Source organism: Pseudoflavonifractor sp. MSJ-37 (assembly GCF_018917965.1).
Lineage (GTDB): Bacteria > Bacillota > Clostridia > Oscillospirales > Oscillospiraceae > Pseudoflavonifractor_A.
On the sequence record NZ_JAHLPP010000004.1, the window covers coordinates 170,484 to 215,470 of the forward strand.

40 protein-coding genes, 2 tRNA genes and 1 pseudogene (1 of these 43 only partly in view) are annotated in these 44,987 nt (G+C 63.2%); 22 read left to right on the top strand and 21 right to left on the bottom strand.

Annotated elements, in window-relative coordinates; all coding sequences use genetic code 11:
• The 3 genes from thrS to KQI12_RS09600 all read left to right on the top strand — a co-directional run.
• Positions 1-1,485 carry the 3' portion of a threonine--tRNA ligase gene (thrS, locus tag KQI12_RS09590; protein WP_371818006.1) on the top strand. 414 nt of this gene lie to the left of the window's left edge, so only the last 1,485 of its 1,899 coding nucleotides appear in the window; its start codon lies off the left edge, out of view; its stop codon occupies positions 1,483-1,485.
• A 216-nt stretch (positions 1,486-1,701) separates the two neighbouring features.
• Positions 1,702-2,340, top strand: coding sequence for a flavodoxin family protein (locus KQI12_RS09595; protein WP_216572841.1), 639 nt, complete (start codon positions 1,702-1,704; stop codon positions 2,338-2,340).
• Positions 2,341-2,516: 176 nt separating this feature from the next.
• Positions 2,517-4,079, top strand: coding sequence for a phosphodiester glycosidase family protein (locus KQI12_RS09600; RefSeq protein WP_216572842.1), 1,563 nt, complete (start codon positions 2,517-2,519; stop codon positions 4,077-4,079).
• A 71-nt stretch (positions 4,080-4,150) separates the two neighbouring features.
• On the opposite strand, the gene KQI12_RS09605 is transcribed toward KQI12_RS09600, so the two are convergent.
• Positions 4,151-6,139, bottom strand: coding sequence for a fructose-1,6-bisphosphatase (locus tag KQI12_RS09605; protein WP_216572843.1), 1,989 nt, complete (start codon positions 6,137-6,139; stop codon positions 4,151-4,153).
• A gap of 170 nt (positions 6,140-6,309) precedes the next feature.
• On the opposite strand from KQI12_RS09605, the pseudogene udk reads away from it, so the two are divergent.
• Positions 6,310-6,930 (top strand): annotated as a pseudogene (gene udk / locus KQI12_RS09610) (uridine kinase).
• A gap of 77 nt (positions 6,931-7,007) precedes the next feature.
• Here udk and KQI12_RS09615 read toward each other — a convergent pair.
• Genes KQI12_RS09615 through KQI12_RS09625 form a run of 3 tightly spaced genes read right to left on the bottom strand, consistent with a single transcriptional unit; the run spans position 7,008 to position 10,138 of the window.
• A complete protein-coding gene (locus KQI12_RS09615; protein WP_371818010.1) occupies positions 7,008-7,574 on the bottom strand; it encodes a sugar O-acetyltransferase in 567 nt (188 codons plus the stop codon).
• A 14-nt stretch (positions 7,575-7,588) separates the two neighbouring features.
• Positions 7,589-8,638: a hypothetical protein gene (locus KQI12_RS09620; RefSeq protein ID WP_216572845.1), complete on the bottom strand. Its 1,050-nt coding sequence runs from the start codon at positions 8,636-8,638 to the stop codon at positions 7,589-7,591.
• Between the two features lie 18 nt (positions 8,639-8,656).
• A complete protein-coding gene (locus KQI12_RS09625; protein ID WP_216572846.1) occupies positions 8,657-10,138 on the bottom strand; it encodes an MBOAT family protein in 1,482 nt (493 codons plus the stop codon).
• A gap of 146 nt (positions 10,139-10,284) precedes the next feature.
• Here KQI12_RS09625 and asnS point away from each other — a divergent pair, with 146 nt between their 5' ends.
• Together asnS and KQI12_RS09635 are read left to right on the top strand one after the other, a co-directional pair.
• On the top strand, positions 10,285-11,679 hold the full coding sequence (asnS, locus tag KQI12_RS09630; RefSeq protein WP_216572847.1) for an asparagine--tRNA ligase: 1,395 nt from the start codon (positions 10,285-10,287) through the stop codon (positions 11,677-11,679).
• Positions 11,680-11,892: 213 nt separating this feature from the next.
• Entirely contained in the window at positions 11,893-12,393 is a 501-nt protein-coding gene (locus tag KQI12_RS09635; RefSeq protein WP_216572848.1) for a hypothetical protein, read from the top strand.
• A 418-nt stretch (positions 12,394-12,811) separates the two neighbouring features.
• Here the strand turns inward: KQI12_RS09635 and KQI12_RS09640 are convergent, their stop codons facing one another.
• The gene (locus KQI12_RS09640; RefSeq protein ID WP_216572849.1) at positions 12,812-13,969 is read right to left on the bottom strand and encodes an aminotransferase class V-fold PLP-dependent enzyme; all 1,158 of its coding nucleotides are present in this window, start codon (positions 13,967-13,969) and stop codon (positions 12,812-12,814) included.
• A gap of 49 nt (positions 13,970-14,018) precedes the next feature.
• On the bottom strand, positions 14,019-15,221 hold the full coding sequence (locus KQI12_RS09645) for a hypothetical protein (RefSeq protein ID WP_216572850.1): 1,203 nt from the start codon (positions 15,219-15,221) through the stop codon (positions 14,019-14,021).
• Between the two features lie 201 nt (positions 15,222-15,422).
• Between KQI12_RS09645 and KQI12_RS09650 the strand changes: the two genes are divergently transcribed.
• Together KQI12_RS09650 and KQI12_RS09655 are read left to right on the top strand one after the other, a co-directional pair.
• Entirely contained in the window at positions 15,423-16,502 is a 1,080-nt protein-coding gene (locus tag KQI12_RS09650; protein WP_216572917.1) for a PfkB family carbohydrate kinase, read from the top strand.
• A gap of 85 nt (positions 16,503-16,587) precedes the next feature.
• A complete protein-coding gene (locus tag KQI12_RS09655) occupies positions 16,588-17,511 on the top strand; it encodes a pseudouridine-5'-phosphate glycosidase (protein ID WP_216572851.1) in 924 nt (307 codons plus the stop codon).
• A gap of 96 nt (positions 17,512-17,607) precedes the next feature.
• Here KQI12_RS09655 and KQI12_RS09660 read toward each other — a convergent pair whose 3' ends face one another.
• From KQI12_RS09660 to murI, 5 genes are all read right to left on the bottom strand, one after another.
• Complete coding sequence (locus tag KQI12_RS09660; protein ID WP_216572852.1) at positions 17,608-17,961, bottom strand: TIGR03792 family protein; 354 nt, start codon at positions 17,959-17,961, stop codon at positions 17,608-17,610.
• Between the two features lie 181 nt (positions 17,962-18,142).
• A complete protein-coding gene (locus KQI12_RS09665; protein ID WP_216572853.1) occupies positions 18,143-19,420 on the bottom strand; it encodes a glycosyltransferase family 2 protein in 1,278 nt (425 codons plus the stop codon).
• A gap of 293 nt (positions 19,421-19,713) precedes the next feature.
• Positions 19,714-21,462, bottom strand: coding sequence for an arginine--tRNA ligase (gene argS, locus KQI12_RS09670; RefSeq protein ID WP_216572854.1), 1,749 nt, complete (start codon positions 21,460-21,462; stop codon positions 19,714-19,716).
• Between the two features lie 64 nt (positions 21,463-21,526).
• Positions 21,527-21,964: a DUF1934 domain-containing protein gene (locus KQI12_RS09675; RefSeq protein WP_216572870.1), complete on the bottom strand. Its 438-nt coding sequence runs from the start codon at positions 21,962-21,964 to the stop codon at positions 21,527-21,529.
• A gap of 103 nt (positions 21,965-22,067) precedes the next feature.
• Complete coding sequence (gene murI / locus KQI12_RS09680; RefSeq protein WP_216572919.1) at positions 22,068-22,880, bottom strand: glutamate racemase; 813 nt, start codon at positions 22,878-22,880, stop codon at positions 22,068-22,070.
• A gap of 261 nt (positions 22,881-23,141) precedes the next feature.
• Here murI and KQI12_RS09685 point away from each other — a divergent pair, with 261 nt between their 5' ends.
• Both KQI12_RS09685 and KQI12_RS09690 read left to right on the top strand, forming a co-directional pair.
• Positions 23,142-23,561 (top strand): hypothetical protein, encoded by a 420-nt coding sequence (locus KQI12_RS09685; protein WP_216572872.1) that lies wholly within the window; start codon positions 23,142-23,144, stop codon positions 23,559-23,561.
• A gap of 91 nt (positions 23,562-23,652) precedes the next feature.
• Entirely contained in the window at positions 23,653-25,809 is a 2,157-nt protein-coding gene (locus tag KQI12_RS09690) for a Tex family protein (RefSeq protein WP_216572873.1), read from the top strand.
• Between the two features lie 76 nt (positions 25,810-25,885).
• Here the strand turns inward: KQI12_RS09690 and KQI12_RS09695 are convergent, their stop codons facing one another.
• The 3 genes from KQI12_RS09695 to KQI12_RS09705 form a co-directional block, all read right to left on the bottom strand.
• Positions 25,886-26,251, bottom strand: a complete 366-nt coding sequence (locus KQI12_RS09695; protein ID WP_216572875.1) for a DUF6483 family protein — start codon at positions 26,249-26,251, stop codon at positions 25,886-25,888.
• Between the two features lie 140 nt (positions 26,252-26,391).
• Positions 26,392-26,475: transfer RNA gene (locus tag KQI12_RS09700), tRNA-Tyr, on the bottom strand.
• Between the two features lie 28 nt (positions 26,476-26,503).
• A tRNA-Thr gene (locus KQI12_RS09705) sits at positions 26,504-26,579 on the bottom strand.
• A gap of 254 nt (positions 26,580-26,833) precedes the next feature.
• Between KQI12_RS09705 and KQI12_RS09710 the strand changes: the two genes are divergently transcribed.
• The 9 genes from KQI12_RS09710 to KQI12_RS09750 all read left to right on the top strand — a co-directional run bounded on the left by KQI12_RS09710 (position 26,834) and on the right by KQI12_RS09750 (position 34,936).
• On the top strand, positions 26,834-27,163 hold the full coding sequence (locus KQI12_RS09710; RefSeq protein ID WP_216572876.1) for a sigma-70 family RNA polymerase sigma factor: 330 nt from the start codon (positions 26,834-26,836) through the stop codon (positions 27,161-27,163).
• A 73-nt stretch (positions 27,164-27,236) separates the two neighbouring features.
• Positions 27,237-27,887 carry an HAD family hydrolase gene (locus KQI12_RS09715; protein WP_216572877.1) on the top strand — a complete coding sequence of 217 codons (651 nt, stop codon included), beginning with the start codon at positions 27,237-27,239 and terminating at the stop codon, positions 27,885-27,887.
• Positions 27,888-28,133: 246 nt separating this feature from the next.
• Positions 28,134-29,006: a phosphate ABC transporter substrate-binding protein gene (locus KQI12_RS09720; RefSeq protein ID WP_216572878.1), complete on the top strand. Its 873-nt coding sequence runs from the start codon at positions 28,134-28,136 to the stop codon at positions 29,004-29,006.
• 196 nt (positions 29,007-29,202) lie between these two features.
• Positions 29,203-30,081, top strand: coding sequence for a phosphate ABC transporter permease subunit PstC (gene pstC, locus KQI12_RS09725; RefSeq protein WP_216572920.1), 879 nt, complete (start codon positions 29,203-29,205; stop codon positions 30,079-30,081).
• A 25-nt stretch (positions 30,082-30,106) separates the two neighbouring features.
• Positions 30,107-30,970, top strand: a complete 864-nt coding sequence (pstA, locus tag KQI12_RS09730; RefSeq protein ID WP_216572879.1) for a phosphate ABC transporter permease PstA — start codon at positions 30,107-30,109, stop codon at positions 30,968-30,970.
• A gap of 23 nt (positions 30,971-30,993) precedes the next feature.
• Positions 30,994-31,776: a phosphate ABC transporter ATP-binding protein PstB gene (gene pstB, locus KQI12_RS09735; RefSeq protein WP_216572922.1), complete on the top strand. Its 783-nt coding sequence runs from the start codon at positions 30,994-30,996 to the stop codon at positions 31,774-31,776.
• Between the two features lie 63 nt (positions 31,777-31,839).
• Positions 31,840-32,481: a phosphate signaling complex protein PhoU gene (gene phoU / locus KQI12_RS09740; RefSeq protein ID WP_216572881.1), complete on the top strand. Its 642-nt coding sequence runs from the start codon at positions 31,840-31,842 to the stop codon at positions 32,479-32,481.
• A gap of 49 nt (positions 32,482-32,530) precedes the next feature.
• The gene (locus tag KQI12_RS09745) at positions 32,531-33,187 is read left to right on the top strand and encodes a response regulator transcription factor (RefSeq protein WP_216572883.1); all 657 of its coding nucleotides are present in this window, start codon (positions 32,531-32,533) and stop codon (positions 33,185-33,187) included.
• A gap of 12 nt (positions 33,188-33,199) precedes the next feature.
• Positions 33,200-34,936 carry a cell wall metabolism sensor histidine kinase WalK gene (locus KQI12_RS09750; protein WP_216572885.1) on the top strand — a complete coding sequence of 579 codons (1,737 nt, stop codon included), beginning with the start codon at positions 33,200-33,202 and terminating at the stop codon, positions 34,934-34,936.
• 72 nt (positions 34,937-35,008) lie between these two features.
• On the opposite strand, the gene KQI12_RS09755 is transcribed toward KQI12_RS09750, so the two are convergent.
• The 4 genes from KQI12_RS09755 to rpsF all read right to left on the bottom strand — a co-directional run bounded on the left by KQI12_RS09755 (position 35,009) and on the right by rpsF (position 37,743).
• Positions 35,009-36,364: a uracil-xanthine permease family protein gene (locus KQI12_RS09755; RefSeq protein ID WP_216572887.1), complete on the bottom strand. Its 1,356-nt coding sequence runs from the start codon at positions 36,362-36,364 to the stop codon at positions 35,009-35,011.
• A gap of 219 nt (positions 36,365-36,583) precedes the next feature.
• The gene (gene rpsR / locus KQI12_RS09760) at positions 36,584-36,823 is read right to left on the bottom strand and encodes a 30S ribosomal protein S18 (RefSeq protein WP_087238992.1); all 240 of its coding nucleotides are present in this window, start codon (positions 36,821-36,823) and stop codon (positions 36,584-36,586) included.
• A 124-nt stretch (positions 36,824-36,947) separates the two neighbouring features.
• Positions 36,948-37,436 carry a single-stranded DNA-binding protein gene (locus KQI12_RS09765; RefSeq protein WP_216572889.1) on the bottom strand — a complete coding sequence of 163 codons (489 nt, stop codon included), beginning with the start codon at positions 37,434-37,436 and terminating at the stop codon, positions 36,948-36,950.
• Positions 37,437-37,446: 10 nt separating this feature from the next.
• Positions 37,447-37,743, bottom strand: a complete 297-nt coding sequence (gene rpsF, locus KQI12_RS09770; RefSeq protein ID WP_216572891.1) for a 30S ribosomal protein S6 — start codon at positions 37,741-37,743, stop codon at positions 37,447-37,449.
• A 239-nt stretch (positions 37,744-37,982) separates the two neighbouring features.
• Between rpsF and KQI12_RS09775 the strand changes: the two genes are divergently transcribed.
• Positions 37,983-39,350: an MATE family efflux transporter gene (locus KQI12_RS09775; RefSeq protein WP_216572893.1), complete on the top strand. Its 1,368-nt coding sequence runs from the start codon at positions 37,983-37,985 to the stop codon at positions 39,348-39,350.
• A gap of 92 nt (positions 39,351-39,442) precedes the next feature.
• Here KQI12_RS09775 and nagZ read toward each other — a convergent pair whose 3' ends face one another.
• The 3 genes from nagZ to KQI12_RS09790 are packed head-to-tail and all read right to left on the bottom strand — an operon-like array spanning position 39,443 to position 43,364.
• Positions 39,443-40,702, bottom strand: a complete 1,260-nt coding sequence (gene nagZ, locus KQI12_RS09780; RefSeq protein ID WP_216572895.1) for a beta-N-acetylhexosaminidase — start codon at positions 40,700-40,702, stop codon at positions 39,443-39,445.
• Positions 40,699-42,771 carry a ribonuclease R gene (gene rnr, locus KQI12_RS09785; protein WP_216572897.1) on the bottom strand — a complete coding sequence of 691 codons (2,073 nt, stop codon included), beginning with the start codon at positions 42,769-42,771 and terminating at the stop codon, positions 40,699-40,701. The genes nagZ and rnr overlap by 4 nt, the downstream gene beginning before the upstream one ends.
• Before the next feature lie 20 nt (positions 42,772-42,791).
• A complete protein-coding gene (locus KQI12_RS09790; RefSeq protein WP_371818008.1) occupies positions 42,792-43,364 on the bottom strand; it encodes a 4'-phosphopantetheinyl transferase superfamily protein in 573 nt (190 codons plus the stop codon).
• A 147-nt stretch (positions 43,365-43,511) separates the two neighbouring features.
• Here KQI12_RS09790 and KQI12_RS09795 point away from each other — a divergent pair, with 147 nt between their 5' ends.
• Complete coding sequence (locus KQI12_RS09795; protein WP_216572899.1) at positions 43,512-44,006, top strand: phosphatase PAP2 family protein; 495 nt, start codon at positions 43,512-43,514, stop codon at positions 44,004-44,006.
• Between the two features lie 189 nt (positions 44,007-44,195).
• Positions 44,196-44,417 (top strand): preprotein translocase subunit SecG, encoded by a 222-nt coding sequence (gene secG, locus KQI12_RS09800; RefSeq protein ID WP_216572926.1) that lies wholly within the window; start codon positions 44,196-44,198, stop codon positions 44,415-44,417.
• The last annotated feature ends 570 nt before the right edge of the window (positions 44,418-44,987 follow it).

Below are 44,987 nucleotides of genomic sequence, written 5' to 3' on the forward strand. Positions count from 1 at the left end.
GTGGAGCTCATCAACGACCTGCCTGAGGACGCCGTCATCTCCTTCTACAAGCAGGGCGAGTTCACCGATCTGTGCGCCGGTCCCCATGTGGACTCCACCGGCCGGATCAAGGGCAACGCCATCAAGCTGACCGCCTGCAACGCCGCCTATTGGCGCGGCGACTCCTCCCGCAAGCAGCTCCAGCGGATCTACGGCATCGCCTTCCCCAAGAAGGACGAGCTGGACGCCTACCTGAAGCAGCAGGAGGAGGCGCTGAAGCGGGACCACAACAAGCTGGGCCGTGAGCTGGAGTACTTCACCACCGTGGACGTGATCGGCCAGGGTCTGCCCATCATCCTGCCCAAGGGAGCCCGGGTCATCCAGCTCCTCCAGCGCTGGGTGGAGGACACAGAGCAGAAGCGGGGCTATCTGCTGACCAAGACCCCCTATATGGCCAAGCGGGAGCTCTATAAGATTTCCGGCCACTGGGACCACTATCTGGACGGCATGTTCGTCCTGGGCGACCCCAACGATGAGACCAAGGAGTGCTTCGCCCTCCGTCCCATGACCTGTCCCTTCCAGTATCAGGTGTTCCTGAACCGGGGCCGCAGTTACCGGGACCTGCCCATGCGCCTGGGCGAGACCTCGACCCTGTTCCGCAATGAGGACTCCGGTGAGATGCACGGCCTGATCCGGGTCCGCCAGTTCACCATCTCTGAGGGCCACCTGATCCTCCGTCCTGAGCAGCTGGAGGAGGAGTTCAAGGGCTGTCTGGACCTGGCCAAGTACTGTCTGGGCACCGTGGGCCTGCTGGACAAGTGTACCTTCCGCTTCTCCCAGTGGGATCCCGCCAACCCCAACAACAAGTACGAGGGCACCAAGGAGCAGTGGGAGGAGGCCCAGCGGGTCATGGGCCAGATCCTGGACGACCTGGACGTGAAGTACACCATCGGCATCGACGAGGCGGCCTTCTACGGCCCCAAGCTGGATATCCAGTACAAGAACGTCTATGGCAAGGAGGACACTCTGGTCACCATCCAGATCGATATGCTCCTGGCCAAGCAGTTCGGTATGGAGTATGTGGATGTGGACGGCCAGAAAAAGACCCCCTATATCATCCACCGCACCTCTCTGGGCTGCTACGAGCGCACCCTGGCCTATCTGCTGGAGGAGTACGCCGGCGCCCTGCCCGCCTGGATGGCTCCCACGCAGGTCAAGATCCTGCCCATCACCGACCGCGCCGCCGCATACGCCGAGCAGATCGCCGGGAAGCTGGAGGAGCAGGGCTATCGCGTGGAGACCGACCTGCGCAACGAGAAGATCGGCAAGAAGATCCGCGAGGCCACCCTGGAGAAGATCCCCTATATGCTGGTGGTGGGCGACAAGGAGGCCGAAGCCGGCACCGTGGCTGTGCGCCATCGCACCGGCGTTGATGAGGGCGTCATGTCTCTGGACGAGTTCATCGCCAAGTTCAAGGAGGAAGTGGACACCAAGGCCATCAAGTAAGGCCCTGCTCCCGGAATGGACGTGAGTCTGCCCCCGCCGGTCCTTCCGGCGGGGGCAGTTTTTGCACGGGCTGGGGGAGGATGTGGAAACTTTCGCTAAGATACTGGCGGAGAGACCTTGATTTTTTGACAAACATGGCGTATACTCATATTAAGACTTCGCCGTTCAGGCGTGAATGCTGAGCGATCAGCGAACAGAGAAAGGTTGGGAACACAGATGGACAAGACCAAGATCCTTTTGATCAGCGGAAGCCCCCGCCCCAAGACGCGCTCCGCGCTGTATGTCGGTATGCAGGCCGCCATGGAGGGCGCTCAGGAGGTCGCGGACGTAGAGGTCGAGCTGGTGGAGCTCTTCCGGCGGAAGATCGCCCCCTGTATCCACTGCAACAAGTGTCTGCGGGACGATGCGGACCGCTGTACCGTGTTCCATGATGATATGGACGAGCTGTACGACAAATTCTTCCAGGCCGACGGCATCATCATCGGCAGCCCGGTGTACGACATGAACGTCACCGCCCAGCTGGCCCAGTTCTACAGCCGCTTCCGTTCCTCCTGGAAACTGAGCGTGGACGATCCTGAGTTCTTCCAGTATAAGGCCGGCGCGGCCATCACGGTGGGCGGCACCCGGAACGGCGGTCAGGAGAACGTGATCCGCTCCATCACCAACATCTTCGCCACCCATGGCATCAACGTGTGTACCTGCGGCGGCGGCATCTACGGCGGCGCTATGCTGTGGAGCCCCGGCGACGGCTCCGGCACCATCGATGACCCAGACGGCATCGCCAACTGCCGCACCCTGGGCAAGAAGGTCGCTCAGGTGGCCAAAGCCCTGAAGCTGGGCCGTACGCAGGTGTAAGGCCAGTCGTCCCCCCATATACATCGTGATATCCCGGCTCCGCCCTTCGGCGGGGCCGGGATATTTATCGTTTTCAGCACAAACTGTTTCTCCACGACGGATATTGACAGGGGCAGGACGGCGGCGTATGATGGAACTATCGTAAACGATCATTTCAGAGAGAGGACGTGGACTCGATGAAGATGGATCTCCGGAAACGGGTCGGAACACTGATCATGTCGGCAGTGATGGCGGCATCCCTCCTGCCCGGCGCGGCGGCCGCCGCACCCACCAAGGTGGTGGCCATGAAGATCGGAAGCCCCTGGTGTGTGATGGGGACCGAGATGAGTCAGCTGGACCAGCAGAGCGATAAGGTCTCCCCGGTGGCGGAAGGCGGTCGGACTCTGGTGCCGATCAGCCGGGTGCTGGCGGCCTTCGGCGGGACGGCCCAGTGGGTACCTGAGACCGGCGGTGTCCGGTGCAGTCTGAACGGCACCGAGGTGGAGCTGAGTTTGGGCTCCACCACTGCGCTGGTGGATGGCGAGGCCGTGGCGCTGGACGTCCCCGCTAAGGCCATGAACAACAGGACTTTCGTGCCCGTCCGCTTCGTCAGCGAGAGCCTGGGCCTGAAGGTGGGGTATGAGCCCACCAACAGGATCGTGGTAGTGGCCGACGGGGATCTGGACACCGGCACCCTCACCTCCATGAGTCAGGTCAGGACGCTGGTAGAAAAGACCAGACCCAGAGGCGAGGCCACTACGCTGACCGCACAGTCGTATAAGCTGGCCTCCGGTACGGTGAGCGCCAAGGTCATCACCGTGGATATGACCGATCCCCGGGTGAGCGTGAAGGCCAATGTGCCTTGGGGGATGCTGAACGCCACGAGGGGCTTTAGCGACATCTGCAAGGCATCCGGGGCCACGGCGGTCATCAACGCCAACTTTTTCGAGGCCTATCAGACCGTGAAGGATCCCATCGGCCATGTGATGGTCAACGGTCAATTCGTCTACGGCAGCAGCGGCCACTCGGCACTGGGCATCACCTCCACCGGAGAGATGCGCTACGGCCGGCCCGCCGTGTTTTTCCGGGTCAAGACTGTGGACGAGGGCACTGCCCAGCAGTGGGCGGGCTTCGAACTCAACGTCACCAAGCAGTTCAAGAACCAGTCAGTGGTCTATACCCACGCCCGGGGCAAGAGCATCACGATCGACTATCCCGGCGTGGTCCTCACGGTGACGAACGGCGTCACCACCGGCTATCAGGCCGTGTCGGCCGGACAGACTGTGGCGATCCCCTCCAACGGCTTCCTGCTTTACTCCAGTCAGGAGGTCACCAAGACCGACTATTACCGGGTCCCGGAGATGGGACGGAAGGTAGTCGTGGAGCCCTATCTCTATCAGGCCGACGCAGAGGGCTTCACGCTGGACGGGGTGCAGACGATCGTCTCCGGCGCGCCCCGCCTGGTGAAAGACGGCAAGATCGAGACCTATGTGGAGCCCGCCTATGCCAAGGACAGCCGCTTCACCACCAGCTCCGCCCCACGGACCGCTGTGGGGAGCACCGCCAACGGGAAGCTCCTGCTGGTCAGCGTCTCATCCGCCACCATCCAGCAGATGCGGGAGCTCATGCTCAAGCTGGGCTGTGTGGACGCCGTTAATCTGGACGGCGGCGGTTCCACCGCCATGTACTACAAGGGACAGACCCTGGCCGCCCCCGGCCGCGCTCTGGTCACCACCCTTCAGGTGTTCGTAGACCAGTGATCCGCCCTAAGATGCAGATATCCCCCGCCGGAGATCCGGCGGGGGATATCTATTCGGTGTGGGTGGACCGCTTACCGGTGGTCTTCAGCGATCTCGCCGCTGCGGAAGGCGGAGAGCAGGGCCATCAGGTCGTCGATCTGCTCCTGGAGCTGACGGCCCACATCGGTGCCCGCGATCTTCATCCGGGACTCCAGCCGCTCGAACACCACAGAGGTGGAGGCGATGTCCTGATTTTCCCGGATAGCGTTCTTCCGGCCAACGAAGGGTTCATGGGACACCAGACGGAAGCAGGCGGAGTTGTAGATCAGAGTATAGCCCGCGATGCCGGTGGTCTTTTGATAGGCCTTGCAGAAGCCGCCGTCGATCACCAGCAGCTTGCCGCCGGCCTTCATGGGGCTCTCGCCCTTCTTGGACTTGACGGGGATATGGCCGTTGATGATGTGGCAGTGGGGGCCCTCCAGACCGAAGTCCTTCAGGATCGCGTCGCAGACGGCGGGGTCGTTGTAGAATTGGTAGTAGGGGTTCTTGGGCTCGGTCCAGGTGGACTCGTCCAGGATGAGCCGCCGCTCGAAGGTGGTCATCCGGTCCCGGCCGAAGATCGGGCTGTTCCGGCCCGCCCACAGGAACCACAGGAAGTCCATGCCGAACTGCCGCTCCGGGGAGCCGGGACGGCTGTAATAAGCCCGGCGGGCCGTCAGGTCGGCATAGTCCAGGAAGTCCTTTCCGGACAGCTTCTGCCCGCCCAAGCTGAAGGTGAGCAGACCGCCATCCTCCGTCATGGGCATACAGCCGTGGAAGAGCAGGTTGCCGTTGAACACCTTGTACAGGCTTCCCTTGGAGTACAGGAAGCGGATGTGCCGCTGGAGCTTCTCGCTGTGCTGGAAGGAGGCGGTGAGCTGGTCGATCAGCGCGTCCTCCTCGGGGGTGAGGGCATAGGGGTCGTTCCGGTCTACGGTGGGGAAGTCGGTGTCCTCCAGCGGGTAGTCCACGCCGTTCAGGCAGATGGACTTTTTCTCATAGTCGATCTTGTCCAGCAGGAGCCGGTCATCCATGTGGAAGTCCGGATTGCGGAGGATCTTTTGGCCCTCCAGCTTGAAAAGGATGATGGTGATGGCCTTGTGCATCCGGGCGGCCAGGAGCTTGTCCTTCTCGGTGTAGTGGGCCTCGTCCTCGTTGGTGAGCTTGACGGTGAAGCGGTGGATGTCGCAGTCCTTGTACACCTCGTTGGCGAACACGGACAGGGGGCGCAGGGAGATGCCGTAGCCGGTCTCGATGACCTCCAGGTTGTTGTAGCGCAGAGAGTTGGCCAGCACCGTGGCCACCAACGTCCGGGAGCCGGAGGCCGCGCCCATCCACAGCACGTCGTGGTTGCCCCACTGGATGTCCACGCTGTGATAGCTCAGCAGAGAGTCCAGGATGATGTCGGCCCGGGGGCCGCGGTCGAAGATGTCGCCCACCAGATGGAGGTGGTCCACCGCCAGACGCTTGATCAGCTCGCAGAGCTGGATCAGGAAGTTGGAGGCACGGTCGATGTCGATGATGGTGGAGATGATCTTCTCGTAGTAGTCCCGCTTGTCGCTGTCTTCGTAGTGGGTGTGGATCAGCTCGTCGATGATGTAGGCATACTCCTTGGGCATGGCCTTGCGGGTCTTGGAGCGGGTATACTTGGAGCTGACCTCCCGGCACATCTCGATCAGCCGGTGGAAGGTGATCCGGTACCACTCCCGCATATCGTCGGTCTCCTGCTCGATCTCCTCCAGCTTCTCCCGAGGGTAGTAGATCAGGGTGGCCAGTTGGTCCAGCTCGGCCTTGGAGACGCTGGTGCCGAAGAGCTTGTCCAGCTTCTCCCGCACCACGCCGGAGGCGGAGTTGAGGATGTGGAGGAAGGCTTCGTATTCGCCATGGACGTCGGAGATGAAGTGCTCCGTGCCCTTGGGCAGGTTCAGGATCGCCTGGAGGTTGATGATCTCCGTGCTGGCCGCCTGGACGGTGGGATACTGCCGGGCCAGCATCTTGAGGTAGTGCAGATCCTGCGGACTATAGGTCTTCGATGGCTTCATGGGAGAGCCTCCTTTTCCTATATTTAGGTGGTCCCATTATGCCACGTTCCGGCGGCGGTTGCAAGAGGGGGAGAGTGGATAAGTTTTTCGTGAGCGGTCGGGGGACCGCTTGCGGGGGGAGGAGATCTCTGTTATACTGTCGAAGAAAGAAACGATAGGGGGCAGAGACCATGGACACCATGATCATCGGCATCGCCGGCGGCACCGGCTCAGGCAAGACCACCCTGACCCGGCGGCTCCAGGAGCGCTTCGGGGAGAACGTGAGCGTGCTCTACCACGACAATTATTACAAGTAGCACAGCGATATGCCCTTCGAAGAGCGGTGCAGACTCAATTACGACCATCCGGACGCCTTCGACACCGGCCGGATGATCCAGGACATCCAGGCCCTGCGTCGGGGCGAGACGATCCAGTGCCCGACCTATGACTACACGATCCACGACCGGGCCGCCGCCGCCATCGAGGTCAAGCCAACCAAGGTCATCCTGGTGGAGGGCATCCTGATCTTCGAGAACAAGGAGCTCCGGGATCTGATGGACATCAAGATCTTCGTGGACACCGATGCGGACGTGCGCATCCTCCGGCGCATCCTGCGGGACGTGAAGGAGCGGGGCCGCTCCTTGGACTCGGTGGTGGAGCAGTACCTCACCACCGTGAAGCCCATGCACGAGCAGTTCGTAGAGCCCTCCAAGCGCAACGCCGATATCATCGTCCTGGAGGGCGGCCACAATGTGGTGGCCCTGGACATGATCATCGAGCGGATCCGGAGCCACGTGGAAGGCCGGCCGTAAGGACATCAGACAGAAGACGCCCCTCCGGGCCTGTGGAGAACAGGTCCCGGAGGGGCGGTCTCGTATGGGCGTGCAGTTCAGAGGGAGGGCTGGATGCGGTCGTCCTCGGTGACCGGCCGCAGGATCCGGCAGGGGACGCCGGCGGCTACCACGCCGGCGGGGATGTCACGGGTGACCACGCTGCCCGCGCCGATGATGCTGCCCCGGCCAATGGTGACGCCGCCGCAGACCGTGGCGTTGGCACCGATCCAAACGTCGTCCTCCAGCGTGATGGGGCTGGAGGTACACAGCCCAGCCGCCCGCTGGTCGGGCAGGAGGGCGTGCCCCACGCAGGAGAGGCAGACGCCGGGGGCGAGGAAGGCATTGGCCCCGATGTGGACCGGGGAGGTGTCCAGGATGGTGCAGTTGTAGTTGATCACCGCCAGCCCATGGGTGTGGATATTGAAGCCGTAGTCACAGTGGAACGTGGGCTCGATGAAGGTCAGGGGGTGACAGGTGCCGAAGAGTTCCTTTAGGATCGCGGCGCGCTCCTCCGTCTGGCTGGGGGAGGTGCGATCGAAGCGCCAGCACAGTTCCTTAGCGATGGCCTGCCGGTCCTTGGGCATCTCCCGGTCCATCCCGCGATAAGGCGCATCGGTCTGCATGAGTTCCAGATAGGTCATGGCGTGTCCTCTCCTTGTGTCGATACAGCCCCGCCGGACAGGGCGTCGGCGTAGGCCTGGTAGCCGGCCTCCCAGGCCGGGTCTTCGGAATCCACGAACAGGTCGGGATAGCGGCGGCTCAGCTCATAGGCCAGATAGTCGGTGAATTTGACCGCGCCCGTGCTGTTCAGGTGGCGCTGGTCATAGAAGTCATCCAGCGTGAGGCCCATGTCCTCATACCGGTCGTTGAAGTCGTCGAAGGGGACCCCTAGTGTGGCGGCCTCCCCGGAGACGGCGGCCATCTTTTCCAGCTGGGTCTCCTCCAGGGCGGTGTTGGAGGGGGCTTTGATCAGCCAGAGCTCCACCCCTCTGGACCGGCACAGGGAGACGATCTGCTCCAGCCAGTATCGGTTCTTCTCGGTCAGCTCCCCAGTCTCGCCTTCGGCCGGGGGGATCGTCTCCGGCCGGACATACTGGCCGGGCAGGAGCACATAGCCCTTGTAGGGATCGTGGAGGCCGGATGGTCTGGTGTCCCAGTCGGCGTCCTCCAGCTCGTCCCAGCGGCCATGGTACTTCATGAAGTTCCAGATCAGCGGGGCCCGCTGACCCTTGGGGGCAGAGACCCGGGCCAGCGCGATCTTGTCGAGGGAGAAGCGCAGGTCGTCCATGAAGGAGAAGTTCACGCCGTCGTCGTGGTATTCCGTATCATTGCCCATCATGTTGCACTCCACCACGAGGAGCTGGGGAGACTGGTATTTCAGGGCCTCCTTCACATAGGTGTAGGTGGCCCACATGGGCTGGAGCTGGGTAGCGAACACATAGCTCTTCACGCCGGTGTCGTGCCACAACTCCAGCGGGGAGAGAGAGGCGTAGATGTGAGAGGAGCCGAAGAACATCACAGTGAACTCCCCCCGGGGCTCATTGTAGAAGCCGCCGATCTTGTTGGTCATGTCCCAGGGGGGATCCAGGGACTTGCGAGCGAAGAGCCAGGTGATCGGCGCGGCGGTCAGCGCCAGGATCAGCAGGAGGGCCAGGCCGCTGAGCAGGAATTTTTTCGTGGAGATCAAGTCTGGTCGCTCCTTCCGTCAGAATTGGAAATAGATGAACTGGGCCGCGGAGAAGCCGGGGCCGTAGATGCCGAAGATCAGGATGGTGTACACCGCCAGCAGATAGCAGAGCCAGCGGAGGGGCAGGGGGCACCGGACCACCAGAGACCGGACTCGGATCCCGGCCTCTCCCAGCAGGTCCACGGCAGCCAGCACCAGCAGGGAGATCCCCATAGCCCATAGCTCTGGGGCCTCCAGTCCAAGAGAGAAGTCAGCGCCCGCCGGGACGCCGCCAGAGAGGACGGAACGGAGGATGTCCACCGCCGTCCGGAACGAGGGGGCTCGGAAGAAGAGCCAGGCGAAGTCGGTCAGCACGAAGGTGACGGCCATCTGGAGGAGCCGCCAGGGCAGGGCCTCCCGGTCCACATGGAGGGCAGCGGAGAGCCGCTCCCGGGCGGGACGGAGAGCATCGCCGATCACCTGGAAGAGGCCATTCAGACCGCCCCATACCACATAGCTCCAGTTGGCCCCGTGCCACAGACCGGAGGCGGTGAAGGTGATCATGGTGTTGAGCCACTTCCGGGGCTTCCCCTTCCGGTTGCCGCCCAAGGGGATGTAGAGATAGTCCCGGAACCAGGTGGACAGGGAGATGTGCCACCGCCGCCAGAACTCGGCGCAGGAGCGGGAGAGGTAGGGCTGACGGAAGTTCTCCATCAGGGAGAAGCCCAGCACCTGGGCCGCGCCGATAGCGGTGTTGGAGTAACCTCCGAAGTCGCAGTAGATCTGGAAGGCGAAGAAGACCGTGGCCAGCGCCAGCGCCCAGGCCGGCATGGTCTGGTAGTGGTCGAAGACCTGGTCCACCAAAATGCCCACCCGGTCGGCGATGACCATCTTCTGGAACAGGCCCCACAGCATGAGCAGGAGCCCGTCCCGGGCCCGGTCGGCCCGGAACTCGTGGCGCTCGTGGACCTGATGGATCAGGTTCTTGGAGCGCTCGATAGGCCCGGCCACCAGCTGGGGGAAGAAGGAGACGAAGAGGGCATAGCGGAAGAAGTTCCGCTCGGCAGGGATCTCGCCCCGGTAGACGTCCATGGTGTAGCTCAGGGCCTGGAAGGTATAGAAGGAGATGCCCACCGGCAGGACCACATCGAACACCGGCTTGCGCATGGTCAGCCCCGCCAGGGCCAAAAGGGCCTCCACATTGTTCCAGAAGAAGTCCCAGTATTTGAAGAAGAAGAGGACGGACAAGTTGATGAGGAAGCTCAGGGCCACCCAGAGCCGCCGTCTCCGCTCCCGCTTCCGGCCGTCGGATATCTGCCCGGCCCGCTGGAGGAGCAGGCCACTGACGAAGGTGACGGCGGTGGAGAAGAGCATGAGCAGGGCATACCGGGGGTCCCAGCACATATAAAAATAGTAGCTGGTCGCCAGCAGCCAGATCCAGCGCACCCGGTGGGGCAGGAGGAAATAGGCTAGTGTGACCAACGGGAAGAAGATCAGGAAATCCAGAGAGTTGAACAGCATATCGCTCCTCCAGTCGGGACGTTCGAGGCATATATCCTCTGCATTATACCATAACTCCGGAACAGTTTCGACTCCTACTTGCAAATCGCGAAAATGATGCTATACTGAAGGATGACTTACTTTTGATAAAATGGAGTTGGACTAGCATGAAACGTACTACTGTCGCGCAGATCTTTGCCGACCAGGCGGCCTTTGACGGTCAGACCGTCACCGTCTGCGGCTGGGCCCGCACTATCCGGGATATGAAGACCTTCGGCTTCATCGAGCTCAATGACGGCTCCTGCTTCCGAAATCTCCAGGTCGTCTTTGCCGACGGCGAGGTGGAGAACTTCAAGGAGATCGCCAAATGCAATGTGGGCACCTCTTTCGTGGTCCGCGGCACCGTGGTCCTGACTCCCGAGGCCAAGCAGCCTCTGGAGGTCCGTGCCCAGTCCATCGAGGTGGAGGGCCCCTCCGCCCCTGACTACCCCCTCCAGAAGAAGCGCCACAGCGTGGAGTACCTGCGGACCATCCAGCACCTGCGTCCCCGCACCAACCTGTTCTCCGCGGCCTTCCGGGTGCGCTCCGTGGCGGCCCACGCGATCCACTGCTTCTTCCAGGACCGGGGCTTCGTCTACGTCCACACCCCCATCATCACCGCCAGCGACTGCGAGGGCGCTGGCGAGATGTTCCAGGTGACGACTCTGGACCTGAACGACGTGCCCAAGACGTCGGACGGCAAGGTGGATTACAGCCAGGACTTCTTCGGCAAGCGGGCCAATCTGACCGTGTCCGGCCAGCTCAACGCCGAGAACTTCGCCATGGCCTTCGGCAACGTGTACACCTTCGGCCCTACCTTCCGGGCGGAGAACTCCAACACCCAGCGCCACGCCGCCGAGTTCTGGATGATCGAGCCGGAGATGGCCTTCGCCGACCTGAACGACTATATGGACACCGCTGAGGCCATGATCAAGCACATCATCAACACGGTCATGGAGAAGTGCCCCGATGAGATGGACTTCTTCTCCAGCTTCGTGGACAAGGGCCTGAAGGACCGCCTCCAGCACGTGGCCACCTCCGACTTCGTGCGGGTGTCCTACACCGACGCGGTGGAGCTGCTGAAGAAGAACAACGACAAGTTCGACTATAAGGTGGAGTGGGGCGCCGACCTCCAGACGGAGCATGAGCGGTTCCTCACCGAGCAGGTGTTCCAGAAGCCTGTGTTCGTCACCGACTACCCCAAGGATATCAAGGCCTTCTATATGCGCCTCAATGATGACGGCAGGACCGTGGCCGCCGCGGACTGTCTGGTCCCCGGCATCGGCGAGATCATCGGCGGCTCCCAGCGTGAGGAGCGTCTGGACCTGCTGGAGGCGCGCATCAAGGAGCTGGGCATGGATCCCAAGGACTACTGGTGGTATCTGGACCTGCGCCGCTACGGCTCCTGCAAGCACGCGGGCTTCGGCCTGGGCTTCGAGCGGATGGTCATGTACCTCACCGGCGTGAGCAACATCCGGGACGTGGAGCTCCATCCCCGCACCGTGGGCAACGCCGACTTCTAAGCAGACTGAGTCTGATCCCCGGACCGCCGATCGGCGGTCCGGGGATCGTTTCGTTACAGGATCGTGATCAAAATTTCATGAACTCTTAATGCTTCCCGGTGTTTTTTACGGTATACTGATATCAGGAGGACCTCGCCGCCGGAGGAGGACCAGCGGCCGGAGAACAAGGAACGAGGTCCATACGGTCCGGGAGGACCGAGGAGGATACTGCTTATGAAACGTCCTGTGGCGATCGTATATACGTCTCAGACCGGCTTTACCGCCCGGTATGCCGGGATGCTGGCCCGGGCGGCCATGATCCCGGCCTATGACCTGAACGACCGGAAGGAGCGGCCCGCCCCCGGCTCGCCGGTGATCTATCTGGGGTGGCTCCGGGCGGAGCATATCAAGGGGCTGGCCCAGGCCCGGCGGCACTATGATATCCAGGCCGTGTGCGCGGTGGGCCTGAGCCGGGGGGACCAGCAGAGGACTGAGAAGCTGGCCGCCGCGTCCAGACTGGGAGACGTGCCACTCTTCTACCTGCGGGGCGGCTATGCGCCGGAGAAGGTGAAGGGGCTGGACGCCCTGATGATGAAGTCCTTCACCAAGCTCCTGTCCAAGTCTCCAGAGGGCGGCGGCCAGCCGGAGATGCTGGAGCTGGTCCGGAACGGAGCCGATTTCGTGTCCGAGGACCGGCTGACGCCGGTGCTGTCCTGGCTGGAGTTCCACAGTTGAGCGTATCGTGACCGGCTGTGCCTCCCTGCTGGAAAAGCGGGATACCATGCTCTTGGAAGAGGAATGACGAACAGGCCGGATGTCCGACTGCGGACATCCGGCCTCAGCGTGTCGAAAAAGTTCGACACGCTTCTCAGAAATGCCAGTTCGTTCTTTGTGAAGAACGAACTGGCATTTCTGAGAGGGAGATGCAGACCGCCACGCGCACTCGCTGCGCTCGCACACTTGCGGCCTGAGAAGAGTTTTTTCTGAGGCGCATGTCCCCAGAAAAAACGCCTTGTATCTTATTCCGTCACCTGCGGGTGACGGAACTCTGCGAGGCTCTTGCATCGTTCCCCGTGAGAAACCACTTTTTTGACAGACTGAGGCCGGATGTCCGACAACGGACATCCGGCCTGTTTTATGATCCAGCAGTGCTTCAGAGGCTCCCCAGCAGCGCCTCCACGGAGCAGCCCACATAGTCCGCGTCCTCGAAAGTGGTGAAGGGGCCAACGGAGAAGCGGACGGTGCCCTGGGGGAAGGTGTTCAGAGCCTTGTGGGCCAGAGGGGCGCAGTGGAGGCCGCACCGGGTGGAGATGCCGTAGTCCTGACTGAGCCGGAAGGCCATCTCCCCATTGTCCGCGGTCTGGAAGTCCACCGAGACCACGCCGGTGCGGAGAGAGAGGTCGTCCGTGCCCACCACCCGGAGGCCCATGCCCTCCAGTTCCTTCATCCGGGCCCACAGGTGGCAGGCCACCTTGTGTTCCTTTTTCCATAGCGCCGGGCCCTGCTCCTCCAGCCAGCACAGGGCGGCATGGAGGCCGTAGATCCCGGGCAGATCCAACGTCCCGGCCTCGAAGCGGTCGGGGAGGAAGGAGGGCATCTCCAGCTCGTGGGAGACGCTCCCGGTGCCGCCGGCGATCAGGGGCTCCATCTCCTCGGCCAACTGGTCGGTGAGCACCATGAGGCCGATGCCCTGAGGGCCCAGCAGACCCTTGTGTCCCGGGAAGGCCAGACCGTCGATGCCCATCTCCGCCATGTCGATGGGCACTGCGCCGGCGGTCTGGGAGGCGTCCACCAGAAAGCGGATGCCGCGCTCCCGGCAGAGCCGGCCCACCGGGCCGATGGGGAGGATCGTGCCGCACACGTTGGAGGCGTGGGTCAGGACCACGGCCCTGGTGCCGGGCGTCAGATGGGCGGGGACCTCCTCCAGCCGGAGCGCGCCCGTCTCATCGCAGGGCAGGTAGTCGATCTCCACCCCAGTCTTCTGGAGCTGAGTCAGGGGGCGGAGGACCGCGTTGTGCTCCATGGGGGAGGTGACCACCCGGTCGCCGGGCTTCAGCAGGCCCTTGAGCATATCGTTCAGGGAGTGGGTAGAGCCGGGGGTGAAGATCACATTGCGGGTACCGGGACCGTTGACCAGCTTCTTCACCTGTTCCCGGGTCTCCAGGGCCAGAGAGGCGGCGTCATAGGCGGCCTCATAGTCGCCGCGGCCGATGTTGCAGCCCACGTTGAGGATATAGTCGGACATGGCCTCGGCCACGCCGGGGGCCTTTGGGTAGGAAGTCGCGGCATTGTCCATATATACGGTGCGCATGATAGGAACGCTCCTCTTCTCTCATTTTTAGGGATACGGGGATAGTCGTTCAGTCCAGCTCGGTCTCCCACACCGGGCGGAGGTCATAGCCCTTCTGGACCATGCCCCGGATCAGGCGGTCCAGCGCGGTACCGGTGGAGAAGCTGTCCTCCAGCTCCAGCCGCACGGCGTACTTTTTGCCGGCAGAGCCCCGGATCAGCTCAGTGACCCGGAGGGCACGGCTGCCGGAGTAGTCCGCATCCCACACCCGCCAGCCGGACTGGGACAGGGACTGATGGACAGAACGGCTCCCGCTGTCCAGAGCGGCGATGTGGCACCGGGTCCAGACCAGCCGGGCCAGGACCTCATTCCCCTCCTCCAACTGTTCCAGTGCGGTCTCGGCGCTGGAGCCGTCCACCAGCAGACCGATCTGATGTCCCCGGCCGAGGGCCTGCCGGACCTGCGCGCTCCGCTGGGACAGGTCCTCCGGCTGGAACAGGAAGAGGGCCTTCCTGCCGCCGCGCTGGTCCAGGACGGAGAGGATCCGGTCCAGATCGGAGGAGTCGTCCACACATCGGAAGGCCAGATAGGCCCGCACATCGGGCTCATCCTCCGGGGCGGAGGGGGAGACGGCGGGGCTCTGGACTGAGGACGCGGTGCGGGTAGGGGAGGGCGTGGCCGTAGCGGCGGCGGCCGCGTTCAGGGCGGCCAGATAGCGGTCATAGCGGCCCTGCATATAGGAAGTGGCGGAGTTGATGAACTTCTCGTCGTTCAGAGCGGCATAGCCGTTCTTGATGCGGATCAGCACGCCAGAGGTCCGGGTGGGCCGGTAGCTGTACTGGAGCCCGAAGAATTGGCACACGCCGTTGGCGGGCACATAGGTCTTGCCGTTGCGGACGATGGCTCGCATATCGGTGGGATCGCCGTCGGCGAGGCAGGTCTGGCTGTCGATATCGAAGACCAGAGTGCCCTTCAGGCTGAACAGGGTGAGGGTGTGCTCGGAGTCGTCCTTATACTGGAGACAGGAGACGCCCAGATCCACCCCGGTGACATTCTTATCGAAGGTGGTGCAGGGCACATAGATGGTGCCGTTCACGGCCAGAGGCATATTGGCGGCAGAGAGCTCGCCCTTGTCCACGAAGGTCTCGTTGACGGCCAGCTGGTAGACCTGGGGCTCTCCGGAGGCGCCCGCCCAAGGGAAGGACAGGGCCACCGTCACCAGGAGTGCGCACAGCAGAGCGGCGCCCAGGCGGCTCCAAGTATGTCGTGCCATCAGGGGCACCTCCTCTCATCCAATGGGATAGCATCCTGATTATATCATGCCTGCCCCGGCGGGTAAAGGCCGAGCCTGTGGTGGAAAGCGCCGGGAAAAAGCGGGAGATCTTTTCAGATAGGGCTTGACTTTTTCGGAAGATGCGGTATCATATAAACAAATGATGGATCGAATAAACATAAGCTTAGAGAGGTGAGCGCGATGACCCAGCGGGAGCGGCAGCTGCTCCGTTGGATCGAGGAGGATCCCATGATCTCCCAGCAGGAGCTGGCGGAGAAGGCAGGGATCGCCCGGTCCTCGGTGGCGGTGCATATCTCCAACCTGATGAAGAAGGGCTATATCGTCGGCAAGGGCTATATCGTCCACACGGCCCCCTACGCCGTGGTGATCGGCGGCGTGAACATGGACATCGGCGGCCGTCCCCACCAGAAGCTGGTGGCGCAGGACTCCAATCCCGGCCGGGTCCACATGAGCCTGGGCGGTGTGGGCCGCAACATCGCCCACAATATGTGCTTGCTGGGCGTGGACGTGCGGATGCTGACCGCCTTCGGCGACGATCTGTACGCCCAGAAGATCGCGGCCTCCTGCGGCGAGCTGGGGCTGGACATCTCCCACTCCCTCCAGGTACCGGGGGCGTCCACGTCCACCTATCTCTTCGTGGCAGACGAGTCCGGCGATATGTCGGTGGCCGTGTCGGATATGGAGATCTACGACCACATGACGCCCAACTATCTGGCATCCCAGCAGAGCTTGCTGGACGATGCCCAGCTGATCGTGTTCGACACCAATATCCCGGCGGAGTCCATCCGGTGGCTGGCGGACCACGCCAAGGTGCCGCTGTTCTCCGATCCCGTGTCCACCGCCAAGGCGGAGAAGCTCCGCCCGGTGCTGGGCAGGCTCCACACCCTCAAGCCCAACCGGATCGAGGCGGAGCTGCTCTCCGGTGTGGAGATCCGGGACGAGGCCAGCCTGAACAGGGCCGCCGATGTCCTGCTGGACACCGGCCTGCGCCGGGTGCTGATTTCCATGGGCGGCGACGGTATCTTCGCCGCCGACCACAATGCCCGCTGTCATGTGCCCTGCTGCCCCGGCACGATGGTGAACACCACCGGCTGCGGCGACGCCTCTATGGCGGCGGTGGCCTGGGCCTATCTGGAGGGTACCGATCTGGAGGGCACTACCCGTGCCGCTCTGGCCGCCGGAGCCGTGGCCATGGAGAGTGCCGAGACCATCAACCCCGCCATGAGCGCGGAGGCCCTGCGGGAGCGCATGGGCCGCTGAACTGCGTCGCCCCCAGGCGGCCTGTGCCGCCGAATGGATAGAATGGAACCATACCGTCTTTACTTTATCAATGGAGGTCTTTGAAATGAGCCTGAACAAGTATCTGGATGTCGCCCCTGAAGTCGCCGCCGCGGTCGCCGCCGGCAAGCCCGTCGTGGCCCTGGAGTCCACTATCATCTCCCACGGCATGCCCTATCCCCAGAACGTGGAGACCGCGCTGAAGGTGGAGGAGATCATTCGGGAGAACGGCGCGGTGCCTGCCACCATCGCTGTGATCGGCGGCCGCCTGAAGGCGGGTCTGAGCAAGGATGAGATCGAGTACCTGGGCAAGAAGGGCGCGGACGTGGCCAAGGCCAGCCGCCGCGATCTGGCCGTTCTGGTGTCCAAGAAGGCCGACGGCGCCACCACCGTCACCACCACCATGATCATCGCCCACATGGCCGGCATCAAGATCTTCGCCACCGGCGGCATCGGCGGCGTGCACCGCGGCGCCGAGACCACCATGGACATCTCCGCCGACTTGGAGGAGCTGGCCCACACCCCTGTCATGGTCGTCTGCGCCGGCGCCAAGTCCATCCTGGACCTGGGCCTGACTCTGGAGTATCTGGAGACCCACGGCGTGCCCGTCATCGGCTACGGCACCAAGGAACTGCCCGCCTTCTACACCCGCAAGAGCGGCTTCGGCGTGGACTATGAGCTGGATACGCCTGAGGAGCTGGCCAACGCCTTCCAGACCAGCCTGGACCTGGGCTTCCAGGGCGGCATGCTGGTGACCAACCCCATCCCCGAGGAGTATTCCATGGATCACGACGTGATCAACAAGGCCATCGACGAGGCCATCAAGGAGGCCAGCGAGCAGGGCATCCACGGCAAGGCCACCACGCCCTTCCTGCTGGCCAAGGTCAAGGAGCTCACCGGCGGCGACAGCCTGGACTCCAACATCCAGCTGGTGTTCAACAACGCCCGTCTGGCCGCCAAGACCGCCTGCGCTCTGTCCGCCAAGAACTGAGCACAGCGGAAAAGACGATAAGAACGATGCCCGTCCGGCTCCCTGTCAGGGGAGCCGGACGGGCGTTTGCATATCCTGGATACGAGCGGTCAGAGATCAGATCTCATAGCACTTGAACTTCTGGTCCTCTTTGAAGCGGAACTCCATGCTCAGAAGGTTGCCCTCCATCCGGCGTTCCATCTCCTGGTCCAGCTCCAGGCACCAGCCAGACTTGTCGTGCTCCTGCCACTTGTCATAGTCGGCCCAATAGATGACCACATAGATCTCGCCGGGGACATCGCGGCTGATCCAGAGTTCCTTGCCCAAGAAGCCCTCGGAGATCTTCAGGCGGCTGGTCCAGACCTCGTCATCCAGCGCGATCCAGCGGTCCACCCAGTCGGGCGTGACCTTGACCCGGATCTCCTCTACGGCGATAGGCTGGTCCAGTTTACGGATATTCTTGAGTTCCATTTTGATGTCTGCTCCTTTCAGCGGACGGCGATGCCGTCGGATCGTGATATGATGCGCTACTGATAAATATACCAGAAGGCGGAAAAAATGCAAGAGCATCTTGGTCAATATCGACAAAAAGCCCCGCGGCGTGCTCGATCGGGAGACACGCCGCGGGGCTTGGTCTTTGTTGTATAAGGGTTCACTCTTGAGCGCGGAGGCTGCGGCCGGCGCCGTGATAGATGGGCTTCCACTCCACCCGGCGCACCAGCGCGGCCACCGAGATGGGCACGTAGGTGAACATGAAGATCGGGAAGGTGAAGAGGTACAGGAGCTTCCGGCCGGTAGAGATGTGGATCTGCTTCCACTCGGTGATGGTAGTCATCACGCCGAAAAGGAAGAGGCCCAGATAGAAGTTCACCACTGCCATGGTCAGGAAGTGGGTGGTCTCCCGGACCACCAGATGGGCCAGATAGGTAGGCTCTGCCACGCAGGCAAAGAGGACGAAGGCATTGAACACGATGCCCAGCAGGGTGAGGAGCATCCCGGGAGCCACAGTCATGAGCATATCATAGCAGGAGAAGCCCTTCCGGCCGCCCTTGAGGCAGTTCTTCATCAGGTCGATGCCGTATTTCAGGTCCACCTGATAGAAGCCCTTAGACCAGCGGAGCCGCTGATCCCAGGACTGCTGGAAGGTGACGGGCTGCTCGTCATAGATCACAGCATCCTCGCAGTAGCCGATCCGGCGGCCCTGGATGGCACTGCTGATGGAGAACTCGATATCCTCCGTCAGCAGATGGAAGGGCCAGCCGCCGTTCTCCCGGACGACCTTGGCGGAGACCAGGAAGCCGGTGCCGGACACATGGCAGTTGGTGCCCAGGGCCATCCGGGGGGCGTTGAGGAACCGGGCCTCCCGCAGGAACCACAGACCGTAGCCGGCGGAGATCCAGTTGTCTCCGAAGTTCTTGGAGTTGCGGTAGCAGGTGAGGGCGTCGTATCGGCCGGTGCTGAAGGTCCGGTCCATGGCGGCCACGAAGCCGGGATCGACGTAGTTGTCAGCGTCGAACACGAAAAAGGCGTCATACACGTCCCGGCCCTCGGTGCGGAGGCGGCGGAACAGATAGTCCAGCGCGTAGCCCTTGCCCACCTGGACCTTGTTGAAGCGCTCATACACGAAAGCGCCGGCCTGCCGGGCCACATCGGCGGTGTCATCGGTGCAGTTGTCTGCGATCACATAGATATCCAGCCGGTCGGAGGGATAGTCCTGAGCCTTCAGGCTTTGTATCAGGCCGGCGATCACGTTGGCCTCGTTCCGGGCAGAGATGACGGCGGCATAGCGGTGCAGGCCGCCGGGGGCCTTGGTCAGGGCCCGGCGGTGCCGACGGGCCAGGCCGATGAACAGATATACCAGCTGATAAGCGTAGGCCAGTGTCAGGATCACGGCCAAAATGAAATCGAATCGTCTGACGAAGGAAAGCATAGCGGATCTCCCTTACTTTCTGTTTACGGTCTGTGTCCTCTCCGATGGAGGGAACGTCCATTTACGAGACGATATCATAGCACCTTCGCAAAATATTACAAGAGTTTTACCGACCAATTAATAGAATGTTAAGACAATCTTTTTATTCTATTCATACAAAAATGCCTGGTTTGATTTAGATATCGAAGCTGGATGGGGCATATCCGGTATTTTTATGTGTAAAATATCGGCCTCCGCAGACGCCTGCGGAGGCCGATATCATGGATATTTCATTGCAAAGACCGGGAAAGGATTCACATTTTCTCGGGAGCGCTGACGCCGATCAGGCCCAGGCAGTTGGCGAGGACCAGACGGACCGTGTCAGCCAGCTTGAGGCGGGCGGAGAGGATCGCGGGGGCCTCGCCCTTGATATAGCAGGCATTGTAGAACCGGTGGAAATCACCGGCCAGAGCCAGCAGGTACCGGTCGATCCGGCTGGGATCGTAGTCCCGGACCGCCAGATGGATCTCTTCGGGGAGCTGGGCCAGGCCCTTGATCAGGGCCTTCTCCTCCGCGGTAGTGAACAAGGAGGCGTCCACGGCGGAGGCGGCAGGAACGGAGGCGCCCTCCTCGGCCAGACGGGCTACCAGAGAGCAGATCCGGGCGTGGGCATACTGGACGTAGTACACCGGGTTCTCGCTGTCCTCTTTGACCGCCAGGTCCAGATCGAAATCCACGGGACTGGTGGCGGAGCGGGAGTTGAAGAAGTAGCGGGCGGCGTCCACGCTCACCTCGTCCAGCAGATCGTGGAGGGCGATGGCCTTGCCGGAGCGCTTGGACATCCGCACGGGCTTGCCGTCCTGGAGCAGGTTGACCAGCTGCATGAGCACCACCACCAGCCGGTGGGAGCCATCCAGGCCCAGACCGTCCAGAGCGGCCTGGAGGCGGGCCACATGACCGTGATGGTCGGCGCCCCAGATGTTGATGGCGGTGTCGAAGCCCCGCTTCTCCAGCTTGTTCCGGTGATAGGCGATGTCGGCGGCGAAGTAGGTGTAGAAGCCGTTGGCCCGGCGGAGCACGTCGTCCTTCAGGTCCAGCTTGTCCACTTGCTCCTGGGTCTTGCCCTCGTTCAGGAACTTCTTCTTCAGCAGACCGGTGGTGCTCAGCCACAGAGCGCCGTCCTTCTCATAGGTCCAGCCGTTCTTGGCCAGCAGGTCCACGGTCTCGGCCACATAGCCGCTCTCGTGGAGCTCGGACTCGAAGAACCACTGGTCATATTCGATCTGATAGCGGGCCAGATCGCGCTTCATCTTGGGGATGTTCACGTCCAGGCCGAAGCGGCTCATGGGCTCCAGCCACTCGGACTCGGGGGCGTCCTTATAGGCATCGCCGTGCTTGGCATAGAAGCCCTGGGCCAGTTCCTTGATGTCGTCGCCGTGGTAGCCGTTTTCCGGGAACGCGAAGCCGTCCTCGCCCAGGATGATCTGCATATAACGGGCGTGGATGGACTCGGCGAACTTGTGGATCTGGTTGCCGGCGTCGTTCACATAGAACTCCTTCCATGTGTCGAAGCCGGCCCGATGGAGGACGTTGGCCAGAGAGTCGCCCAGGACGCCGCCCCGGGCGTTGCCCATGTGCATGGGACCGGTGGGGTTGGCGGAGACGAACTCCACCATGACCCTGCGGCCCTTGCCCTCGTCGCTCCTGCCGTACTCCATGCCCTCGGTCTCGATGTCGGCGAGCACGTCGCCGTACCACTTGGAGCCCATGAAGAAGTTCAGGAAGCCGGGACCGGCGATCTCGGCCCGCTGGAAGTAGCTGCCCTCCAGGTCCAGATGGTCCACGACGGCCTGGGCGATGGCCCGGGGAGCCATGTGCATGGCCTTGGCACCGGCCATGGCGAAGGAAGAGGCGTAGTCGCCGTTCTTGGGATCCTTGGGGATCTCCACGGAGGCATCCACCTCCACACCGGCGGGCAGGACGCCCGCGGCCGCGGCCTTCTCATAGGCCGCCTTGGTCAGCGCGGAGACCTGCTCCCGCGCGGCTTGGATCATATTCGACATATTGATGATTCCTCTCTATTCCAACTACTGCGGTGGATAACGAAACGAGACGAGGCGGGCGGGATCAGCGGCGGTCCGCCTGCCGGACCTGGATATCGAAGGTGTTCCGCCCGGCCAGAGCATGGTCCACCTCCAGGTCATAGACGATATGCAGGGCGCCTCCCTGTCGGTCCAGGCCGCAGGAGAGCTCCCGGGTGTTGACCCCCATGGCCAGCGCGCCATAGGGCGTGTCATACATGGAGAGGTGCCGGCGGCCCAGCTCGAAGACCATCTCGGAGTTGAACTGGCCCAGCCGCAGGAGCGTTACCCGCTCCGGCTCGATCTGGAAGGTGGTCAGGGTCCCGTCCATGCCGGTGACCTCGCTCTCCTGATAGCTGAGGGTGAACTGGCCGTCCCCCTCGTCCTCCAGTCTGCCCTCTGTCACCAGCTCGATGACGTCCTCCTTCTGTCCTTCGCCGGCCTGGATGCCGCGGATGGAGATGATCACATTGTTCTCGGTCATAGTACGGTCCTTCTCTTCAAGTCCAGCCGCCGTACCACGGCGGCCATTGTGTTACTGGATCATTATACATGGATGAAATGGGCCTGTAAAGGGCAAATTTGGCTCAAAACTGCCCGATATCCACCTGAGTGACGTCGCCGGTCACGTCTTGGCGGAGGAAGATGGAGGCCAGACGGGAGAAGTCCTCCACCCGGTCGCTGACGAAATAGCGGCGGGTGCCCTCGGCCCGGTCGGCCAGGGCGTCGGAGAGCCGCAGCTTCTCCACCACCTCACGGGCCCCTTCGGCCCCGGCGTTGATCAGCTGGACGTCTGGTCCCATGAAGTCGCCGATGACCTCCTCCAGCAGAGGGTAGTGGGTACAGCCCAGCACCAGCGTGTCCACACCAGCGTCCCGGATGGGGGAGAGATACTCCCGCACGATGGTCTCGATGACCACGTCGCCCCGATGGAAGCGCCCGTTTTCCACCAACGGGACGAACAAGGGGCAGGGACGGGCAAAGATCTGGGCCTCCGGCAGGGCGGAGGTGATGTAGCGCTCGTAGGCGCCGCTCCGGATGGTGGCCTGGGTGCCGATGAGTCCGATCCGATGGTTCCGGGTGGCCTGGGCGGCGGCCCGGGCGGCGGGCTCCACCACGCCCAGGATGGGGATGGGGTTCTCCCGTGCCAGCAGGTCCAGTGCCGTGGTGGACACGGTGCCGCAGGCGATGACGATGGCCTTCAGGTCGAAGGTGCGCAGGAAGGCCACGTCCTGGCGCGCGTATTTGCGGATGGTCTCCTTGGAGCGGGAGCCGTAGGGCACCCGCCCGGTATCGCCGAAGTAGACGATATCCTCTCCGGGGAGCAGACGAATCAGCTCCCGCACTGTGGTCAGGCCGCCGAGGCCCGAGTCGAAAACGCCGATAGGCTTCTGGTCCATGTTCCGGTCCTTCCCGACCGCCCGGGGGCGGCCCTGTCGTTCGACGCCGCGCTCCGCCCGTCCGTCCGGCGGAACGGCAGACATCCGTTCACATCCTTACTATCATACGCAAAAGGAGCGGGATAGGCAAGCACTTTTTTTCTTTTGTCGGATCCGACCACGGCGGTTTGACAACGAACGCAAAAACACTATAATATAATGGTGAGAGCGGAGGCCCTGCGGCTCCGCTCTGCCGACAGGACAGCGAGGAGGTCTGCGGATATGAAGCTGGAACTGACTGCCAAACAATTCCGCCGTCTGTTGGATATGGCCTACATCGGCAACTGGATCTTGAATTCGACCCGCGGTGATGACCGGTTCAAGGATTACGACGACGTGGAGAGCCTGCTGTTCGCCAAGGCGCGGGAAGAGGGCATGGGCGTCCTGACGGAGGACTGGAAGGGCGAGGCCGTCCCATCCCGGGCCTTTGCCGAGGGCGGCATCCACGAGGCGATCATGGAATACGAGAACAACGTCTTTTTCGACATCCTGGCCGAGGACCTGGCCCGCCGGGACATGGATGACGTGCCCATCGACGAGTCCAATTATGATGAGCTCAACCGGCGGATCGACGCCTATATCGCCGAATTCGACCAGCATGGGACGGACAATATCCTGGTGGACAGCGATACCCTGCCCTGACAGACGGAACGAAAGAACGAACGAGACAGAGCCGGAGGCCCTTTCCAGGTCCCCGGCTCTCCCCATCTTAGGATCGAAAAGGAGACGAGCTATGGATACCATCCTACCGCTTCTGGCCCAAGAGCTGGGCCGGGACCCGGTCCATGTGGAAAACGTGGTGCGGCTGATCGACGAGGGGAACACGATCCCCTTCATCGCCCGCTACCGGAAGGAGCTCCACGGGGCCATGGACGATACGACGCTCCGCACACTGGCCGACCGGCTCCAGTATCTGCGAAACCTGGAGAAGCGCCGGGAGGAGGTCAAGAAAGCTATCGGGGGCCAGGGCAAGCTCACAGAGGAGCTCACCGCCGCCATCGACGGGGCCGCTACGCTGGCCGAGGTGGAGGACCTGTACCGCCCCTATAAGCAGAAGCGGCGCACCCGTGCCGCCGTGGCCCGGGAGAAGGGGCTGGAGCCGCTGGCCCAGCGGCTCTTCGCCCAGCGGCGGGACTGCCCGGATCCGGCAGAGGCCGCCCGGGCCTATCTGGACCCGGAGAAGGGCGTGGAGACGATCGCCGACGCTTTGCAGGGGGCCCACGACATCGTGGCGGAGCAGATCGCCGACGATGCCGCCGTCCGCAAGAGCCTGCGGGAATGGACTCTCCGGCGGGGAAGGCTGGTCTCCAAAGCTGCCGTGGAGGAGGATTCGGTGTACCGGCTGTATTACGACTTCAGTCAGTCTATCCCACGGCTCCAGGGCCATCAGATCCTGGCTATGGACCGGGGCGAGCGGGAGGAGAAGCTCCGGCTCACGGTGGTCGAGGACCGGGAACAGCTGCTCCCGATGGTCTGCCGGGCGGTCGTGGTGCCCGGCTCCAGGGCCATGGAGTTCGTGAAGGATGCCGCCGAGGACGCCTTGGACCGGCTGATCTGGCCCTCGCTGGAGCGGGAGATCCGGCGGTCCCTCACCGAGCGGGCCGCTGAGGGCGCGATCCATAACTTCGCGCTGAACCTGCGCCCCCTGCTCATGCAGGCTCCCGTGAAGGGCAAGGTGGCCATGGGCCTGGACCCCGGCTACCGCAACGGCTGTAAGGTGGCGGTGGTGGATGCCACCGGCAGGGTGCTGGACACGGCGGTGGTCTATCCCACCTTCAACGACCGGAAGAAGCGGGAGGCCATGGACCGGCTGGAACAGCTGATCCGAACACACGGGGTGGAGGTCATCGCCATCGGCAACGGCACCGCCTCGAAGGAGACGGAGCTCATGACCGCCCAGATGTTGAAGGAGCTGCCCGCCGGGAGCGTCAGCTACATGGTGGTCAGCGAGGCGGGGGCGTCGGTCTATTCCGCCTCTCCGCTGGCGGCGGAGGAGTTCCCGGAGTACGACGTGAACCTGCGCTCTGCCGTGTCCATCGCCCGGCGGCTCCAGGACCCGCTGGCGGAGCTGGTGAAGATCGACCCCAAGGCGATCGGCGTGGGGCAGTACCAGCATGATATGCCCCAGGCACGGCTGGATGAGGCTCTCTCCGGCGTGGTGGAGGACTGCGTGAACGCGGTGGGCGTGGATGTGAACACCGCCTCCGTGCCCCTCCTGGGCCGGGTGGCGGGCCTGAACAGCACCACCGCGAAAAACATCGTCAAGTACCGGGAGGAGAACGGGCCCTTCACCAGCCGGAGTCAGATCCGGAAGGTCCCCAAGGTGGGGCCCAAGGCCTTCGAGCAGTGCGCCGGCTTCCTCCGGGTGCCGGAGAGCGGGAACGTGCTGGACCGCACCGGCGTCCATCCGGAGAGCTACGGGGCGGCGGAGAAACTCCTGGCACTCACGGGCCACCGTCTGGACGAGGTGGAGAAGGCGCGCCTCGCCGATCTGGAGGACAAGCTCCGGGCAATCGGTCTGGACGCGGCGGCGGAGCGGTGCGGCGTAGGCCGCCCCACACTGGAGGACGTGGTGAAGGAGCTCCAGAAGCCCGGACGGGACCCCCGGGACGAGCTTCCTCCGCCCATGCTCCGCACGGATGTGATGGACCTGAAGGACCTGAAGCCGGGCATGGAGCTGAAGGGCACGGTCCGCAATGTGATCGACTTCGGCGCCTTCGTGGACATCGGCGTCCATCAGGACGGTCTGGTCCACATCACCCAGCTGGACACGCCCCGCCGGGTAAAGCACCCCTCGGAGGTCCTCTCTGTGGGCGACGTGGTGACCGTGTGGGTCAAGGACGTGGACCCCGCCCGCAAGCGGATCTCTCTGACCATGCGGAAGCCGTAAAGGGATACCATAGATAGATGCGAGGAGGCCCCGGCAGCGCCGGGGCCTCCTCATTGTAGATCATGGATGTGCGGCCTCACATGGGCAGCTCCACGCCGAACTGGCGGGCCATGTCGCGCAGTCCCTCACCGATCTCCTCCCGCTGGAAGCCGCCGGCCTCCAGATCCTGGTCGGAGAAATTGTTCAGGTGGACGTAGAAGTCCAGCGCGATTTCCAGATAGCGCAGGTCCCCCAGATCGGTCTTTTCGTAGAGAAGGTCCTCCGCCTCGTTGAACTTGTTCTGCTTGATGAGCTGGTCCAGAGCGAACCAGAGGCCGTCGGCCTCCGCGTCGGCCTCCAGACCGCTGGGGGTGTACTCGGTGCCCTGCTTGCGCAGGACCAGATGGGCGATGGTGGTGGCCAGCGCGTCCGTGGAGCGGACCAGATAGTCGTCTTTCAGCATAGGGAAGGGCTCCTCTCTTCAGAAAATATCCTGACAGGATACTTGACTTCTTTTTTAGTCTGTGGTATCCTATCAGTAAACTCGAACATCTGTTCTTGCAACAACACGAAAAAACGCCCCGCCGATTGGCAGGACGCTTTTGGTGGAGGAGAGTGGATTCGAACCACTGAAGCTAACGCAACAGATTTACAGTCTGCCCCCTTTGGCCACTCGGGAACTCCTCCATATGAACTTTTCAGCTCCAAAGGACGATGGAGCTGGTGGACGGACTCGAACCCCCGACCGGTTGATTACAAATCAACTGCTCTACCAACTGAGCTACACCAGCGAATCAGCTCATCCACAACGACGCTTATTATAAGGCATGGGATCGGAGTTGTCAACATCTTTCTGCAAAAAAGTTCGAGAAATTTTCGGAAGAGAGAGGAGAGGGTCGGATACGGTCGGCCGCGTCCGTCTCGATCCCCTGCGGGACCTCCAGCGGGAAGCGCCTGCGGCCTGGTGCCGCCGGTGCCAGGCGGAGCTCTACGGAGGGGAGCGGGACTACTGCCCCGCCTGCCGGCGGGAGAAGGAGGAAGAGGAATGGAAAGAACACGATACCATCGGAGAGACGATGAGGACTATGCCGCTCTGGTGGCTTACAGCAGAGCGGTCCTGGATGGGACGGAGCATCGGGACCGGAGACATGAGCGGCTCCGACGCGACCTGCTCCGGGCGCTCCGGGAGGATGTGACGCCGCGCCAGCAGGAATACCTGGCCTATTATTATGGAGAGGGACTCACTATGGCAGAGATCGGGGCACGGCTGGGCGTGCATCCGACCACAGTGTCCCGGACCATCAAGCGGGGAGAGGCGCGGCTGCGCCGGTGTCTGCGTTATGGGGCGGCGGCCCTGCTGGAGCAGACGGCCTGACCGGCATTGCGCCGGGGAGCGGCCTATGCTATGATAGAAGAAACAGAGGAACGACAACAGGAGGGATCCACCTATGGACTATCGCGCAGTCCTCTTCGATTTCGATTTCACCCTGGGCGACGCCTCGGAGGCGATCGTGGCCGGATTCCAGCACGCCTTCCGGAAGATGGGCCTGCCCGTGCCTGAGCCGGATGCTGTCCGCCGGACCATCGGGCTGGTGCTGGAGGACGCCTTCACGCTCTTGTCCGGGGATCCGGCGCCGGAGCGCCGGACCCAGTTCCGGGCCTATTTCACGGAGGTGGCGGTGCCCATGCAGATCGAAGGGACCAGGCTCTTCCCCGGAGCGGTGGAACTGCTGGAGGCCCTGAAAGAGGCGGGGATCCCGGCCGCCATCGTCACTACCAAGCGGGCGGATACCCTGCGGAGGGTACTGGAGCGGCGGGGCGTGCTGCCTCTGCTGGCCTCCATCACGGGGAGCGAGGACGTCGCAAAGCCCAAGCCAGACCCGGAGGGCCTGCTGGCCGCCGTGGCGGCCATGGGGATCCCGGCGGAGCGGGCGCTCTTCTGCGGCGACACGGTGATTGACGCGGAGACCGCCCAGCGGGCCGGAGCCTCCTTCGCCGCCGTCCTGAACGGGACCACCCCGGCGGAGGCTTTCGAGGCATTCCCTCACGCCCACATCGCGCCGGACCTGGCGGAGCTCCGGACGTGGCTGGGGCTGTGACTCAAAAAAGACAGATCGGACAGATTGAGGGCCTGCTCAAATTGAGCGGGCCCTGTCATTTTGCCATCGGCGGACGAAATGCGGACTGAGGAGAGGAAAGTGTACGCAGTGAGTGGACGAATAAGATGACTGCTTTACAAACTCTTTACCGATCCGTGCAGGACGCCTTTACAGAGGATGCGGTATACTGACAGCGTTCCAACGAGGATGATACATCGACAATATACAGATCGGAGAACGAGAAACATGAAAAGACTGACTTCTATCGCACTGACTGGCATCCTGTCCATCGGCCTTCTGGCCGGCTGCGGCTCCAATGGTGCCTCCGGCTCCGCAGACGCCTCCAACAGCACCGCCCCCGCCAGCGACGCGCCTTCTGCCGCAGCCAGCCTGAGCGGTGTGGTCAACACCGACGGCTCCACCTCTATGGAGAAGGTGATGGGCGCTCTGGGCGAGGCTTTCATGGAGGCGGACCCGGACGTGACGGTGGCTTACAGCGGCACCGGCTCCTCCGCCGGCATCACCGCCGCTATGGACGGCACCGCCGATATCGGCCTGGCCAGCCGCGACCTGAAGGACTCTGAGACCGGGGTCCACGCCATCACCGTGGCCAAGGACGGCATCGCGATCATCGTCAACCCGGAGAACCCCGTGGCGGACCTGTCCCTGGAGCAGATCGGCCAGCTCTTCACCGGCGACATCACTAACTGGTCCGAGGTGGGCGGCAATGACGGCGAGGTGGTGCCCATCGGCCGTGAGGCCGGCTCCGGTACCCGCGACGGCTTCGAGACCATCACCGACACCAAGAACGCCTGCAAGTATACCAACGAGCTGACCTCCACCGGCGAGGTGATCGCCAACGTGGCCTCCAACCCCAACGCCATCGGCTATGCCTCCCTGTCCGCGCTGGACGACACCGTGAAGGCTGTCACCGTGGGCGGTGTGGCCGCCAGCGAGGACACCGTCCTGGACGGCAGCTACGCGGTCCAGCGTAACTTCAACTTCATCATCAGCGACAGCAAGGAGCTCTCCGACGTGGCGCAGGCGTTCGTGGACTTCGCCACCTCCGCCGACGCCTCCGACCTGATCAAGAACGCCGGCGCTGTGCCTCTGGCCTGATCCCTCTCTCCCGATGCAGTCCCCTCTTTGACCGAAGAGCGCCCTCGGGGCGGCGGAGCGACGTGTGCCGCCGCCGTCCGGGGGCGCTCCCATAGAAGGAGCGATCATGACTTCCAACGATAGAAAGGTGGGACCTATTCCCATGGATGCCTCTCTGCCCGGCCTGAAGCCCACGGCGAAGCCCGCCGCCCAGGCCATGCGTACCAGCCCCAAGCGGGCCGTGGAGCGGGGGATGCAGGCCGTGTTCCTGCTGTGCGGCCTCATCTCCATCGGCTTCGTCCTCTTCATCAGCGTCTATCTGATCCTCTCCGGCATCCCCGCCATCGCCCAGATCGGCCCGACGAAGTTCCTCTTCGGGACCACTTGGGCCTCTACGGCGGCGGAGCCTCAGTTCGGGATCCTGCCCTTCATCCTCACGTCGATCTACGGCACCGCAGGCGCCATCCTGATCGGCGTGCCGGTGGGCTTCCTGACCGCCGTGTTCCTGGCCAAGGCGGCGCCGCCCCGTCTGGCGGCGGTGGTCCGCCCCGCCATCGAGCTGCTGGCGGGCATCCCCTCCGTGGTGTATGGCCTGATCGGCATGATGGTGCTGGTCCCCGCCGTGCGGGAGCTCTTCCACCTGCCGGACGGCGCCAGCTTGTTCTGCGCTATCCTGGTGCTGGCGGTGATGATCCTGCCCTCCATCGTCTCCGTATCCGAGACCGCCCTCCAGGCAGTGCCGCGGGAGTATGAGGAGGCCAGCCTGGCACTGGGCGCCACCGAGATCGAGACCTATTTCCGGGTGTCCGTCCCCGCCGCCAAGAGCGGCATCGCGGCCTCCATCGTCATGGGCATCGGCCGGGCCATCGGAGAGGCCATGGCCGTCATCATGGTGGCCGGCAACGTAGCCAATATGCCCTCGCTCTTCTCCTCTGTCCGCTTCCTGACCACCGCCGTGGCCAGTGAGATGAGCTATGCCGCCGTGGGCTCCCTCCAGCAGCAGGCCCTCTTCTCCATCGCTCTGGTGCTGTTCCTCTTCATCATGCTGATCAATGTGATCCTGAACAGCCTGCTGAAGCGGGGCGGGGACGACTGACCGTAGAAAAGGAATGATACATACCATGGGAACACAGACGCTTTCCGGCTCCCGCCGGGCCTATGACCGCATCCTCCGGGCGCTCCTCTATCTGAGCGCCCTCCTGACCTGTGCCCTGCTCCTGTTCATCATCGGGTACATCTTCATCAAGGGCCTGCCCCATGTGACTTGGGAGCTCCTGAGCACCAAGCCCAGCTACATCAAGGACAGCATCGGTATCCTGCCCAACATCGTGAACACGGTGTTCATCGTGGCGGTGACGCTGGTGATCACCCTGCCCCTGGGCGTGGGCGCGGCGGTGTACCTGACTGAATACGCGCAGAACCGGAGGCTAGTGGCCGCCATCGAATTCGCCACGGAGACCCTGACCGGCATCCCGTCCATTATCTTCGGCCTGGTGGGCATGCTCTTCTTCTGCAACTTCCTCTCTCTCGGGAAATCCCTGCTGGCCGGAGCGCTGACGCTGGTGATCATGACCCTGCCCACCATCATCCGCACCACGCAGGAGTCCCTCAAGACCGTGCCGCAGAGCTACCGGGAGGGGGCCCTGGGCCTGGGTTCCGGCAAATGGCACATGATCCGCACCATCGTCCTGCCCGCGTCGATCGACGGCATCGTCACCGGCTGTATCCTGGCGGTGGGCCGGATCGTGGGCGAATCGGCCGCCCTGCTCTTCACCGCCGGCATGGGCATGACGCTGAACGATCTCTTCACCGCCAACGGCTTCCTGCACAGCTCCGGCGCGACTCTGACCGTGGCGCTGTATGTGTACGCCAAGGAGCGGGCGGAGTTCGACGTAGCCTTCGGCATCGCCGCGATCCTCATGCTGCTGACCCTTGTGATAAACCTGGCCGCCAAGCTGGTGGGACGCCGGCTCCGCCAGAACTGAAGGAGAAAACGACTATGACAGATATGGATGATCTGCGGGAGGACCGCCAGGGGAGCGCGGTCCTGTCCGCCCAGAAGCTGAACCTCTACTACGGCGCCGCCCACGCCCTGAAGGACGTGGACATCGATATCCAGGAGAAGCGGGTCACCGCCCTGATCGGCCCCTCCGGATGCGGCAAGTCCACCTTCCTCAAGACCCTGGACCGGATGAACGACTTGGTCCCCGGCGTGCGGATCGAGGGCACCGTCTCCTACCGGGGACAGGACATCTACGCGCCTTCGGTGGACGTGACCTGGCTCCGCCGGCAGATCGGCATGGTGTTCCAGAAGCCAAACCCCTTCCCCATGTCGATCTACGACAACATCGCCTATGGTCCCCGGACCCACGGCATCCGGAACAAGAGTCAGCTGGACGACATCGTGGAGCAGTCCCTCCGGGGCGCGGCGATCTGGGACGAGGTGAAGGACCGGCTGAAAAAGTCCGCCCTGGGCCTCTCCGGCGGCCAGCAGCAGAGGATCTGCATCGCCCGGGCCCTGGCCGTGGAGCCCGACGTCCTGCTGATGGACGAAGCCACTTCCGCGCTGGACCCCATCTCCACCTCGAAGATCGAGGATCTGATCTCCGACCTGAAGAGCAGATACACGATCGTGATCGTGACCCACAATATGCAGCAGGCCACCCGGATCTCCGACCAGTGCGCCTTCTTCCTGTTGGGCGAGCTGATCGAGTACGGCAACACGACCGACCTCTTCTCCGTCCCCAAGGACAAGCGGACGGAGGACTATATCACCGGCCGGTTCGGATGATGGGCGGTTTGCCCTTGCGGAACGGCCGCTGAGCCGTCATAATAGACAGGAGGGAACACGAACATGCGCAAGACGTTCGACGCCGAGCTCCAGGAGCTGGGCGCGGAGATGATCGATATGGCCGCCGCGGCCGAGGACGCGATCGATCTGGTGACGGCCTCTCTGGCCGCTCCGGACGACCGGCAGGCCCGGGAGGCCACGGCCATGACTCAGAACATGGACCAGAACGAGCGGGAGATCGAGAACCGCTGTCTCCGGCTCCTGCTCCAGCAGCAGCCGGTGGCCCGGGACCTGCGGACGATCTCCGCCGCACTGAAGATGGTGACGGACCTCCAGCGGATCGGAGACCAATGCGCCAACATCGCGGAGATCTCCCTGCTCCTGGCCAGGGAGGGCCCGGTGCCCGACCACATCCGGGAGATGAGCCGGAAGGCATCCTCCATGGTCAAGCGGGCCATCTTCGCCTATGCCAACCGGGAGGAGGGCGCCGCCCATGAGGTCATCGGCATGGATGACGCGGTGGACGCGCTTTTCCGGGAGGTCAAGGGAGAACTGGTCACGCTGATCCGGGAGGACCGGGAGAGCGCCGACCGGGCCATCGACCTGATCATCATCGCCAAGTACCTGGAGCGGATCGCGGACCACGCGGTCAACATCGCCCAGTGGGCGATTTACTGCGTCACCGGCAGCATCGAGCCGGTCTGAGCGCTGATACGAAGAGGGAGGCATTCCATCCATGTCCGCCAATGCAGATATGATCGTGGTCGTCGAGGACGACAGCAGTATCCGGGAGATGCTGCGCTACTATTTCCAGTCCACCGGGAGCGAAGTCCGGGCCTATGAGAGCGGAGAGGAGTTCTTCGCGGGCGAGCAGGGACGCTCCGCCCCGTCGATCTATCTGCTGGACATCATGCTGCCGGGCATGGATGGGCTGGAGATCCTCCGCCGCCTGCGGGGGAGCCGCACCACGGCCGACGTGCCGGCGATCATGCTCACCGCCCGGACGGCGGAGATGGACCGGGTGACCGGTCTGGAGAGCGGCGCGGACGACTATGTGGTCAAGCCCTTCGGACTCATGGAGCTCCAGGCCCGGATCAAGGCGGTGCTCCGCCGGACCCGGCGGGAGTCCCCAGTCCTCCGGTGCGGGGATCTGGAGATCGACACCGCCGCCCGGATCGTGCGGAAGAGCGGGGAGCAGGTGGAGCTGACCTACAAGGAGTTCGAGCTCCTGCGTCTGCTGGCGCTCCACCGGGGGGCGGTGCTGAGCCGGGACGAGATCCTGCGGGCAGTGTGGGACTACGACTTCACCGGGGAGACCCGCACGGTGGATATGCATATCAAGGCCCTGCGGCAGAAGCTGGGGGACGACGTGATCGCCACGGTCCGGGGCGTGGGCTATAAGATGAACTGAGGAGGCGGGGAGATGAAGCGACGGCTCATCCTTTCTACACTATGTATCGTGCTGGCGGCCCTGCTGGTCTCCAACGGCCTGGGATGCTGGCTCCTGTTCCGGGAGGAGCGGGCGGATGCCTCGGAGAACCTGCGGGAGCTCCTGATCCTGATGGACAGCGAGAGCCAGATCACCGACCCGGAGAGCGCCGCAGAACAATTTCGGCAGGCGGCCCCGGACAAACGGCTCACCATCATCACCTCCGAGGGAAGGGTGCTGGTGGACACCAAAGCCGATGCGCAGGAACTGGAGGACCACGCCGGCCGGCCGGAGGTGATCACAGCCCGGTCCTCCGGGTGGGGCGAGGACGTGCGCGCTTCGGACACCGTGGGAGTGCCCATGCTGTATGTGGCCAGGCGCTTCACCGACGGCATGATCGGCCGGGCGTCGGTGCCGTTGTCCTCCATCGACGAGCTGGTCTGGCAGAACGCCGCCGGGCTCCTGGCCGCCTCGCTGGTGGGCCTGGCGCTGGCGCTGGCCCTGTCCCGGCGGATGGCCCGCCGGGTGTTGGAACCCCTGGCCGCCGTGGGCAACGCCCTCACCGGCGCGATCTCCGGGGCCTCCACCAGCTCGCTGGACGTGTTCCGGGGAGACGATGAGCTCCGGCCGATCCTGCGGTATATCGACACGCTGGTGGAACAGCTGAGCGCGTCGATCCAGAACCTGACGACCGAGCGCAACAAGGTATCGCTGATCCTGGACTGCATGGACGAGGGGCTCCTCCTGCTGGACGAGCAGGGGAGCCTGCTGGCCAGCAACCGGGCGGCCCGGAGCCTCTTCGGCGTGCCGGAGGACTCCAAGGACGCCGCCGGGCTCCTGGTCCTCACCCGGAGCCGCCGCCTGAGGGAGGCGGCAGCGGAGTGCCACCGAGAGAAGAACGCCGTCCTCATGGACGTGGACGACCTGCCGGAGCAGGGCAGGAGCCTGCGCTTTTTCCTGTCACCGGTATCCAGTCATCAGTACGCCGGGCAGAACGTAGGCACCTCGGTGCTGATCTCCGACGTGACGGAGCTGAAGCGGGCGGAACAGATCCGGGCGGATTTCACCGCCAACGTGTCTCACGAGCTCAAGACCCCCCTGACCTCCATCAAGGGGTTCAGCGATATGCTGGCCTCCGGCATGGTGGCCTCTCCGGAGGACCAAAAGCGGTTCGCCGCACTGATCAGCGTGGAGGTGGACCGGCTGATCGACCTGATCAACGACATCCTGGAGCTCTCCAGGCTGGAGTCTGTGACCATGGAACAGGACGGGGGCGCCGCATCGGTGCTGGCCGCTGTCCGGGAGACGGCAGAGCTGTTGGACCTGAAGGCCCAGGAGAACGGCGTGACCATCCATGTGGAAGGGACTGAGTGCCGGGCGGCCATCCCGGAGGACCGGCTCAAAGAGGTGATCCTCAATCTGATGGAGAACGGCATCAAGTACAACCGTCCCGGCGGCATGCTCACCGTCACGGTGGAGCCTGCGGGCGAGGAGGCGGTGATCACCGTGTCCGACACCGGCATCGGCATCCCGGAGGAGGCCCAGAAGCGGGTGTTCGAGCGGTTCTACCGGGTGGACAAGGGCCGTTCCCGGAAGGCGGGCGGTACCGGGCTGGGCCTGGCCATCGTGAAGCACATCGTGGCCCTGTACCACGGCACCATCCGGCTCACCAGCAAGCTGGATGAGGGATCCACCTTCCGTGTCAGCCTTCCGTTGGCAAAGACGAGATGAAAGAGAACGCTCCCGCCGGACTCTGAAAAGGAGTCCGGCGGGAGCGTTTTGCCTATGGAGAAGGGGGAACGGTCAGGCGTCCAGGTCGGCGCGCTCCTTGGCCTCTTCCTCAGCGGTCTTGTTGGGAGCGATGAGGTTGAGGATGAAGGACACGATGCCGGCTACCACCACAGGGCTGGTCAGCAGGGTCTGGGCCAGACTGGGGAAGTTTTCCAGAGCGGGGGTGCCGGCCAGCGTGGACAGGCCCATGCCTAGGGCGATGGAGACGCCTACGATGGTGCTGTCACGGGCGGTGAGGGGCTTGACGGTCAGGAGCTTCAGACCGGTCAGTGTGATCATGCCGAACACGATCAGAGTACCGCCTCCGATGACGGGGGAGGGCAGGGTGGACATGAGGGCGCTGAACTTGGGGATCACGCCAAAGGCCAGCATGATACCGGCGGCGATGGTCATCACCCGGCGGCTGACGATCTTGGTCATGGACACGATGCCCACGTTTTGGCTGTAAGAGGACACCACGGGGACACCGAACACGGCGCCCACCAGGGTGGCGAGGCCGGAGGCTAGGACGCCGCCGGTGAGTTCCTTGCCGGAGGGCTCACGGTCATAGCCGCCCACGGTGGTGCCGCTCATGTCGCCCACGGCCTGGATCACGTTGACCACCGTGATCAGCACGATGGGGAGGACCATGGAGAGGTCGAACACAGGTATGCCGAAGTAGAAGGGCTTTGGCAGCGCGATCCAATTGGCAGAGGCCACGCCGTCGAAGCTGACCATGCCCAGAGCCAGCGCGATCACATAGCCCACGGCGGAGCCCAGCAGGATGGAGGCCATTTTGACCACGCCCTTGCCCAACAGGTTGAAGAGCAGGACTGCGGCCAGCGTCAGGAAGGCCACCAGCCAGTTCTGGAGAGCGCCGTAGCTGGGAGAGCTGGCACCACCGGCCATGTACTTCAGAGCGATGGGGTACAGGGACAGGCCGATGGACAGGATGATGGTGCCAGTGACGATAGAGGGGAAGAACTTATGCAGCTTGCCTACGCAGAGGCCAAGCACCATGGACAGGACACCGCAGAGGACCTGGGCGCCGAACACGCCGGGCAGACCATACTGGGCGGCGATAGGGGTGAACACGGGGACACAGGTGAAGCCCGCACAGAAGATGATGGGCAACCGGGAGCCCACCGGGCCCAGCGGGAAGAGCTGGATCAGGGTGGCGAAGGCGGACATCATCAGGGAATACTGGATCATCAGGGTCTTGGTCGCCGGGTCGGCTCCAGCGGCTCCGGCGATGACGATGGGGACGGTGATGGTCCCCAGGAACATCGCCATGATGTGCTGGAGGGAGATCGGAAGGGCTTTGCGGATAGGCGGATCGCTTTCATAGACGTACAGGGAGCGGCTCGTCTCCTTTGGTACTTGTGCCATGGTGGGTTTCTCCTCTCTTTATTATCCTTCTTCAATTCGCTCTGGATCTTGGCGACGGTGGATCGCCAAAATTCATATAGTTATTATATGACAGAAAGAAATAGAGGTCAAGTTATACAATGAAATTTCAAATACGAAAAGGATGAAAAGCAAAAAAATGGGAAAATGGGCAAAAAAAGCGGACCAGCCACGAGGGCTGGTCCGCTGTGGATCCGATGATTAGTCGGTCACGAAGGGCAGCAGGGCGATCTGACGGGCACGCTTGATGGCCTCAGTCAGCTGGCGCTGATGCATCGCGCAGGTACCGGTGGTCCGGCGGGGAAGGATCTTGGAACGCTCAGACAGGAAACGGCGCAGCTTGGCCGCATCCTTGTAGTCGATGTGCTCCACCTTGTCCACACAGAAGGTGCAGACCTTGCGGCGCTTGCGGCCGCGGGGACGCTCTCTATCCATAGCCATGGTACAGTACTCCTTTCAACGAATGCTTCCACAGGGCAGGAACGGCTCTGCGGAGCGGGGATAGCGTCAGAGACGCTAAGCCGGAAGATCCGGCTGAGTCTTGAAGCTCGGCCCCCGATCCTTATCAGAAGGGGAGCTCTCCGTCGTCATCAGACAGGTCGGCGAACTGATCGCCGCCGCTGAGAGGCGCGGAGTAGGCGGGCGCGGCAGGCGCGGCCTGCTGAGGAGCAGGGGCGCTGTAGCCGCCATAGGCGGGCGGAGGGGCATAGGCCCCGGCGGCCTCGGCGTCCCGCTTGGAGTCGCCGAAGTACACATTGTCCGCCACGACCTCCGCGGAACGGCGCTTATTGCCGTTCTGGTCGGTCCAGTCACGGAGCTGGAGCCGGCCCTCCACCACGGCCATGCGGCCCTTGGTGAAATAACGGGAGACGAACTCCGCCGTGCTGCGCCAGGCCACGATGTCGATGAAATCGGTGGCCTTCTCGCCGGTCTGCTTATCCTTGAAGTCCCGGTCCACCGCCAGAGAGAAGGACGCCACAGCGGTGCCCGTCTGAGTATGGCGGAGCTCGGGATCACGGGTCAGGCGACCCATCAGGATGATACGGTTCAGCATAGCTGCCTCCTTAGTCGTCCTTGCAGACGATGAGGGAGCGCATCACACCGTCGGTGATACGGAAGATACGGTCCAGCTCCTGGGGGAAGGCGGGAGCGGAGCTGAAGGTCATCAGCACATAGTAGCCCTCGTTCAGGTCGTTGATGGGATACGCCAGATGACGCTTGCCCCACTCGTCGACCTCAGCCAGAGTGCCGTTGTTCTCCACCAGACCCTTGAACTTGGCCACCAGAGCGGCGGTAGCCTCCTCGGTCAGGCTGGGATCGAGGATGTAGACGGCCTCGTAGTTCGCGTTCAGTTTTGCCATTTCGTTGCACCTCCTTATGGACATATGGCCCCTGCCGCTTGCAGGGGCAAGGATGTGCTCGTTCATTCGAACAAGCTCTACTATTATATCGGATCGACGGGGAAAGTCAAGGGATTTTTTCAAAAAAGACGGAAAATTCCGCACATGGGACCTATTTCCCTTTCCACTGATGTGTGATATCATAGGAATGATATGGAAACACGGATCGAGAAACAGAGATCGAGAAGGAGGGGACGCCCATGCACGGCGATCTGACCCGGGGGCCTGTCGTCAAGACGATGCTCCTCTTTGCCCTACCTATGATCGCGGGAGACCTGCTCCAGCAGTGCTACAACATCGCGGACACTCTGATCGTGGGACGTGCCCTGGGGCCGACCGCTCTGGCGGCGGTGGGATCCTCCTATACGCTGATGACCTTCCTGACCTCTATCCTGCTGGGGATGTGCATGGGTAGCGGCGCGGTATTCTCCATCCGCCACGGGGCAGGGGAACGGGAAAAGCTCCAGGAGAGCCTCTTCACCTCCTTCGTGCTGATCGGAGCGGCGGCGCTGGTGGTGAACGGGGCAGTGTTCCTGTTCCTGGATCCGATCATGTCCCTGCTCCAGGTGCCAGAGGACACCTATCCCCTGATGCGGACCTATCTGTGGGCGGTGTTCTGGGGGATCCTGGCCACCTTCCTCTATAATTGGTTCGCCTCCCTCCTGCGGGCGGTGGGGAACTCGGCGGCTCCGGTGTTGTTTTTGGCGGTGAGCGCCCTGCTGAACATCGGCCTGGACCTGCTGTTCGTGCTGGGCTTCCGGTGGGGCGTGGCCGGAGCGGCCTGGGCCACGGTGATCGCCCAGTATCTCTCCGGCATCGGGATCGGGGTCTATACCTGGCGGCGTTTCCCATGGCTCCGGCCGGAACAGCGTCTGTGCCGGCTCCGCCGGGAGCGGGTACGGGAGATCGGACAGTTCTCCCTGCTGACCTGCCTCCAACAGTCGGTGATGAACTTCGGCATCCTGCTAGTCCAGGGACGGGTGAACTCCTTCGGTACCACGGTGATGGCGGCCTTCGCCGCGGCGGTGAAGATCGATTCCTTCGCCTATATGCCGGTGCAGGATCTTGGCAATGCCTTCTCTACCTTCGTGGCTCAAAACTATGGGGCACGGAAGCCGGAGCGGATCCGGACCGGGATCCGGCGGGCGGCGGCGATCGCGGCGGTGTTCTGTGTGATCGTTTCGGCGGCGGTGTGCCTGCTGGCCCGACCGCTGATGACGATCTTCGTGTCCCCGGAGGAGACCGAGATCCTGGCCATCGGGGCGCAGTATCTGCGGATCGAGGGAGCGTTCTATTGGGGCATCGGGTGCCTGTTCCTGTTCTATGGCATCTACCGGGCGCTGGAGCGGCCTGGGATGTCGGTGCTGCTGACGATCGTCTCGCTGGGGACCCGGGTATTGCTGGCCTATACGCTGTCCGCCATCCCGGCGGTGGGCGTGCGGGGCATCTGGTGGTCCGTGCCGATCGGCTGGATCCTGGCGGATCTGGTGGGCTTGGTGTACTATCAGGCCAGGCAGAGAGACCTTTTCGCGGGGATGGAAGGACCGCGGCAGACGACAGACGTCTGATCGGACGGCAAGACAGAGGACCGGCATCCGCGCCCGATGGGGCGGATGCCGGTCCGTTTTTGCGAGGACGAGGGTCGAACGCCATATTTGGCCTAAGACTGGGGGAGCTGCTCCAACAGGGTGCGGATCTGTGCGTCGATGGTCAGGGTGTCTGGAGAGGGCACCGGGGCGTTGGTGAAGCGGAACTCGGTCTTGGCAAAAAGGATCCGCCGGACGCTCTCATCCAGACGGGACTCGGAGATCCGGCCGCTGGAGACAGCGTCCAGCAGGGCGGCGCGGGCCTCCGCCAGCGGCTCGTCCCCGTGGCAGAGCAGGAGCATGTCGCACCCGGCCTCCACGGCAAGGACGGCGGCCTCTCCCACACCATAGTGCTTGACGATGGCCCCCATGGTCAGGTCATCCGTGAACACGAGCCCCTGGAAGCCGAGGTCCTCCCGCAGGAGCTCCGTGACGACCTTGGGGGAAAGGGAGGCAGGGCGGTCTGGGTCGAGGCCCTTCTCCAAAATATGGGCCACCATCACGGCCGGGGCCTGATGCCGGATGGCAGTGCGGAAGGGGATCAGCTCCAGAGCCTCCAGCTCCTCCCTGGACTTGTCCACCACGGGCAGGTCCTGATGGGAGTCCACGGCGGTGTCCCCGTGGCCGGGGAAGTGCTTCACCACCGGCAGGACGCCCCGGTCCGTGATGCCCTGCCAGGCGGCGGTGCCCAGCTCCGCCACGGTATCGGGATCGGAGCCGAAGGCGCGGTCCCCGATGACGGTGTTCTCGGGAGAGGACCATACGTCCAGCGAGGGGGCATAGTCTGTGTTCAGGCCGAAAGCGGCGCACTCAGCCCCCAGCACCCGGCCGAAGCGGGCGGCGATCGTAGTGCTCCCGGCCGCGCCGAAGGTCTGGGCGGAGGGGAGCGGGAGGACCTCCGGCGGCATCCGCTCCACCCGGCCGCCCTCCTGATCCACGGAGAGCAGGAGGGGGATCTCGCCTTCGTTCAGCGCTTTGACCGCGTTAGTGAGGGCGGCCAGCTGGGCGGCGCTCTCCACGTTGCGGGAGAAGAAGATCAGTCCGCCCACATGGTAGTCCCGGATGGCGGTCTGGGCATCCGGCCCGGGAGCGTGGCCCTCCAGACCGGCCACCAGGAGCTGCCCCACCTTTTCCTCCACGGTCATGGCGGAGAGCTGGATCTCCACCGGGTCCGGTGCGGGCGTGGGAGTCGATGTCGGAGCGGCGGAAGGGACGGACGAAACGGAAGACTGGGGCGTCCCGGCGGGAGCGATGCTGGGGACCGGGTCGGCGGAGCAGGCGGTCAAGACTGATACAGAGAGGAATGACAGCAGGAGAAGATGTCGGAACGTCATCTGTGCCGCCCTCGTTTCCCTTTGTTCCTGCCCTTGAAGGAGGGGTGGGAGGGCTTCCGGCCGGGCTTGCGGCCCACCTGACGCTCCAGCCGCTCCCGGACGATCTCGCCGGCGCGGGGGATGCCCTCCCGGACCGGGACGCCGGGGAGGCGCAGGTCGATCTGGCCGCTTCCGGGATCGGCGGAAGCGCAGATGGCCCGGAGGGGCGTACCGAGGGCGTAGGCCGCCTTGTCCGGCCCGGTGAGGGTCATATGGTCCTCGTCGAAGTCATACCGGCCGGCCGGCAGAGCTTCAATCGGCAGGAAGCCCTCCACGCCGTTCTCCAGCAGGAGGAAAAGGCCGAAGCGGGTGACGCCGGACACGGCGGCGGAGAAGGCCTCGCCGATGTGGTCCTGCATATACTCGGCCAGATAGCGCTTTTCGATCTCGCGTTCCGCGGTCTGGGCGGCCAGCTCCCGCTCCGAGGCCTGTCGGGCGGCCTTGGGGACGGCGGAGGCCAGCTTCTGTCCGGACCGACCCTCCAGTCCGCCCTCCAGCAGAGCGGTGAGGGAGCGGTGGACCATCAGGTCGGGATACCGGCGGATCGGAGAGGTGAAATGACAGTAATAGGGGGCGGCCAGACCGAAGTGGCCCAAGTTCTGGGGATCGTAGCGGGCTTTCATCAGGGAGCGGAGGACGATGGTGTTCACCAGAAAGGCCTCCGGTCTGCCCTTGGCCTGCTCCAGGACTTTTTGCAGAGAGAAATTGTCCGGCTCCTGGATGGCATAGCCCAGCGGAGCCAGCATGGCCTTGAGCGCCTCGGCCTTCTCCTGGGAGGGTTTCTCATGGACCCGGTAGACGGCGGGGATTTGCAGATGGGACAGATGCTCCGCCACGCACTCGTTGGCGGCCAGCATGAAGGACTCGATGAGACCCTCACTGACGCCGGGGGTCCGGGACTGGATGGCGGTGGGGCGGCCCTCTTCATCACAGATGATGTAGTTCTCCCGGCTCTCCAAGTCCAGACTGCCCCGGAGCTTCCGGCGGCGCTCCAGCACACCGGCCAGGGCGGCCATGTCCCGGAGCATGGGCAGGATGTCCTGATAGCGCTCGGCCAGCGCCGGATCTCCGCCTGCCAGGAGGACGTTGCAGTCCTCATAGGTCATGCGTTCCGTGGTGCGGATCACGGATCTGGCGATGGTATGTTCCACCACCGTGCCGTTCCCGTCCAGCGTCATGATGCAGGACAAGGTGAGGCGGTCCACTCGGGGATTCAGGGAACAGATGCCGTTGGAGAGGGCTTTGGGCAACATAGGGATCACCTGATCGGCAAAATAGACGGAGGTGCCCCGTTCCCAAGCCTCCACATCCATGGGCGAACCCATGGGCACATAGTGGCTCACATCGGCGATGTGGACGCCCAGCACCGGGCGGCCATGGGCATCCCGCTCCAGAGAGACGGCGTCGTCCAGATCCTTGGCGCTGGCTCCGTCGATCGTGATGATGCACTTCTCCCGCAGGTCCAGACGGCCGGTGAGGGCGGCGGGGTCCACGGTCTGCGGAGCCCGCTCTGCCAGGGCCAGGACCTCGGGCGGGAACTCCCGCTGGATATGCTGGTCGAAGAGGATGGACTCTACGGCGGCCTCGCGGGTGCCGTCCCGGCCGAACGTCTGGGCCACTGTACCCATAGGAGGCTGCTTGGCGGTGCCGTAGCCGGACATCTTCACGGCAATCTTATCGCCGGCGCGGACCTTGGCCTTGCCGACGATCTGGACCGGGGCACGGAGCTTGTCTCCATCGGGGATGAGCCAGTTTTCCCGGCCCTGCTTCCGGACTGCGCCGGTGACAGTGGGATTGCCCCGGCGGAGGATGGCCACGACCTTGGCGGTGCGCTTCTCTCCGGGAGCGGCCTGGACGGAGTCGGGCTTGATGGAGACGGTGTCTCCGTTCCAGGCGCCGTTCTCCATCCGAGGCGGGATGAAGAAGTCCTGCTCCCGGTCGGCGGCACCCTCTGGCGTGACGAAGCCGAAGCCCCGTCCGGCGGCCTGATAGACGCCGGTGATGGTATGGATCTGTTGGTTCGTTTTCATAGGTACTCCTTTATGACAGGTCAGATGGAGCGTGGATCGGAGCAGAGAAGGATGCCCGGCGGCTCCTCCTCTCCACAGCAGGCGGCACGCCAGTCCTCTCCGCTGTAGGAGCGGAACCGGAGACCGTCCAGTGCGGCGGACTCTCCCGGAGAGAGGAGTGGGACGCGGATCGAGCGGGCGGCCCGGTCCAGACCTTGACCGGTGTATTTGATCCGGCTCTCCTTCAATGTCCAGAGAGCGTAGAAATCCTCCCAGCGGCTCCCACGGGACTGATACCAGGAGAACTCCTCTTCGGAGAGAGCATAGCGGGGGAGACCGGGGCGTCGTGGGCAGATCCGCTCCACGTCCACGCCGATGGGGGCGGGAGCGATGCCGCAGAGGACCAAGGGGCCGCTGTGGCTCAGGTTGAAATGGAGCGGAGGCGGATCGCCTTCCAGTACCGGTTTACCTCCCGGAAGGGTGCGGAAGCGGGGGGCGGAGATGCCACGCCCGATCAGGATATGGTCCAGAAGGGGATGGGCGGCGGACTTGCCGTCCTCAGTACGGATGAGCCAGAGCTGGATCAGGACGATCCCTCCTTCGCGGTATGTCACCACTACTTAGAATATACGATCAGGGGATGGCATTATTTTACCCCATCCGGCGGGACATTACAACGCCGCCCTTGTGTCCGGCTGGAGAAACGGCTATAATGACTGCCGATGGATGATGGAGATGGAATGGAAAGGATGGGATGGCCCATGACCGAGGAGACCTATGAACGGTGGACTGCGTGGTTCCGTCGAAAGCCCGGGCGGGTCCGGGTGCTCAAGTGGGGGAACGACCTGCTGACGGGGATCTGCTACATCTGCTATCCAATCCTCCTGCTTTGGCTCATGTGGATCCGGGACGGACGCTTCTGGCGGGCGCTCCTGGTGCCGGGGATATCCTTCGTGCTGGTGAGCCTGTTCCGGAAATGGCGGGACTGCCCACGACCCTATGAACAGTTGGACATCGAGCCTCTGATCCACAAGGATACGAGAGGGAAGTCTTTCCCCAGCCGTCATGTGTTCAGCATCACCATCATCGCCGCGACCTGGTGGTACTTCTGTCCGGCGATGGGGGTAGTGTTCAGTGTATCTGCTGTCCTGCTGACAGCGGCGCGGGTCCTGGGCGGAGTGCATTTTCCAAGAGACGTGATGGCAGGGATCCTGATTGGCGCGGCAGCAGGGTGGCTCGGATATGGGATCCTCTGAGAGGATCGGGACCGAACAGATACGGCGGAGCAAGGAAAATATGCGGAAAAGCCCCAGCTCCTCTTGAAATCGGAACACTTCTGTGGTATCATGACAAACACGCATCAAAATGGGCGTGTCTTGCTATGCCCATGATCAAAAAGTAGATGCCCGAACAAGGGCCGAAAGGAAAGATGTAACGTGGTGAAGATGATCCTGAGCGTGGTCCTCGTCCTGTTGGCCCTGGCGCTCATCATGGTCGTTATGCTGCAGTCCGGCAAGAGTGCCGGCCTGTCCGGCGCGATCTCTGGTATGGCGGATACCTTCATGGCCAAGAACAAGGCGAAGGGTTGGGATGCCAAGCTGGCCCGCTGGACTAAGTGGGTGGCCATCGGCTTCATGGTCCTTCTGCTGGTCATCTGCCTGCTGTAAGCGGGAGAATAAGGAAAATGGACGTCCTTTCCGGCGGTACGGCTGGAAAGGACGTTTTCATATCTGCTGCGAAAAACTTCTAAGAAAGTCGAAAAAGGAGTTGACAAATGGGCTTGGGCTTGGTATCATAATCGAGCGCCTTGTGAGAGGGGTACTTTTGGAAGCCGAAAGCTTCGGGGGAGACCGGGCGGAAGCCGGACGGACCCGCGGGGCTGGATGAAAAAAGTGCTTGACAAACGTGAGAGCGCGTGGTAAACTAAACGAGTTCGCTCGAACAGAGCAGACCACTTCAAAAAGGACGGAGTTTTGAGGCACGAAGGCGGAAAGCCTTGAAAAACCTCGAAAAAAGTTCTTGACAGGCTCGAAAGAGTGTGGTAAAATGAACGGGTCGCTCGAGAGGGCGGACCGCTTGGATGAGAGCACTGAGAGCTGGAAAGCTCTGAAAAAAGTACTTGACAAGCGAACGAGAGTGTGCTAAAATATAGCGCACTGGACAGCGGAAGCTGTCGAGCGTGTACCTTGTAAATTAAACAACGTGAAAGTAACACGAAGCACCAGAAGGACAAATCG

What these genes read in the sequence shown, in the direction of transcription:
- KQI12_RS09695 (WP_216572875.1), bottom strand. Translation starts at nt 26,251, where the DNA reads ATGCTGAAAGACGACTATCTGGTCCGCTCCACGGACGCGCTGGCCACC.
- KQI12_RS09645 (WP_216572850.1), bottom strand. Translation starts at nt 15,221, where the DNA reads ATGGCACGACATACTTGGAGCCGCCTGGGCGCCGCTCTGCTGTGCGCA.
- rpsR (WP_087238992.1), bottom strand. Translation starts at nt 36,823, where the DNA reads ATGGCTATGGATAGAGAGCGTCCCCGCGGCCGCAAGCGCCGCAAGGTC.
- nagZ (WP_216572895.1), bottom strand. Translation starts at nt 40,702, where the DNA reads ATGACGTTCCGACATCTTCTCCTGCTGTCATTCCTCTCTGTATCAGTC.
- pstC (WP_216572920.1), top strand. Translation starts at nt 29,203, where the DNA reads ATGCGTACCAGCCCCAAGCGGGCCGTGGAGCGGGGGATGCAGGCCGTG.
- KQI12_RS09615 (WP_371818010.1), bottom strand. Translation starts at nt 7,574, where the DNA reads ATGCAGACCGATGCGCCTTATCGCGGGATGGACCGGGAGATGCCCAAG.
- KQI12_RS09675 (WP_216572870.1), bottom strand. Translation starts at nt 21,964, where the DNA reads ATGACCGAGAACAATGTGATCATCTCCATCCGCGGCATCCAGGCCGGC.
- KQI12_RS09755 (WP_216572887.1), bottom strand. Translation starts at nt 36,364, where the DNA reads ATGGCACAAGTACCAAAGGAGACGAGCCGCTCCCTGTACGTCTATGAA.
- asnS (WP_216572847.1), top strand. Translation starts at nt 10,285, where the DNA reads ATGAAACGTACTACTGTCGCGCAGATCTTTGCCGACCAGGCGGCCTTT.
- KQI12_RS09655 (WP_216572851.1), top strand. Translation starts at nt 16,588, where the DNA reads ATGAGCCTGAACAAGTATCTGGATGTCGCCCCTGAAGTCGCCGCCGCG.
- KQI12_RS09650 (WP_216572917.1), top strand. Translation starts at nt 15,423, where the DNA reads ATGACCCAGCGGGAGCGGCAGCTGCTCCGTTGGATCGAGGAGGATCCC.
- KQI12_RS09605 (WP_216572843.1), bottom strand. Translation starts at nt 6,139, where the DNA reads ATGAAGCCATCGAAGACCTATAGTCCGCAGGATCTGCACTACCTCAAG.
- rnr (WP_216572897.1), bottom strand. Translation starts at nt 42,771, where the DNA reads ATGAAAACGAACCAACAGATCCATACCATCACCGGCGTCTATCAGGCC.
- pstB (WP_216572922.1), top strand. Translation starts at nt 30,994, where the DNA reads ATGGATGATCTGCGGGAGGACCGCCAGGGGAGCGCGGTCCTGTCCGCC.
- KQI12_RS09750 (WP_216572885.1), top strand. Translation starts at nt 33,200, where the DNA reads ATGAAGCGACGGCTCATCCTTTCTACACTATGTATCGTGCTGGCGGCC.
- KQI12_RS09635 (WP_216572848.1), top strand. Translation starts at nt 11,893, where the DNA reads ATGAAACGTCCTGTGGCGATCGTATATACGTCTCAGACCGGCTTTACC.
- KQI12_RS09795 (WP_216572899.1), top strand. Translation starts at nt 43,512, where the DNA reads ATGACCGAGGAGACCTATGAACGGTGGACTGCGTGGTTCCGTCGAAAG.
- KQI12_RS09600 (WP_216572842.1), top strand. Translation starts at nt 2,517, where the DNA reads ATGAAGATGGATCTCCGGAAACGGGTCGGAACACTGATCATGTCGGCA.
- KQI12_RS09625 (WP_216572846.1), bottom strand. Translation starts at nt 10,138, where the DNA reads ATGCTGTTCAACTCTCTGGATTTCCTGATCTTCTTCCCGTTGGTCACA.
- argS (WP_216572854.1), bottom strand. Translation starts at nt 21,462, where the DNA reads ATGTCGAATATGATCCAAGCCGCGCGGGAGCAGGTCTCCGCGCTGACC.
- KQI12_RS09720 (WP_216572878.1), top strand. Translation starts at nt 28,134, where the DNA reads ATGAAAAGACTGACTTCTATCGCACTGACTGGCATCCTGTCCATCGGC.
- KQI12_RS09745 (WP_216572883.1), top strand. Translation starts at nt 32,531, where the DNA reads ATGATCGTGGTCGTCGAGGACGACAGCAGTATCCGGGAGATGCTGCGC.
- phoU (WP_216572881.1), top strand. Translation starts at nt 31,840, where the DNA reads ATGCGCAAGACGTTCGACGCCGAGCTCCAGGAGCTGGGCGCGGAGATG.
- KQI12_RS09715 (WP_216572877.1), top strand. Translation starts at nt 27,237, where the DNA reads ATGGACTATCGCGCAGTCCTCTTCGATTTCGATTTCACCCTGGGCGAC.
- KQI12_RS09640 (WP_216572849.1), bottom strand. Translation starts at nt 13,969, where the DNA reads ATGCGCACCGTATATATGGACAATGCCGCGACTTCCTACCCAAAGGCC.
- KQI12_RS09690 (WP_216572873.1), top strand. Translation starts at nt 23,653, where the DNA reads ATGGATACCATCCTACCGCTTCTGGCCCAAGAGCTGGGCCGGGACCCG.
- KQI12_RS09665 (WP_216572853.1), bottom strand. Translation starts at nt 19,420, where the DNA reads ATGCTTTCCTTCGTCAGACGATTCGATTTCATTTTGGCCGTGATCCTG.
- KQI12_RS09765 (WP_216572889.1), bottom strand. Translation starts at nt 37,436, where the DNA reads ATGCTGAACCGTATCATCCTGATGGGTCGCCTGACCCGTGATCCCGAG.
- KQI12_RS09595 (WP_216572841.1), top strand. Translation starts at nt 1,702, where the DNA reads ATGGACAAGACCAAGATCCTTTTGATCAGCGGAAGCCCCCGCCCCAAG.
- secG (WP_216572926.1), top strand. Translation starts at nt 44,196, where the DNA reads ATGATCCTGAGCGTGGTCCTCGTCCTGTTGGCCCTGGCGCTCATCATG.
- KQI12_RS09685 (WP_216572872.1), top strand. Translation starts at nt 23,142, where the DNA reads ATGAAGCTGGAACTGACTGCCAAACAATTCCGCCGTCTGTTGGATATG.
- pstA (WP_216572879.1), top strand. Translation starts at nt 30,107, where the DNA reads ATGGGAACACAGACGCTTTCCGGCTCCCGCCGGGCCTATGACCGCATC.
- KQI12_RS09710 (WP_216572876.1), top strand. Translation starts at nt 26,834, where the DNA reads ATGGAAAGAACACGATACCATCGGAGAGACGATGAGGACTATGCCGCT.
- KQI12_RS09660 (WP_216572852.1), bottom strand. Translation starts at nt 17,961, where the DNA reads ATGGAACTCAAGAATATCCGTAAACTGGACCAGCCTATCGCCGTAGAG.
- rpsF (WP_216572891.1), bottom strand. Translation starts at nt 37,743, where the DNA reads ATGGCAAAACTGAACGCGAACTACGAGGCCGTCTACATCCTCGATCCC.
- murI (WP_216572919.1), bottom strand. Translation starts at nt 22,880, where the DNA reads ATGGACCAGAAGCCTATCGGCGTTTTCGACTCGGGCCTCGGCGGCCTG.
- KQI12_RS09775 (WP_216572893.1), top strand. Translation starts at nt 37,983, where the DNA reads ATGCACGGCGATCTGACCCGGGGGCCTGTCGTCAAGACGATGCTCCTC.